The following is a 57,671-nucleotide window of genomic DNA, read 5'->3' on the forward strand; positions in this document are numbered from 1 at the left end:
GGTCCCGCGGGATCGATGGCCAGCATCTCGGTCGGCAGATCGGCCATCGGACTCCTTCCGTCGCATCGGCAAGCGCGGCTTTATTGACAGCGCGCCCGTCCCGGTCAACGCTTGGCGCATGAACCTCGAAGAGCTCTTCCCCGACCGGCCCAAGGATCCGCTCGCCGAGCTGGTGAGGCAGGACCTCGACCCGCTGTCGGTGGACGAGCTGCATGCGCGCATCGCCGCGCTGGAAGGCGAGATCGCGCGCGTCCGGGCGAAGATCGAGGCCGCGGTTCAGCACCGCGCAAGTGCCGAGGATTTATTCAGAAAATGACCGGCGCCGGGGAAGGAGTCGTGATTTCTCCGGCAAATTCCGCGCCGTGCTTGATGAACGGAAGTCCGCTTCCGACATTGAGCATAAGCAGCCCGTGAACGCTCGCGGGCACACAGGAGTAGAATATGCCGTCTTTCGCCCGCGAACTTGAGCAGACGCTTCACACCGCGCTCGCAGAAGCGAGCGGCCGCAGGCACGAATATGCCACGCTCGAGCATCTGCTGCTCGCGCTCACCGAAGATGCCCATGCCAGCCGCGTGATGCAGGCGTGCGGCGTCAACCTGTCCGAGCTGCGCGAAGCGGTCCGCGCCTATCTCGACACCGAACTCGAAGCTCTGAAGGTCGAGCAGGATACCGATCCCTCGCCGACCAGCGGCTTCCAGCGCGTCGTCCAGCGCGCCATCCTCCATGTCCAGTCCTCGGGCCGCGACGAGGTGACCGGTGCCAACGTGCTCGTCGCCTTGTTCTCCGAGCGCGAGAGCTATGCCGTCTATTTCCTGCAGCAGCAGGACATGAGCCGGCTCGACGCCGTCACCTTCATCTCCCACGGCGTCGGCAAGGGCGAAACCGCGCCCGAGCCGCAGGAAGTGAAGGGCACGGAAGAGGCCAAGCAGGACGACGGCAAGAAGAAGCCCGAATCCGCGCTGAAGCAGTTCACCGTCAACCTGAACGAAAAGGCCAAGGACGGCCGCGTCGATCCGCTGATCGGCCGGAGCGCGGAGGTCGACCGCACGGTCCAGATCCTCTGCCGCCGTTCCAAGAACAACCCGCTCTATGTGGGCGATCCCGGCGTCGGCAAGACCGCGATCGCGGAAGGGCTCGCGCGCAAGATCATCGAGGGCGACGTGCCGGACGTGCTGAAGCCCGCGGTGATCTATTCGCTCGACATGGGCTCGCTGCTCGCCGGCACCCGCTATCGCGGCGACTTCGAGGAACGGCTGAAGGCGGTGGTGGCCGAGCTCGAGAAGATGCCTCACGCCATCCTGTTCATCGACGAGATCCACACGGTGATCGGCGCCGGCGCCACTTCCGGCGGGGCGATGGACGCGTCCAACCTCCTGAAGCCGGCGCTGTCGGGCGGGTCGATCCGCTGCATCGGCTCCACCACCTACAAGGAGTTCCGCAACCATTTCGAGAAGGATCGCGCGCTGCTGCGCCGGTTCCAGAAGATCGACGTCAACGAGCCGACGATCGAGGATACGGTGAAGATCCTCGCCGGCCTGCGCTCGGCGTTCGAGGAGCATCACGGCGTCAAATATACCCCGGACGCGATCAAGTCGGCGGTGGAGCTCAGCGCGCGCTACATCAACGACCGCAAGCTCCCCGACAAGGCGATCGACGTGATCGACGAAGTCGGCGCGATGCAGATGCTGGTGCCCCCGTCGCGGCGCAAGAAGACGATCACCACCAAGGAGATCGAAACCGTCATCTCGACCATCGCTCGCATCCCGCCCAAGAGCGTCAGCGCCGACGACAAGAAGGCGCTGGAGCATCTCGACCGCGATCTGAAGCGGGTCGTGTTCGGTCAGGACAAGGCGATCGAGGTCCTGTCCTCCGCGATCAAGCTCAGCCGCGCGGGGCTGCGCGATCCGGACAAGCCGATCGGCAACTATCTCTTCTCCGGCCCCACCGGCGTCGGCAAGACCGAGGTCGCGCGCCAGCTCGCCTCGATCATGGGCATTCCGCTCCAGCGGTTCGACATGTCTGAATATATGGAGCGCCATTCGGTCAGCCGGCTGATCGGCGCGCCTCCGGGCTATGTCGGCTTCGATCAGGGCGGCCTCCTCACCGACGCGGTCGACCAGAACCCGCATTCGGTGCTCCTCCTCGACGAGATCGAGAAGGCGCATCCGGATCTGTTCAACATCCTCCTCCAGGTGATGGACAACGGAAAGCTCACCGATCACCACGGCAAGACGGTCGATTTCCGCAACGTCATCCTGATCATGACCACCAATGCCGGCGCGTCCGACATGGCGCGCGAGGGCGTGGGCTTCGGCAACGTGACCCGCGAGGGCGAGGACGAGGAAGCGATCAAGCGGATGTTCACGCCGGAATTCCGCAACCGCCTCGATGCCATCGTGCCGTTCGGCTATCTGCCGCCGGAAGTGGTCGCGCGGGTGGTGGACAAGTTCATCCTCCAGCTCGAATTGCAGCTGGCGGACCGCAACGTCCACATCCAGCTCGACGAGGAGGCCAAGAGCTGGCTGACCGAGCGCGGCTACGACCGGCTCTACGGCGCCCGCCCGATGGGGCGGCTCGTCCAGGAGAAGATCAAGCAGCCGCTCGCCGAGGAACTGCTGTTCGGCAAGCTGATGCACGGCGGCGAGGTCAAGGTCCGCATCAAGGACAACGGCCCGACCTTCGAGATCATTCCCGCCCCGCCCAAGGGGGCGAAGAAGGGCAAGAAGGCCGCGGGCAAGAGCGCCGACCAGGACCAGCCCGAAGCCCAGGCGTAGACTTTGCACCCATCCTCCCTGTGGAGCGAAGCTCCATGGGGAGGGGGACCGGGCGAAGCCCGGTGGCGGGGCAATCAGCGCCGGTCAGCTCGCTCCGCTCGTGCCCCTCCACCATGCTGCGCATGGTCCCCCTCCCCATCGCCTTCGGCGACAGGGAGGATTGCAGGGCCGCTCCGGCCATGATGCCCCTTTGTCTTGGGGGTTGTTCCCGAAGGGCTTTGGGTCTCTGATGACCTTGTCCTGTCGGAGAAAAAAGATGCGTCGCCACAGCCTGATCGCCCTCCTCATCGGAGCCTTCGCCGCCACCGGCGTCGCCGCCCAGGAGCCCGACACGGCCGCCGCCGGCGACGCGGCCGCCGCTTATACGGTCGGGCGCTGCATCGTGCAGTCGAACCGTCCGGCGGCGGCCCGGCTGATGCAGGCGCTGCCGATCGGCGGCGACGGGGCCGGGCCGGAGGCGATGCGGATCATGGGCGAGGTCGGCTGCGGCGCGGAATCGCTCCGCTCGGATCAGGCGCTGATGCTGCGCGGCGGGCTCGCTCAGGCCCTGTTCCAAGCCGACTTCGAACATTTCGGGGTGGAGCCGCGCAATCCGCGCGCGATGATCGACCTCGGCCTGCCTGCGGAGACCGATCCCGCGTCGGACGGCAATCGCGACCTCTATCGCTGGTCGGACTGCGTCGTCCGCAACGACACCGAGAATGTGCAGCGCCTGCTGCGCACGCCGGTCGCCTCGCGGCAGGAGGCGCAGGTGCTCGGCGCGCTCGTGCCCTATATGCATGCCTGCGCCCGGCCGATGGCCCGGCTGGTGGTCGACGCGTCGGAGCTGCGCAGCCTGTTCGTGCAAAGCTCCTACCAGGCGATGTACCGTTACTGGTCCGGCGCGCTGCGCGAAGCGAACGCCGTGACCGAATCGCGGGGCGACCAGATCGTCTGCCGCCGCAATCCGGAGACGGCCTCGCGCGTCAACCACACGCGGATCTGCCTGTCCCGCAACGAATGGATCAAGCTGGAAAACGGCACGCGCGACGGAATGCTGGAGTTTCTCCGCCGCGCCACTCAGGGCGTCGGCCGCTGAGCGGTTGTCCCGGCGCGGGCGGAGCGGCTAGGCTGGTCTGACCAACGTGCGGGAGGCCGGCCGATGAGCGAGACACTCACTTTCTACACCAACCCGATGTCGCGCGGCCGCATCGTCCGCTGGATGCTGGAGGAGATCGGCGAGCCCTACGAGACGGTGGTGCTCGAATACGGCCCGGCGATGAAGTCGCCCGATTATCTGGCGATCAATCCGATGGGCAAGGTGCCCGCGATCCGGCATGGCGACGAGATCGTGACCGAGACGGCGGCGATCTGCGCCTATCTGGCCGACATGTTCCCGGACAAGGGGCTGGCGCCGCCCTGCGGCAATCCCCGGCGCGGCCATTATTATCGCTGGATGTTCTTCGCCGCCGGGCCGCTGGAGGCGGCGGTCACCGCCAAATCGCTGGGCCTGCTCGCGCCGCCGGACAAGAAGGGCATGGCCGGCTATGGCAGCTTCGAGGAGACGGTCGACTGCCTCGAACATGCGCTGAAGGCCGGCCCCTTCATCTGCGGTGATCATTTCACCGCCGCCGACGTCTATGTCGGCTCGCAGATCGGCTGGGGGCTGATGTTCGGGACGATCGACAGGCGGCCGGCCTTCGCCGAATATTCCCACCGGCTGCAGTCGCGCCCGGCCGCCGTCCGCGCGCGCGAACTGGACGACGCGTTGATGCCGAAGCCGGACAAGGAGGGCTGAGCGCAGCCCGGCGCGCTTAGCCGAGCGGGAGCTCGCGCTGGTCGGGCTCGAAGCGGCGCCAGCCGTTCGGCCCCAGCTTCTCAAGCGGGCGGAAGCGCGCCTTGTAGGCCATGCGCCGCGAATTCTCGACCCAATAGCCGAGATAGACGTAAGGCAGGCCCGCCCGCCCGGCGCGGACGATATGGTCGAGGATGATATAGGTGCCGAGCCCGCTGCGAGCCGTGTCCTCGGGCTCGAAGAAGCTGTAGATCATCGACAGGCCGTCGGCCTGCTGGTCGGTGAGGCAGGCGCCGACCAGCTTCCCCGGACGCCCGCCGCGCGAGGGCTCGCGATATTCCACGACGAAGGTCTTGACCGGGCTCTGCTCGATCATGTCGGCGAAGTCGTGCTCGTCCATCTCGACCATCCCCCCGGTGGGGTGGCGGGCGTTGAGGTAGCGGCGGAGCAGATCGTATTGCTCCTGCGTCGTCCAGGGCTTGCAGGCCGTGACCTCGAGGTCCTGATGACGGCGCAGCAGCCGGCGCTGGGTGGCGTTCGGCTGGAATTCCTTCGTGATGACCCGGACCGAAACGCAGGCGGAGCAGTCGATGCAGCTCGGCCGGTAGGCGACGTTCTGGCTGCGGCGGAAGCCGATCCGGCCGAGCGCGTCGTTGAGCTCGGCGGCATGGGCGCCGTTCAGCTCCGTGAACACCTTCCGCTCCGTCTTGCCTACCAGATACGGGCAAGGCGCCGGCGTGGTCACGAAGAAACGGGGGAAGCGGAACGGTGCGCTCACCTGGACTCCAGCGGCTGCTCGGTTGCAGCGATCCTTATGGCTCCGGCCGGGGCTCAATGAAAGGCCGGTTTACCGCATTTACGCCCGGGAACGGGCCGCGTTCCAGAGCGGGACGGAAGGCTCAGCGAATCTCCACGGGGTGGACGGCGAAGCCTTCCGCCTGAAGCTCCTCCTCCAGCCGGTGCAACTGCTGGGCGTCGCGCGCCTCGCATTCGACGTCGATGAAGGCGTCCTTGGCGGGCAGCGAGGTGAACACGCGCTGGTGGTAGATTTCCACGATGTTGATCTGGTGCCGGTCGAACAGGCGGATGACCGACAGCAGCGCGCCGGGCCGGTCCTGCAACTGGATGCGCAGGCGCGCCATCCGTCCCGCCCGGGCGAGGCCGCGCAGCAGCACGGTGGCGAGCAGGCGCGGATCGATATTGCCGCCGGTGAGGACCAGGCCGACGCTGCGGCCCTTCAGCCGCTCGGGATGGGCGAGGAAGGCGGCGAGGCCCGTCGCGCCGGCGCCTTCCACCACCGTCTTCTCGATCTGGAGGAGAAGGCCGATCGCGGTCTCGATCTCCGCTTCCGGCACCAGCAGGATGTCGTCGACCACCCGGTTGATGATGCCCGCGGTCAGGAAGCCGGGCGCCTTGACGGCGATCCCCTCGGCGATGGTGTCGCCCGCGCAGGGCAGCTTCTGCCGGCTGAACTTGGCGTACATCGACGGGTAGAGCTCGGCCTGGACTCCGATCAGCTCGATGTCCGGCTTCAGCGCCTTGGCCGCGGTGCCCATGCCGGAAATGAGGCCGCCGCCGCCGATCGGGATCACCAAAGTGTCGATCTGCGGCGCATCCTCCAGCAGCTCCAGCGCCACCGTGCCCTGGCCGGCGATGATCTCCAGATCGTCGAATGGATGGACGAAGGTGAGGCCGCGCGCCTCGGCCATTTCCAGCGCGTGGGCATAGGCCTCGTCGAACAGCTCGCCGTGGAGCACCACCTCCGCGCCATGGCCTTCGGTCTGGCTCACCTTGATAGTGGGCGTGGTGACCGGCATTACGATTACGGCGGGGATGCCGAGCCGGCGGGCGTGATAGGCGAGGCCCTGGGCATGGTTGCCGGCCGAGGCGGCGATCACGCCGCGCGACCGGCGCGTCTCGTCCATCAGCAGCAATTTGTTGAGCGCGCCGCGTTCCTTGTACGCCGCGGTGAACTGGAGATTTTCGAACTTCAGATAGACGTCCGCGCCGGTCATTTCCGACAGGGTGCGGCTGTGCATGGTCGGCGTGCGCACCACCGCGCCCGCGATCCGCGCCGCGGCGGCTTCGATGTCGGAAAGGGAGAGAGCAAGGTCCCGTGCGGTCGCGTCGTCGGCCATGGCGGCTCGCTAGACCCATCTGGCGCCGGAGGCAAACAGGCCCTATCGCACGATTATGGCACGTATCGCTTTCCTGGGGCTGGGCGTCATGGGCGCCCCGATGGCCCGGCACTTGGTGGAGGCGGGACACAGCCTCACCGTCTACAATCGCGGGATCGAAAAGGCGCTCGACTGGGTGGCCCGACACGGCGGCAGCCACGCCACCACGCCCGCGGCCGCGGCCGGCAATGCCGACGCGGTGATCGCCTGCGTCGGCGCCGACAAGGACGTGGAGGAAGTGACGCTCGGCCCGAATGGCGCCTTCCGCAACATGAAGGACGGCGCGGTCTTCATCGATCACACCACCGTCTCCGCGCGGCTTGCGCGGCGGCTGGCGGAGGAGGGGCGGCGCAACGGCATATTGTGCGTCGACGCGCCGGTGTCGGGCGGCCAGGCGGGCGCCGAGAAGGGGCAGCTGTCGATCATGTGCGGCGGCACCGAGGCCGCCGTGCTCCACGCCGCCAAATATATGAACGTCTATGCCGGCCGCATCGTCCATGTCGGCGTCGACGGTTCGGGGCAGCTCGCCAAGATGGCGAACCAGATCTGCATCGCCGGCGTGCTCCAGGGCCTTTCCGAAGGCCTGCATTTCGCCGAGGCGGCGGGGCTCGATCCGGACAAGCTGTTCGACGCGATCTCCGGCGGCGCGGCGCAGAGCTGGCAGATGGTGAACCGCTGGAAGACGATGTCGGAAGGCAGTTTCGATTTCGGCTTCGCGGTCGACTGGATGCGCAAGGATCTCGGCCTCGCGCTGGAGGAGGGGCGGGCGAACGGTGCCAGCCTGCCGCTCACCGCGCTGGTCGATCAATTCTACGCCGACGTGCAGGCGATGGGCGGCGCCCGCCAGGATACGTCGTCGCTCGTCAGGAGGCTGCGCAAGTGAAGATTCCGTTTCTCCCCTCCCGCGCGGGGAGGGGAGTTCTCGCCGCGCTCGCCGCCTTGCTGCTCGCCGCGCCGGCGCTGGCCGACACGCTGATCGACAATGTGCGCGGCTACACGCTGCGCGGCGGCGACCTCCATCGCTTCGGCGCGATGCTGGTCGGCACCGACGGTCGGGTGAAGGCGCTCTACGGCGAACGCGACCGGCGGCCGGAGCGGCCGGACTTCCGGCTGGACGGCAAGGGGCGGGTGCTGATCCCCGGCCTGATCGACGCGCACGGCCATGTGATGAATCTCGGCTTTCAGGCGCTGCAGCTCGACCTGTCCGACACCCGCTCTCTGGACGAGGCGCTGGCGCGGATCGCCGCTTATGCCGCGGAGAATCCCAGCCCGCGCTGGATCGTCGGCCGCGGCTGGAACCAGGAGCGCTGGGGCCTCGGCCGCTTTCCGACCGCCGCCGATCTCGACGCCGTGACGGGCAACCGGCCGGTCTGGCTGGTGCGGGTCGACGGCCATGCCGGCTGGGCGAACAGTGCGGCGATGCGCGAGGCGGGGGTCACCCGCGACAGCGTCTCGCCGCCCGGCGGCCGCATCGAGCTGACCGACCGGCGCCCCAACGGCATCTTCATCGATGCGGCGATGGGGCTCGTCTCCCGCGCCGTGCCGGCACCGGTGCCTCTGGAGCGCGACCGCGCGCTTGAGCTCGCCCAGCGCATCATGCTGTCGAACGGCCTCACCGCCGTCGCGGACATGGGCACGTCGGCCGAGGATTGGCTGGTGATGCGCCGCGCGGGCGATGCCGGCCGGCTCAGCGTCCGCATCCTGTCCTACGCCGCCAATGTCGAGCCGCTGCTGGCGGTGGCGGGCACGGGACCCACGCCCTGGCTCTACGACAGCCGGCTGCGGATGGTGGGGGTGAAGCTCTATTCGGACGGCGCGCTCGGATCGCGCGGCGCCTGGCTGAAGCAACCCTATCGCGACGCCCCGGGCGAGCGCGGGCTCGCCTTTCTCTCGGACGCGGCGCTGCGCAACCTGATGAGCCGCGCGGCGATGGACGGGTTCCAGGTGGCGGTCCATGCGATCGGCGACGCCGCCAACGCCCAGCTGCTCGATTCGATCGAGGAGCTGTCGGACACCTACAAAGGCGACCGGCGCTGGCGGGTCGAACATGCGCAGATCGTCGATCCGGCCGATCTCCCGCGCTTCGCCGCGCACGGCATCATCGCCTCGATGCAGCCGGTGCACCAGACCAGCGACATGCACATGGCCGAAGCGCGCATGGGCCTCGATCGGCTCGGCGGCGCCTATGCCTGGGCGAGCATGGTCGCGAACGGCGTGCCGCTCGCCTTCGGCTCGGATTTCCCGGTCGAACATCCCAACCCGTTCCACGGTCTCGCCGTGGCGGTGAGCCGCGAGGACGAGGAGGGCGCACCGCCCGGCGGCTGGCTTCCCGAGCAGCGCGTGTCGCTGGTCCAGGCGCTCGCCGGCTTCACCAGCAGCGCGGCCTTCGCCTCGTTCGCGGAGGACCGGCTGGGAACGCTCGAGCCCGGGCGCATGGCCGATTTCCTGTTCATCGACCGCGACATCTTCGAGGCGCGGGACCAGCGCGAGATCCGCGACACGCGGGTGCTGGAAACCTGGGTCGGCGGGCGCAAGGCCTGGGAGCGCGGCGGCGAATAGGCGTTCAGCCGAGCACCCGCGCCACCGCCTCCCGCCACCCGTCGAGCCGCGCCCGGCGGCGTTCGTCCGCCATTGCCGGCGCGAAGCTTTCGACGGTGCCGCGCATCGCGGCGGCTTCCTCCAGCGACCGGAACAGGCCGCAGCCGACGCCGGCCAGCATCGCCGCGCCGAGCGCCGTCGTCTCGACAAAGGCGGGGCGTTCGACCGCGAGGTCCAGCACGTCCGCCAGATCCTGCGCGATCCAGTCGTTCGCGGACATGCCGCCGTCGATCTTCAGCCGCTCCCAGCGCGCGCCGTCGGCGGCGAAGGCGGTCATCAGATCGTGGGTCTGGTGGGCCTGCGCCTCGAGCGCGGCGCGCACGATCTGCGCCCGTCCGCTGGCGAAGCTGAGGCCGAGGATCGCCGCCCGCGCGTCGGGCCGCCAGTGCGGCGCGCCGAGCCCGGCGAGAGCCGGCACCAGATAGACGCCGCCGCTGTCCTCCACCGACCGCGCGACCGCCGCCGTCTCCGCCGATCCGGCGACGAAGCCGAGCTCGTCCCGCAGCCATTTGACGAGGCTGCCGGCGACGAACACCGAACCTTCGAGCGCGTAGGCCTGCCGCCCGCCGAGCTGCCAGGCGATGGTGGTGAGGAGGCGGTGGCGGGAGGGTTGGGCGCGCGCGCCGGTATGGGTGAGGATGAAGGCGCCGGTGCCGTAGGTCGCCTTGGTGTCGCCTTCGCCGAGGCAGGCCTGTCCGATTGCCGCCGCCTGCTGGTCGCCGGCCATGCCGGCGATCGGGATCGCGCCGCCCAGCAGTTCGGGATCGGTCCGGCCGAAATCGCCGGCGCAGTCGACGATGTCGGGAAGCGCGCGCACCGGGACGCCGAACAGATCGATCAGCGCCGCGTCCCACATGCCGGTGCGGATGTCCATCAGCGCGGTGCGCGACGCGTTGGTCGCGTCGGTGACGTGGAGGCCTCCGGTCAGTTTCCAGATCAGCCAGGATTCGATGGTGCCGACGGCGAGATCGTCGCCCGCCTCGCGCAGCTGCGGCCAATGTTCCACCGCCCAGGCGATCTTGGAGGCGCTGAAATAGGGATCGAGCAGCAGCCCGGTCCGCTCCTGCAGCCCCGGCTCCTCGCCGCGCGCCTTCAGCTCCCGGCACAGGTCGGCGGTGCGCCGGTCCTGCCAGACGATGGCGGGGGCGAGCGGGCGGCCGGTGCGCCGGCTCCAGAAGGCGATGGTCTCGCGCTGGTTGGTGATGCCGATCGCCGCGATCCGGACGGCGCCGCCCGCGCGCTCGACCATCGCGCGCGCACAGGCGAGGCTCTTGTCCCAGATCTCGCCCGCGTCATGCTCCACCCAGCCGGGGCGCGGATAATGCTGGCGCAATTCCGCCTGCTCCACGCCCAGACAGGCGCCGTCCGGCGCGAACGCCATCGCCCGGGTGCTGGTCGTGCCTTCGTCGATGACGATGATGGTGTCGGCCATGGCCGATTGGTGCCACCAACGGCGCCCGGTTTCCAGCGCGCTCAAAAGGTGACGGTGATGATCAGCGTGTCGCTGTAGGTCCCCGCCGCGGCATTCTGGCCGGCCGGGATGCGGCCGTAGACCGGAACCGTGAAATGGCGCACGCCGCCGGTTACCGTTCCGGAGGGCGGCCGGAAGGTGGAGGAGCCGCCGGAGCCGTTGCCCCAGACGATGGTGCGCGCGACGTTGGTGAAGAGATTGTAGTTCAGCCGATGCACGCCGTTCTGCATGCGGCGCGGGGCGAAGCTGCCGGAGCCGCCGGCGTCGATCGAGATGACGGGCGAGGCGCTGGGATGGCAGCCGAGGTTGATCGTGCCGACGCCGTCGGTCGGGCCCGGATCGGAGAAGCTGTAGTCGCCGAAGGCGACGCCGCTCGCGCTGACCGTGCAGGCCGCGGCCGGGCTCGGGGCAAGGGCGGCCAGCGGCGCCAGCGCGAGCAGAAGACCGAGCCTAGCGCGCCGCATAGTTGGTCTCCTTGCGGCACAGGATGCCGTCCAGCCGCGGTTGCGGGTCGTCGCCGGGCGGAACGGTCGCGGTGAAGCGGCAGGCCTGGCCGCCCCAGCGCGCCGTCATCCGCGCCGCGCCTTCCCAGGCGGGCAGATAGACTTCGCCGCCCGAGACGGCGATCCAGCTTTCAGCGCCGCCGTCGATCGTCACCCGCGCGCCGGCGGGGAGGCGGCTGCCGTCCTCCAGCAGCACCTGCATCAGCACGCCGCGTTCGCGTCGCGCGTCGAAGCGGATGAAGGCGCCGGTGCGCGCGAACGGGCGGACGGCGACCTCGCCGCGCGCCAGCTGCACGTCCATCGGCAGGTCGCCTTCGTCGATGCGGATCATGTTCGCCTCGAACGGCCGCAAGGCGGGAATGATGGCGGTGCCGTCGCGGCCGGTGACGCCGACGAGCTGGTTGTCGGCATAAACCCGCACGCCCTCATGATCCCCGACCTTCACCGCCGCGAAGCTGGCGCCGATCGCGCGGGAGGCGAACAGCGCGCCGCCGACCGCGCCGACTCCGCCGGCCGCGGACAGGCGCACGCCGGTGCGCCCGCCCGAATGGCTGACATGGGCGCCGAGCGTCGCGACGCGCAGATTGTGGGTGTAGACCGCGTCCAACGTCTCCACTGGCCCGGCCGATGCGGCGACACGGTAGCCGCCGCCGGTGCCGAACGGCGGGTCCTTCTGGTAGGAAAGGTGCGCCGCGGTCGCGCCGCGGCGGTGCTCGACGCTCGCCGCCGCGCTGCGCCGGCCGCCGAGCGCCAGCGCCAGATGGCCGCCGATCATCGTCCACGCCTCGCCCGCCACCGCGCGCCGCGCGTAGAGATGGACCGAGGCGGAGCGGGAGACGCGGAACGAGCCCTGGATGCCGGCGATCTGCTCGTCCGGCCGGTCGCGATGGTCGCGGTGGACGAAGCTGACGCCGATCGCGCCGCCGCGGAACGGCATGTCGGCGAAGGCATGGGTGGCAAGGCGCGGCGGCACCTGGCCGTCGCCCATGCCGATGAAGGTGTAGCCGGCGCTGGCATATTCGGACCTGATGCCGAAGGAGAGGCCCATGGTGCGGCGCTCCGCGGAGGCCGCGACGCGATAGCCGGTGCCCCGCTCCGATCGGCTGACCGAGGCGGAGCCGCCGACGAGGGCCAGGTCGAACAGGCTGGCCGTCACCGCGACGCTGCCCATCTGCACCTTCGCATTGGCCTGGAGATGGGCTTCGCCGGTGACGCGGTCGGACAGGCCGTAGCGATGGGTGGTGGACGCCATCCAGCCGCCATAATCGTTGCTGGCGACGCCGAAGCGGCGGCGCTCCACCCCCGCCTCGAACGAGAAATCGTGAAGGCCGCGCCGCAGCATCTGCGCGGAGGCATAATAGCTCTGCTCGGTGACCACCTCGCGCCCCAGCAGGTCGCGGACCACCAGCTGCACCACGCCGCCGCCCGACTGGACCGGCACGTTGGTGACTTCGAACGGCCCCGGCCCCAGCGGCTGGCGAGATTGGAGGGCCGAGTTGACGTAGACGTCGACCACCGACGGCATGGCCGCGCTGCCCTCCAGCGCCGGCAGCGGCATGGTGACGAAGCCGGGCTGGACGGCGAAGTTGCGGGCATATTGGATGCCGGCGAAGCGGACCGGCGCGCCGCCTGGTCCGACGGAGGAGACGCCGTCGCCGATCCGCAGCGACACCATCCTGTCCGGCCGGTCGATGACCCAGCTCGTCTCCAGCCGCACGAGCCGGTCGGGACCGGAGCCCGCGCCGCCGACGAAGCTCGTCGTGCCGACCCCGCGCGGCGTGAACAGGCCGATCTCCGCCGCGCCATGGACGTTGGTGTCGCCGCGCGCATGTTCGAGGAACAGGTCGTAATTGAGGAAGGCGCCGGTGCCCGGCGGCGTCATTTCGCCGCGCGGGGCCTGGCCGATCGCCGCCGTCTGCCGCTCGAACGCGGCGGGCGCGGCTTCGACCGCCAGCGACTGGGCGGCGGAATTCAGAACGGCGCGCAGGCCCGGCACCGCGTCGAGCGGATACCAGGCCTCGCCCCCATGGAGAACGGGCGCGGCGGCGGGCAGGCGCAGGCGCCAGCGGCCGAACGCCGCCGCCGTGGCATAGAGGCGGCCGTCCGGCCCGCGCGCGAGCAGCAGCGGCTCCCCCGAAGGCACGCCGTTCACGCTGACGTCGAGCAGCGCCTCCTCCAGCGCCGGCGCGCCGGCCGCGCCCGCATCCGCGAAGGCGGCGGCATGGACCAGCGCCAGCAGCGGGACGAGGCACAGCCTAGTCCGCGCGGCGGGCAGCTTGCGCCGTTGCATCCTCATTCTCGCGCGCGAGCGACCGGAAGCGGCCGGCGTCGGCGATGTCGGGCCGGGGCCCGATCGTCCAGACCCGGCTGGCGCCGGGCAGGACGGTGCCGAAGGCGGTGCCGTCGGGATAGCGGATGCCGGTCGCGGCCGCCGCCTGATCGGCTTCGATGCGGACCCAGCCGGAGCCGCGATTGGCCGCTTCCACCTGCCAGGCGCCGTCCGCCGCGCGCCGGGCGCTCCAGACGATGTCGGCCATGCCGCCGGGCGGAAGCGAGGAATAGAGCGGAAGGTTGAGGCGCAGGGCGACCTGGATGCCGACGCCGGGATTGGCTTCGGGCACCTCCTCGATCATCAGCCGGTAGGCCGCGGGTCCCGCCGGGGCGCCGCGCAGGGCGACGCGCACCGTCTGGCTGCCGCCGCCCGGGATGGTGAAGACCGGCGGCGAAACGATCACCGCGGCCGTGTCGGTGTAGACGTCCTCGCCGCTCTCCTGGGCCCAGGCGAGCGGATAGGCGCGGATCGTGACCGGCACCTGTTCCATGTTGCGCACCACTACGCTGGCGGTGCGGCGCTGCTGGCTGATGTCGAGCCGAATGGGATCGACCTGCAGCGTTCCCGCCGCGGCGGGCGCCGAGACGGCCGCCGCGGCGAGAAACAAGGCGGAGGCTCCGCGGATCAGTCTTTTCTTGAGGGTGCCGATGTGCATCGCGAAGTCCTCCGCCCCGTCAGTAGCTGACCGTCACGGACACTGTGTCGGCATAGCTGCCGGCCGGCGCCGAGGTCTGGCCGGACGCGACCCGGCCGTAGATGGTCAGGTTCTGCGCCGTGCCGCTGCCGGTTCCGGTCAGCGCCACCGTGCTCGACGTGCCGTTGCCCCAGATCGAGGTGCGGGCGGCGTCGGTGAACAGATTGTAGTTCAGGAGGTTGGAGCCCGACGTCATGCGGCGGCTGGCCAGCGTCGCCCCCGTTCCCGAACCGGCGCCGGCGCTGGCGGACCAGCTGGTGCCGTTGGTGCAGGTGACGGTGATGCCGCCGGTGCCGTCGACGTTGGAGCCGCTCAGCGTGTTGACGCTGCCGAACGACACCGCACTCGTGGTGATGGTGCAATTGGCAGTGACGGTCGCGCTGACGGGAAGGCTGGAATTCGCGCTCTGGGCGACAGCCGGGGCGGTGAGGCCCAGGCTGGCGACCGTCGCAGCGAGCACCATGGCGCCTCCGCGTCCGACCCCCTTCAGGTTGGTGTCAGTCATGTCTTCCGGTCCTTCTCAGTTACGGAAGCCGGCCCCGTTTCCGCGCGCCGGCTGCCGGACGGGAGGGGAATCTCCGGTCCGACCTGCGGCTAATGCGGTATTAAGGTTAAGAAACTCTTGAGGACGCGCGGGCGCGCGGGCGCGCTGTCGCGGCGCTTGGTTGCCGGGAAAGCGATCTATTTCAGTGTATTGGGCGAAGGATCGGGCGTCGAGCGGACGCGCGGAGGCTCGTTAACCGGCGAAAAAATAGTCAGTAAGTGACCGTGACCGCGATCACATCGGAATAGTTGCCGGCCGCCGCGGCCTGGCTGGCGGGGATTTCGCCATGGATGGGGAAGGGCTGGGGCGCGCCCGTGCCGGTGCCGGTGAACAGCCCGGTGGCGCCGCTGCCGTCGCCCCAGGCCTGGCTCCGGTCCGCCGAGGTGTAGAGCGCATAATCGAGCGTGCCCGCGCCGCTCGTCATCCGCCGCGCGCCGGCGGTGCCGCCGCTGCCGCCGTCGGCGCTCGCCGACCAGCCGGTGCCCGGGGTGCAGGTGACGGTGAGGTTCCCGTTCGCCTTCGCGCCGGTCGCCGGATCGATGCTCCCGAAGGCGACCGGGTTCAACGCCACGGAGCAGGTCGGTTCGACGACCGCGCTGACGGAAAGGGTGGAGGTGACGCTCTCGGCGGCGGCCAGGCCCGGCATCAGGCCGAGCAAAGCGGGCGCGAAAGCGCGGAGACTAAGGCGGCGAAGCACGTCACGCATTGGAACACACACTCCAAACTGCGTCCGATCCTGCCTTGCGCGCGGTTGCCAAACCATGTGAGCTCCACCTGCGGACATCACGGGGGATTGCCAGCGCCGCTTCGGCGCGCGACACTCCTTGCGCGCGACGCTACGCTGATGGGGGACGGCGTTGAACTGCCAATTGGATCGCTTTGGCCGCCGTCCGTTCCGTTCCGGGACGCGCGCCGCCGCGCGGGCGGCGCGGTGAGCGACGCCCCGCCCAGCTTCGAACGCGTGGTCGCCGACTATGGCGGCCTCATCTCGCGCATCGCCCGTTCCTACGAAGCCGATCCCGCTTTGCGGGAGGATCTGGTCCAGCAGATCTTCCTCGCCATCTGGCAGTCGCTGCCCGGCTTTCGCGGCGATTCCTCGCTCAAGACCTTCGTGGCGCGGATCGCGCAGAACCGTTCCATCTCGCATGTGGCGCGTCAGGCGCGGCAGCCGGCCTCGGCCGAGCTTTCGCCCGAATTGCCGACATCTCTGCCGAGCCCGGAGGACCATGCCAACGAGGCGGCCGAGCGGCGGCTGCTGATGGACGCGACGCGGCGGCTGCCGCTGCCGCAGCGGGAAGTCGTGATCCTGCTTCTGGAAGGATTCAGCTATGCGGAGATCGCGGACATGCTCGGAATTGCGCAGAACGCGCTCGCGCTGCGGCTCAGCCGGGCGAAGGCGGCGCTGAAATCGATGCTGGAGCGGGGGGCATGAACGATTTCGATCTCGACAGGCTCGGCGGCCTGTGGCGCGCCGATCCGGACCCGGAGGAAATCCGGAGGCTGGAGCGATCGGCCGCCAAGGCGCGCAAACGCGGGCGGCTCGCGGCCATGCTGGATATGGCGCTCGCCCTCCTGATCGCCGCGGTGGTGATCGGCGCGGTGGCGGTCAATCCGGAGCGCCAGACCGTCATGGCGGGCGGCGCGGCCCTCCTCATCCTGCTGCTCAGCCATGTCCGCCAGCGCCGCCTGCGCGAGGTGGAGTTGCAGAGCCTCGCCAGCGACACCGGCACCATGCTCGACCAGTCGATCGCCCGGCTGGACGCGCGCCTGAAGCGGATGCGGCTCGGCCTCGTCGCGATCGGCCCGGCGACTTTGATCGGCGCGGTCTTCGCCTCGGCGCTGGATCAGAGCAGCGGCGGCGAATTCTTCCAGAATCTGTGGCGCGACGAGGGGCTGCGCGGGCCGGTGGTGATCGGCGCGGTGATGCTCGTCGCGGCGACCGTCGTCCAGATGTTCGTGTCGCTGCGCAGGTCCCGCCGCGAACTCGACCGGCTGCGCGAACTGCGCGCCGCTTATGCGCGCGAACAGAATGGCGGAACCGACAATAGCGTTTAGGAAAACCTCAACCTTTGTCTGCGAACCTCCCCGTGCCGAACAGTCGGCAAAGCCATTGGGGATGGAAAATGGAAAAGCTTCGCCTCGAAGTCGACGAGCTGCCGGAACTGGAAACCAAGGTTGGTGTGTCCGGATCCAGCAAGCAGCAGGAAGTCGGCGGCGCCGTGTGCATCGGCATCATCTGCGGCGTGATCATCTACTCCTGATCGTCAGGATCGGGCGCGGCGGCCGGCGCGGGCGCTTCGCCCGGCCGGCCGCTTCGCGGTGAAAGGCAGGCCATGATCGTCGGAGCCGAACTGCGCGAATGGCTGGACGACACCGCCCGCCAGGCGGCGGCCAAGCAGGCGGCGGACGAATTCGCCCGCGCCTGGCATGAAGGGCCGGTCCACCGCCGCTTCGCGGACGCGCTGACGGCGCTGTCCGACCGGAGCGCGGAAAGGGTGGCCGAGGCGGTCTGCAACCTGTTCGCCGACGACGGCTGGATCGGCGCGCTGGTCGGCTCCCTTGCGGAGCGGATGCGGGACAATCCCTGGTTCGAACCGCCGTTCCGCTTCCTCAACAGCGACATCCAGAGCGGCCTGCTGGTGTTCGAGCACGAACTCGTCTCGATCGCCGCCGGCACCACCGGCGCGGCCCAGCTCGCCGCCCGCAAGAACGTCACGCGACAAGGCGTGTCGGTCGCCTTCACCGGCTACGTCACCATCCTGAAATTCGTGCGCGCCGGCGGCGCCACTCTGTCCTTCTGGGAAGCCCCGGAAATCGACGAGGATTTCAACGCCGCCGAAGCGGGTCGCTGCGTCCGCACCGGCGCGCGCCGCATCGGGGACGGCGAGACGATCGTCGTCGACGGCCGCCGCCAGAGCTATGTCATCGAACATGCCGGGGCGAACATCCTGCTGGTCCAGGCCAACGTCCAGCCCGGCCATGCGCCGCTCAGCGTCGAATATGACGCGCGCACCGGCGCCTTCGTCGGCTGCAGCGCCTCCGACGACCGCGCCTCGCGCGTCCAGATGATGATGACCTTGCTGCGCAAGCTCGATCATCCCGAGGCCTTCGCGGCGATCGCACCCTTCCTCGAGGATCCGAGCTTCTTCGTGCGCTGGCACGCGATGCGCGAGCTGCTCGGCATCGACGCCGGCGCCGCCTATCCGCGCCTTGCCCGGATGGCACAAGCCGACCCCCACCCGGACGCCCGCCGCGCCGCCCGCGCGGTGCTCGACCGGCTGGTCGTCGCCCACCCCACGCTTGGAGGCGCCGCGACATGCCGCGCGTGATCGATTGCGAAGCGGCCGCGCCGCTGGAGCTGGGCGACGTCGTCGCCGCGCTCAACGACGCCGATTGGGACCCGCGCGACGAGGAGTCCTTCGCGGCGATGGGGCCGCTCCTCAAGGGGCTCGCCGCCAACCGCCGCTTCCTCGCCGACATCGCCGCCGCCGAGCTCAAGGACCGCTGCACCCGGCAGAGCCGCGAGAACCGCTATTCCTCGCAGGTGATCATGCTCCACCGCGCGTCGGAGCGCTATTTCATCCGCGCCAATTTTTGGCCGTCGGAGCGCGACAGCGTGGTGCGCACCAGCGGCGTCTCGCCCTTCTTCTACCACGTGCCGCACGACCATAATTTCTCGTTCCTGACCGTCGGCTATCTGGGGCCGGGCTATTGGAGCGAATATTACGAATATGACTATGAAGGCGTGACCGGCTATCCGGGCGAGAAGGTGGACCTGCGCTTCGTCGAACGGTCCCGGCTCGAACAGGGCAAGGTGATGCTCTACCGCGCCCACCGCGACGTCCACAACCAGCTGCCCGCCGACGAGATGTCGGTGTCGATCAACATCATGGAAGCCAGCGTCCGCCAGCCGCTGCTCGATCAGTATCGCTTCGACGTCACATCCTGCGAGATCGCCGGCGTGCTCACCAAGAGTTCGACCGAGGCCTTGCTCGCGCTCGCCGCCAACAGCGGCGATGCCGATGCGCGCGACGTCGCCGAAAGCATCGCCGCGCGCCACCCGTCGGACCGCATCCGGTTCAGCGCGCTGAAGGAGCTCGCGCTCGCCGAGCCGGACGTCGACGCGCGCCTCGCCCGCCTCGCGCGCGGCACCGCCGATCCGAGCGGCCAGGTCGCCGCGCTGAGCGCGATCGAGCTGCGGCGGCTCGAGGCGCACCGCGCCTGGCTCGAACGCCCCGCCTGAGCGGCGGGCTCAGCGCGCCAGCAGCACCCGCGCCTGCGTGGCGATCTGGGCCAGCATGGCCGCGCTGGTGGTGGACGCGTTGCGCGCCCGGTCCACGGTGCGGCGGAACTGGTCGATCCGCTGCCCCTGCGTCGCCACCCAGGCGTTCACGGCCGCCTTGGGATCGTCGCTGCGGCGCCGGTCCAGGAAGTCGAGCCGGAGCTGCTCGAAGTCGCGGGCGAGGCCCGCCGTCAGCAGCCGCTCCCACTGGTCGCGCGCCTGGAAGCGGTTGGCCGCGGCCTGCGCCCAATCGAGCCCCAGCGCCTCGCCCAGCTTGGTATAGGCCTGGGTGAGGGCGATCTCGTCGGTGCCGAGCTTTTGGCCCAGCATCGCGATGCCGATGCCGCCGTTCAGTTCGAACAGCTGCACGATCCGGTCGACGATCTCGGCCGGCGCGCCCATCTCGATAAGCCGGCCGCGCTGCGCCGACGCCTGGGCGCGCGGCTCGTCGCGCAGCAGCCGGCCGAGCGAGCCGCGCAGCTTTTCGAGACCCGGCTTCAGCTTGGCGACGATCTCGCCCGGAAGCAGGTCCGGCGAGGTGCAGCGCAGCAGGTCGGCGACGTGGAGCTGCAGCCCCTGGCTCGCCTGGTCGAACAGCTCCAGCCGCACCTCCTCGGGCGCGTCGAGCGTGTCGAGATCGCGCCAGAGCGCCGCCATGTCGAACAATCGCTCGGCCGCCACGAAGGCCACCGCCGCCTGGCCGAAGGACGCGCCTTCCTCCTCGGTCAGCGAGAAGGGCGCGATGATGCCCAGCCGGTTGACGAAGCGGTTGGCGACCTTGGTCGCGATGATCTCGCAGCGCAGGCGATGCTCGAGGATCGCGTCGCCATGGCGCTCCTGCATCTGCGGCGGGAAGGCGTTGCACAGCTCCGGCGTGAGCGTCGCATCCTCGGTCAGCTTGCTCGCCTCGATCGCGGACTGGAGCCGCATCTTGGCGGTCGACAGCAGGACGGCCAGCTCCGGCCGGGTGAGGCCGCGATTCTCCTGGGCGCGGCGGAGCAGTTCCTCATTGCCCTCCAGCCCCTCGACGGCGCGGTTGAGGCGGCCGGATTCCTCCAGCACCTCGATCACCCGGACGAGCTGCGGCAGCGACTGGGCGCCGCCCCGCTCCGCGATCGACAGCGCCAGCGACTGCAGCCGGTTGTCCTCCAGCACGAGCGCGGCGACCTCGTCCGTCATGTCGGCGAGGAGGGCGTTGCGGTCCTCCATCGACAGCCGGCCCTCGGCCATTTCGCGGTTGAGCGGGATCTTGATGTTGACCTCGTTGTCCGAACAATCGACGCCCGCCGAATTGTCGATGAAGTCGGTGTTGATGCGCCCGCCGGCCTGCGCGAATTCGATGCGGCCGGCCTGGGTGATGGCGAGGTTCGCGCCCTCGCCGATCGCCTTGGCGCGAAGATCGCCGGCGTTGACGCGGATCGGGTCGTTGCCCGGATCGCCGACGTCGCCATGCGTCTCGGCGCGGGCCTTGATGTAGGTGCCGATGCCGCCGAACCACAAAAGGTCGACCGACGATTTGAGGATCGCGGTCATGAGCGCGGTGGGATCGATCTCCTCGGCGGAGATGCCGAGCAGGTCCCGCATCTCGGGGCTGACGGGGATCGACTTCTGGCTGCGCGGGAAGACGCCGCCGCCCTTCGAGATCAGCGCCGCGTCATAATCCTCCCAGCTGGAGCGGGGCAGGTTGAACAGCCGGTCGCGCTCTTTCCAGCTCGTCGCCGGATCGGGATCGGGATCGATGAAGATGTGGCGGTGGTCGAAGGCGGCGACCAGCTTGATCGCCTTGGACAGCAGCATGCCGTTGCCGAACACGTCGCCCGACATGTCGCCGACGCCGGCGACGCGGATCGGGTCGGTCTGGACGTCGACGCCCATCTCGCGGAAGTGGCGCTGGACGCAGACCCAGGCGCCGCGGGCGGTGATCCCCATCGCCTTGTGGTCGTAGCCGTTGCGGCCGCCGCTCGCGAAGGCGTCGCCCAGCCAGAAGTCGCGCGACACAGCGATCTCGTTGGCGACGTCGGAGAAAGTGGCGGTGCCCTTGTCGGCGGCGACGACGAAATAGGGGTCCTGGTCGTCGCGGATCGTCACCTGCGCCGGATGGACGACCTCGCCCTCCACGATATTGTCGGTGACGGACAGAAGCGCGCGGATGAAGATGCGGTAGCTATCCGTCCCTTCGGCGATCCAGGCGTCGCGATCGCCGGACGGCGGCAGCTGCTTGGGATAGAAGCCACCCTTGGCGCCGGTCGGGACGATCACCGCATTCTTGACGAGCTGCGCCTTCATCAGGCCCAGGATCTCGGTGCGGAAATCGTCGCGCCGGTCGGACCAGCGCAGACCGCCGCGGGCGATCGGGCCGCCGCGCAGGTGAATGCCTTCGACGCGCGGCGAATAGACCCAGATCTCGCGCCACGGCACCGGCGCCGGCAGACCCGGGACCAGGCTGGAATCGAGCTTGAAGGCCAGCGCCTCGGTGCCCGCGGGCGCGAAGGCGTTGGTGCGCAGCGTCGCCAGGATCACGCCGCGGATGAGGCGCAGAATGCGGTCCTCGTCGATCGCCGCGACGCCCGACAGGCCGTCCGCGATGCGCCGCTCGGCCTTCGCCACCGCTTCGGCGCGGCCGCCTTCGGCCGCCGGGTCGTGAAGCGCGTCGAACAGCTCGATGAGGCCGTGGGCGACGTCGGGCGCGCGCCGCAGCGCCTCGACCACCGTCACCAGCGAGTAGGACAGGCCGGTCTGGCGCAGATAGCGGAACCAGGCGCGGAACAGCACCACGTCGCGCGGCTTCAGCGCGGCGGCGACCAGCAGCTGGTTGAACGGATCGTTCTCCGCCCGGTTCTCCAGCACCGCGGCGATGGCGCGCTCGATCGTGTCGGCGCGCTCCATGATCTCGTCCGGGTCGGTCGCGCCGGGCAGCTCAAGCCCGAAATCGTGGATGAAGCCGAGCGCGCCGCCGTCGAGCGGGGTCGGCTGCTCCTCCAGCACGCGGAAGCCGAAATTCTCGAACACCGGCACCGCCTCGGACAGCGGGATGACGGCGCCCAGGCGATATGTCTTGAGGTGGAGCTCGCTGCCCGACAGGCCTTCCTTGCGGAACAGCCGCGCGTCGCGCGCCGAATCGTCGCCCAGCTCGCAGATGCGCAGCACGTCGTGCGCCGCTTCCTGCGGGCCGGTGCGGATCCGGTAGCCTTCGGGGAAGTCGTCGACATAGGACAAAGCGAGGCGGGTCGCGCGGGCGGTGCCGACGATCTCGCCCAGCGCCTCTTCGACGCTCGGCTCCCAGCCGCGGACCATCGCCACCAGCTGCTCGTCGAGCGCGGCGGCGTCCGGGATCTCCGATCCTTCCTGCATGTCGAGCGTGTAGCGGATGAGCGCGAGGCCGCCGTCGCCGAGCTCGACCGACCAGCTGGAGGTGCGGGCATGGGCCGCCAGCTCGAGCATCTTCGCGATGGTCACGCGGCGGCGGGTGGTGAGCTCGTCGCGCGGCAGCCAGACGAAGGCGAACAGGTGCCGGCGCAGCGCGCTCGGCAGCAGCATCATCGTCGGGCGCGGCCGATCGGCCAGCGACATGGCGGTGAGCGCCAGCGCGCGCACGCTGTCGGGCGGCAGGCTGACCAGCAGGTCGCGCGGCAGCGAGCCGACGGCATGGCGCAGCGCCTTGCCGCTGTGGCCGCGCGGATCGAAGCCATATTCCTCTTCCAGCCGGCGCAGCCGCTCGGACACGAGCGGCACGTCCTGCGGCGGCGTGTTGAGCGCGGCGCTGGTCCACAGGCCCGCATGGACCGACAGGCGGACGATCTTCCCCGCCTCGCGATGGGGCACGATGACGAGATCGAACGGCACCCGGCGGTGGACGGTGGACAGGCGGTCGGCCTTGATCACCAGGGGCTCGGCGCCGCCCTCTTCGAACCAGCGCACCGCGGCGGCGCAGGCGTCGATCCGCCACAGCGGATCGCCGGGCAGCTTCAGCAGGCCCATCGGCTCGGTCGGCGCCTCGCCGCCGCACTGATATTGGTGGCCGAGCAGGGTCATCGCCCCGTTCGCCCACCATTCCAGCAGCCTGCGGCCTTCGGCATCGGACACGCGCTCCGCGTCGGCACGCATCGTCGCCTGCATCTCTTCCCAGTCGCCCACCGCCGCGCGGACGTCGGCCAGCACGCGGTGCAGCTCCGCCACCAGATCGCGCCGTTCCTTGGCGTCGGCGCGGTCGACCTCGATATACATGATCGATTCGCGGCGGCTGCGGTCGTCGCACAGCGGCTCGACTGCGCTCAACGTGCCGTCCGAATCGCGGGTGACGCAGACGACCGGGTGGAGGAGGCGGTGGATGATGAGGCCGCGCGCCGCGATCGTGTTGGCGACCGAATCGACCAGGAACGGCATGTCGTCATTGGCGATGCAGATGCGCATCCGCCGGTTGCCGAGCTGGCCGCCGAGCGATTCCAGCCGCACCAAGGCGATGCCGTTCGGGCGCCGCGCCGCGCAGGCGGCGATGAAGGCGGCCGCCTCGGCGCACTCCTCGGCCCCGAAATCGGCGACTTCGCCGGGCAACGCCCCTGTCATCAGCGCCCGGCTGAGCGAATCCAAAAGCTGCTGGTCAGCGGGACCCTCCGCTACCATGCTCTGCGCGTCCATATTGTCGGCTCCCGGCGCCCGTCGGCGCGTCTGTGTCGGATTTGCGGCGCCTATAGACCCGCCCCCGATGGAGGGGCAAGGCCCGGAGCCGCCGGTCCGCGCCGGGAACAAGGTGAATGTCAGGCGCTCTTGCGCAGCGCCTGTTCGGTGACCTTGGGATCGGCGACCGCGGCGACGATGGCGAGGCGGTGCGCGCCTTCGCGGCGGGCGACCAGCAGGACGAACTCCTCGTCGCCTCCGGCCTCGCTTCCGGCCTCGATCTCGACGCTGGCGAAGGCCGGCTTGGCGCGTAGCCGGTCGCGTATCTCCTCGGCGCGGCCGGGACGGGGCGCCGGGCGCCGGGCGGCGCGCTCGGCCTGGACGACGCCCTTGAGGCCGCCGTCATGCGCCTCGATCCGCGCGGCGAGCGCGCCGAGCGGCACGTCCTGCCGCTTCGCCCAGGACAGAGCGGCGGCGAATTCGGTGAGGCGGGTCTTGTCGTAATCGGCGCCGAAGACGAGCTTCACCACCGGGGTCATCGGGGCGCGGGCCTGCGCCTTCAGCCCGGCATCCTCGAGGATCTCGGCATAGTCTTCCGGCAGGGCCTCCGCCGCGCGGGCGAAGTCCCAGGCGAAACCGAGCGCGCGGTAGAGCGCGGCGCGGCTGCGATGATCGGCCGCGCGCGCCGCCTCGGCGGTCTCGCGGGCGAGGCACAGGCGGTCGGCCAGAGCGGCGTCGTCGGGAAGCGCGCGGGGCGCGTCGGCCTCCGCGTCCGCCGACCCCTCGTCCGGCCAGAGGCTCAGCGTCTCGGTGTCGCGCGCGGCCTCGGCCGGGGCGGGGACGCCGGGCGCCTCGATCTCCGACAGGTCGGCATTGGGGCCGTCCGCCCAGCCGCGGCAGTCGCCCAGCTTCGGCGCGGCGGCGATGGCGCGGTCGACCTGCGCGGCCAGCACGGCGGCGGTGTCGCTGTCGGCCAGCTCCTTCCAGTTGATGACGCCGTAGATGAAGTCGATCTCGTCGCCTTCGGCGGTGAAGGGCATCAGGATGCCGCGATACATGGTGTTGCGCCCGCGGCCATTCACGAACTCGGCTTCGAAGCCGATCGGCGCGCGGTTGGCGATGATCTGGAGATAATGGTCGGTGAGGCGGGAGAGGAGCGAGCGGCCGGGCACCTGGCTGATCCGGCCGATGTCGCCGTCGAGCCCGCATTCATATTGCAGCGCCGGGCCGACGAAGGTGATCGCCGGATCGTCGATGCCTTCGGAAAAGTCGAGAAGGACGCTGTTCGGGCCGAAATCGGACAGGCTCGCCGGATCGAGGTCGCGGATTGAGGGATAGGCGCGGCCGTCGAGCAGCGACACCCAGTAATTGTAGGCGCGCACATGCATGCGCCGTTCGTCGGTGCCGATCTCCGGGGGCGCCTCCAGCGCGGCCTCGTCCTCGGCCGCGGCGGCGAGCCCGGGGTCGTCTTCAAATCCGCGGTAAGTGTCCATGTTGCGTCCCTGCAGCCCCGGCGATGGATGCGCACCCTGCACCCGGCATGGTTGAAATAGGGTTAAGCCTCGCCGCGGCGCGCCGGCGCTTGTCACGGACCCGGCCCGCTGTTAAGGCGCCGGCTTCCGCACGGAAATGCCGCTTTAGCTCAGCTGGTAGAGCACATCATTCGTAATGATGGGGTCGTGGGTTCGAGTCCCCCAAGCGGCACCACCTTTTCCAAGATCCGCCGGAAATCCCAAGTTCGCGCGCGCTCATCAGCGGTCGGATCGGCGCGCGCGGCCGCTCCGGACGGCGCAAGCGGATGGCGGGGCGGCCGACCCGAGGCCGGCATCACACAATCACTAACGTCTCAGGCAGGTCCTCCGGCTTCATTCGCCCGCCGATCCTAAACTGTGGCGTAGAGAAGCAGACAAGCCATGGGCGATGCTGCCACAGCGCTCTACCATCGACCGGAGGTCACGGGTCGGGCTTGCCACCTCTGGCACTTACCAGCACCGGCAAGAGCGAGGTCTGCTATGTGACTGGAAGTACCTAGCTCCGTATGATAGCCCCGCGTTTCCGTTGTCTTGACCCGCTTCAGATGAGAGGCGGCTGTTCTCCAGGGGGGTATCTAGATGTCCACTACGTTGGTGCTCGCGAGCGCGCGTCCGTCGGAGACGCGTCTGAGTCCGGATGGCAACAAGCTTTACTCCGCTGACGCTGACGGGTTCGTGCGGGTCTACAGCGTCCTGACAGGCGGGTTGATAGACGCTTGGAAGGTTGGCCAGAAGCTCGGCGGCATGGATATCTCGCCCGATGGCACCTTTCTGGTGGTCGTGGAGCGAAATCTTACCACCACTTACAAGGTGGATACTGCCACCGGCACTGCTAAGAGCTACCTCTATGGTACATCTGCTTTGGAAGGCCTCTTCTTCGATGTTGCCGTATTGAGTGATGGCACGGCGTTGTTCAGTCAGGATTTCCCGGGCTCGGGCTGGGTCACTCTTAAAGTCCTGGACTTCGCGACCGGCGTCTACAGCGCCGGAGCAAGCGTGAGGCAAAGCTCGTTCTTCACGCGATCACCGACAGGCGAGACCGTACTGATCGGAGAGCCGAACATCTCGTCCGGCGATATCAACATCTATCGGACGGGTGAAGGTATTGTCTACACAAATCAGGCGGCAGGGTTCAACAGCGGCATCCAGGCCTTTTCAGGATCTCTCGCTGCTCACTATATCTACAATGAAGGAATTCACGTATACGGTAACGATCTTCGTAGGATCGTGACGCTGACTTCATGGAATCACGGTGCCGTTGCCGATCTCGCGTTCAGTAACGACGGTAAGTGGCTGTACATCCTGCAGAACGTGCAAAACTATATTCTGAAGGTGAGCACCGACGATTGGGCGGTCAAGGCGCATATCCCGGTTGGGGTTACCGTAGGGAGTTGGTGGGGAAATAGCGGAACTTATGGAAGTCGGCTGCTCGTAGACCCTATGGACAGGTATTATAGTGTCGCTGCGACAAACGCGCTCGCATTGGTCAGCAACCCGTTCGGGACGATTACCGCCACGCCGGGCGACGATATCTTGTTTGGAGCTTTTGCCAATGACCTCTTCATGCTTCAGGAAGGCGGGAGCGACGAGGTTTATGGCGGTTCAGGCACGGACGGCTTCTACTTCGGTGCCGCGCTGACGGCCGATGACCAGGTGGACGGCGGCCCGGGTTCCGATCAGGTGGGGCTGCAGGGCGACTATTCCAGCGGCGTGACCTTCGTCGCATCGACGATGGTGAACGTCGAGATGCTGGTGCTGCTGTCGGGCTCCGATACCCGCTTCGGCGATACGGGCGGCAGCCTCTACAGCTACAAGCTCAAAACGCATGACGGGAACGTCGCCGCGGGCGAGCGGCTGACCGTCAGCTTCAACACCCTTCTGGCAGGGGAGAACGTCACGTTCGACGGCTCGGCCGAGACGGACGGCCACTTCCTTTTCTATGCCGGGCTCGGCGCCGACGATCTGACCGGCGGGCATCAGGACGACGGCTTCTATTTCGGCCATGCCCGCTTCGGCGCGAACGACAAGGTGGACGGCCAGGGCGGTTCGTTCGACCAGCTCGGCCTCCAGGGCAATTATTCCGGAGCCCATGCGATCGCGTTCGGCGCCGACCAGATCAGGAACGTCGAGATGATCGTGCTGCTGACCGGCGGCGACGTCCGGTTCGGCGGCGGCGGCGCGGGCTACAGCTACGACCTCACCATGCACGACGGCAACGTGCTCGCCGGGCAGATGCTGACGATCAGCGCCAACACGCTTCGCTCCGACGAGACGCTGACCTTCGATGGATCGGCCGAGACCGACGGCGGCTTCCGCATCTTCAGCGGCAGCGGCAACGACACGATCGTGGGCAGTGCCGGCAACGACGAGCTCTGGGGCGGGGCGGGCGACGACGTCATCACCGGCGGCCTCGGCGCGGACCTGCTGCGCGGCGGGGCGGGCAACGACAGGTTCGTCTATCTGAGCACGGCTGACTCGACCGGGCAAAGCATGGACCAGATCCTGGACTTCAACGCCGGCGACAAGATCGACCTCGGCGCGATCGACGCCGATACCGGCGCACCAGGCAACCAGAGCTTCACCTTCATCGGCGCCGCCGCGTTCAGCGGCAAGGCAGGCGAGCTGCGCGCCTGGCAACAGGACGGGCGCTGGATCGTGGAAGGCGACGTCAACGGCAACGCCGCGGCCGACCTCGTCATCGCCGTCACCACCACCGGAGGGCACATCCTCACCGCCGCCGACTTCCTGGGGTGACCTTGCCGGATGGGGGACAACAACATGGACGATCATGGCGTCAACAGCGGCCGCGCCGACGGCCGCGGCGACAAGCTGGCATGAACCACTCCCGAGGTGCGGCGCATGCGAGCGGGTGATGCCGAAGCCGGCGCCAATTCCATCCGCCCCGAGGGCATCTTCGCGCAAGGAAGCTGATCCTCGAGGTGGCGGGGGACGGCGGCTGCCCTACGGATCAGCGGCTGGACAGCAGCGCGGCTATTCTTTCCTGATAGCGCGGCCCGACGGCGACCAGCGTGGAGTTGTCCAGTTCGACGAACAGCGACTTGCCGCGTTTCACCAGTGCCTCCACCCGCGACAGGCGGACGAAGGCCGAGCGCTGGACCCGCACCAGGCCGGTGCCGGCCACCAGTGCCTCCAACTGCCCCATGGTGATGCGATGGAGATAGGTCTTTTCGCCGCAGTGGAAATAGACATGGTCGCGCGCCGCCTCGATCCAGTCGATGTCGCAGGTGCGGACACGGACCTTGCCCTGGCGGGTGCGCACCCAGAAGACGCCGCCCTGTTCCTCCTCTTCGGCGGCCAGCCGTTCGGCGGCGGCCCTTTCGCGGAGGCGGGCGCGTACCCGTTCGACGGCGGTGGCGAGCCGCGGACGGCGCACCGGCTTCAGCACATAATCGATGGCGCCGATGTCGTAGGCATCGGCCGCATGCCGGTCATGGGCGGTGACGAACACGATTTCGACCGGAAGCCGGCTGCGCAGGCGGCAGGCCGCGCCGAGGCCACCGCCGCCGGGCATGTCGATGTCGAGGAAGACAGCGTCCGGCCGCAGCCGCTCCGTCATCGCGACCGTCTCTTCGCCGCCGACCGTCTCGCCGACGACCTGGACGTCGCCCGCCTCCTCCAGCAGCTCGCGGAGCAGCGCACGCGCGAGCGGTTCGTCCTCGGAGATGAGTACCCTCATTGCGCGGCCGCCAGCTCGGCGGCGGCGGGCTCAAGCGGAAGCCGGATCTCGCAGCGATAGCCTGTCTCTGTCGGGCCGGAGTCGACGAGGGCTCGCGGGCCGTAAAGCCGCTGCAGCCGTTCGCGGCAATTCTTGAGGCCGACCCCTTCTCCTCCGTCGCGTCTCCGTTTTTCCGCAGCGGCGCCGCCTTCATTCGCGACCACCAGCACCAGCCGGTCCCCGTCCTGCCGAGCCTCCACGTCGATCGCCACCTTCGACCGCGCCGGCGCGACGGCATGCTTGATCGCATTTTCCACCAGCGGCTGCAGAATGAAGTTCGGCACCTGCATCTCCCGCGCCTCCTCGTCCACCCGCCAGCGCACCGACAGCCGGTCGCCGAACCGCGCTTCCTCGACATGAAGGTAGGAGCGGATCGTCCTCAGCTCCTGATCCAGCGGGACGAGGGCGAACGGATCGGCCGCGAGAGAGGCGCGCAGGAAATCGGCCAGCCGCCCGATCATCTCCTCGGCCTGCGCGCTCTTCTTGCGCACCACCAGGCTGGCGATCCCGTTCAGCGTGTTGAACAGGAAATGGGGATTGAGCTGCAGCCTCAGCGCCGCGGCTTCGGCCCGCGACGCGGCCGCCTCGAACGCCGCCGCGCGCGCTTCGTTCAGCCGGGCGAGATCGTTGATCCGCATCGACCAGATCAGCGCCAATGCCAGCGCGAAGGTCCAGGTGTAGAGGAGATAGATGGTGAAGATGCGGCTGACGGAGTCGCTGAGCGCCCATTCCTGCCATCCGGGAAACAGCGTCAGCGCCAGCAGCCGCAGCCAGGCGAAATCCCCCAACGTCTGGAGCGCCCCGGCGGCGACGACGGCGATCGCGAGCAGGCCCCAGCGCAGCACCGCCGCGTGGCCCTCCAGCCGGCTGAGAAGCGCGGCGAGGAGCAGCGAGAGACCGACGCCGACGGCGAGCAGCGGCAGGTTCGCGACCAGCATCAGCAGCGGCGGGCTGCGCCCCTGCAGCGTCGCGGCGATGTCGACCAGCAGGTAGCCGAAGCACCAGAGCACCAAGGTGGGACGGAAAGCGGACTGACCAACCAGACGACGCAACGCGAACTTCGGCAATCTGCCTCTCCCCCCGAGTCTTAAGTCACTCTAACAGCCCCTTTTTCCGCTTCCAACGGCATTTTCGTCGTAAAAATACGGTATTTGGTGCGAAAAGCATCATCTTCGCAGCACCCGCCGCCGCTTCCGTCGCGACTGCCTTGCGCGCAACCCGGCGCCGCTCTCCTATGTGGTTTACAATTCTGCCCTTTTTCCGCCGCGCGCACTGCGCCGGGACAAGGGGCCGCCGAGCACGGGGGAGACTTTCGATGGCGACGATCCATGGCACCGAGAACGACGACATTCTCGAGGACACCCCGGGCAACGACGTTATCCACGGACTGGAGGGCGACGATCGGATCACCGTGACCCTTGGACATGACGAGGTCTATGGCGGCCCGGGCAACGACACGCTGGTGATCGACTACCGCGCCTCCGACAATGCGGTCGGGGTCCACCACTCATTGTCGGTGAACGGGGAACGGGGCGGCTATAATGGCAGCTTCAGCAATTACGCCGATCGCTTCGTCGGCTTCGACTCCATCGAGAATTTCGTCATCCTCACCGGCGGCGGCAACGACAATGTGACGACCGGCAGCGGCGACGACGTGATCGCGCTCGGCGCGGGCAACGATTTCGTCAATGTGGGGAGCGGGAACGACACGGCCGACGGAGGCGAGGGCGTGGACGGCATCTCGGCCGATCTGCGTGCCGCCACCGGCGCGATCCTGTGGGATCTGGGCGCCAACACCTATTCCGGGCCGATCGGCAGCTTCACCAATTTCGAATATTTCGGAACGCTGCGCACCGGCAGCGGCGACGACTTGATCGTCACCACCGACCATTACGCCCACGACGTCATCCATCTCGGCGAGGGCGACGACCGCGCGACCGTCAGAAACGGCAGCGACGAAGTGTGGGGCGGTGCGGGCAGCGACACGCTGGTGATCGACTATCGCGGGTCGAACAGCGCACTTGGCGTCTATCACGGACTGTCCGTCAATGCCGATCTCGGCGGCTATGACGGCAGCTTCGCGAACTACAACGATCGGTTTGTGGGCTTCAACTCGATCGAGCATTTCGTCATCCTGACCGGCGGCGGCAACGACAATGTGACCACCGGCGACGGCGACGACGTCGTCAGCCTCGGCGCCGGCGACGACTTCGTCAATCTCGGCAAGGGCGACAACCAGGCCGACGGCGGCGACGGAATCGACGGCGTGTCGGTCGACATGTCCGCCGCCACCGGCGCGATCCTGTGGGATCTGGGCGCCAACACCTATTCCGGGCCGGTCGGCAGCTTCACCAATTTCGAATATTTCGGCACGCTGCGCACCGGCAGCGGCGACGACGTGATCGTCACCAGCGACCATTACGCCCACGACGTCATTCATCTTGGCGAGGGCGACGACCGCGCGACCGTCCGCAACGGCAACGACGAAGTGTGGGGCGGGGCGGGCAGCGACACGCTGGTGATCGATTACTCCGGATCGACCCACGCCATCGGCAATTATCACAGCTTTGCCGTGAACGACGCGATCGGCGGCTATAACGGCAGCTTCACCAATTACGCTAACCGCTACGTCGGCTTCAATTCGATCGAGCATTTCCACATCACGACTGGAAGCGGCGACGACAACATCACGGTCGGCGATGGCGATGACATCGTCCATCTCGGCACCGGCAACGACTTCGTCAATCTTGGCAAGGGCAGCAACCAGGGGGATGGCGGCGACGGCATCGATGGCGTTTCCGTCGACATGTCGGCGGCGACCGGCGCCATCCACTGGAGCCTGGCCGACAACAGCTATTCCGGGCCCGGCGGGACGGGCTTCGTCAATTTCGAATATTTCGGCACGCTGCGGACCGGCAGCGGCGACGACGTGATCGTCACCAGCGACGTCAATTATGGCGAAATCATCCATCTCGGCGCGGGCGACGACCGCGTGGCCGTCTTCAACGGCCACGACAGCGTCCATGGCGGCAGCGGCAGCGACACGCTGGTGATGGACTATCGCACGTCCGCCGCCGCGCTCGGAAATTACCATTCCTTCGCGGCCGATCCCGACGGCGGCCATCGCGGCAGCTTCTACGATTACCAGTCGCGCTACGTCGATTTCACCTCGATCGAGCATTTCCACGCCTATCTCGGCAGCGGCAACGACAACGTCACCTTCGGGGACGGCGACGATATCGTGCATCTCGGCGCCGGCGACGATTTCGCGAATGTCGGCAAGGGCGACAATCAGGCCGACGGCGGCGACGGCATCGACGGCATTTCCGCCGACATGTCCGACGCGACCGGCGACATCCACTGGGATCTGTCGACCAACAGCTATTCCGGGCCGATCGGCAGCTTCATCAATTTCGAATATTTCGGCACCGTCCGCACCGGCAGCGGCGACGACACGGTCGTCACCACGAACGAGAACCGCAACGAGACCATCATACTCGGCGCCGGCAACGACCGGGCGGAGGTTCGCAACGGCCATGACACGGTCGAGGGCGGCGCCGGCGAGGACATCCTGGTCATCGACTATCGCACCTCGAACGTGGCGCTCGGCAACTATCACAGCCTGCACGTCAACGGGAGCATCGGCGGCTATAACGGCAGCTTCTACGACTATCAGTCCCGATTCATCCTGTTCACGTCCATCGAGCACCTCCACCTCTACCTCGGCAGCGGCAACGACAATGTGACGCTGGGCGGCGGCGACGACATCGCCTTCCTGGGCGCCGGAAACGACGCCGTTTTCGCCGGTGGCGGGGACGACTGGCTGGAAGGCGGCGAGGGCGACGATCATCTGGACGGCGGCGAGGGCAACGACACCGCCTCCTATTCGACTGCCGCGTCCGGCGTGACGGTGGATCTGCGCATCTCCGGCCCGCAGAATACCGGCGGCGCGGGCACCGACACGCTCGTCAGCATCGAAAACCTCACCGGCTCGGCCTTTTCGGACAACCTAACGGGCGACGATCGCGACAACATCCTCGACGGCGGCGCAGGCGCGGACACGATGGCGGGCGGCCGCGGCAGCGACACCTATATCGTCGATCACGCGGACGATCTCACCATCGAGAATCCCGGCGAGGGCATCGACACCGTCCTTACCGCGCTGCAGAGCTACAGCCTGCAGGACAATGTCGAGAATCTCGTGGCGGCCGGCACGGCGCAGGCGCTGACCGGCAACGCGCTCGCCAACATCATCACCGGCTCGGGCGGGCAAGACCAGCTCGCCGGCCTGGGCGGGAACGACGTTCTGATCGGCAATGGCGGCGGCGACGTCCTGGACGGGGGCGAGGGCGACGACATTGTCATCGCGGGCATGGTGGGCGAAGAGCTGATCGTCAACGGCAGCTTCGAGACCCAGGACGGATCGAACGATTCCCGCCGCTTCGTGCTTGACGGCGGGACCGAATATGGCGGTGTTCCCTATCGGATGGCGGACGCGCTTCACGGATGGCAGCGCAGCTCCGGCGGCCAGTTCGAGCTCAACACTTTCGGCGCCAACCCCAGCTTCGATCGCGGATCCGGCAACGTCACGCTCGACATGGAGGCGAACGCCGGCGAGCGGATCGGGATCTTCCAGGATGTGAGCGGTATCGAGGCGGGCAGCCGCCTGCTTCTGACCTTCACCGCCTCGCGGCCCACCGGCGGCCCGCTCGGCGCCGACCCGACCGCGGTGCTCGAAGTGCGGTGGAACGGGGAGACGATCGGCACCATCACCCCCGGCTCGACGGCGATGGAGCAATATTCCTTCGTCGTCACCGCGGCGGCGACGGGCCCCGGCAGCGGCGTTGACGGCGCCAACCGGCTGGAGTTCATCGAAATCGGCACCGGCGGCGACGCGCGCGGGACGCAGCTCGACGCCGTGTCGCTGCGCACCGTCATCGCGACCAACGCGGCGGCGGCGACGCTGACCGGCGGCGCGGGCGACGACACGCTGATCGGGGCGGCGGGCGCGGACCAGATCGCCGGCGGCACCGGCGCGAACCGGATCCACGCGGGCGCCGGCAATGACAGCATCCTCTCCGTCAGTCAGGCGCGGGACGTCGTGGACGGCGGCGCGGGCGACGACACGCTCACGGTGGACTATTCCGGCGAGACGGCGGCGATCACCACTGTGATCGGCGATGATGGGGAGCGGACCTTCGGCAACGGCACCGACAGCAGCGTCACATTCGTCGATGTCGAACGGATCGTGATTTCGACCGGCAGCGGCGACGACGTCATCGTTACCGGCGGCGGCGACGACGAGATCCGCGCCGGCGGCGGCGATGACGTGATCGAGGGGGGCGCCGGCAACGACCTGCTCGACGGCGGCACCGGCGCCGACACGATGCGCGGCGGCGCGGGCGACGACGTCTACATCGTCGACGCCGAAGGCGATGTGGTGGAGGAAAATGCGGGCGAAGGCACGGACGAGGTGCGCACCTCGCTCGCCGCCTACACCCTCACCGCCAACGTCGAAAACCTCACCGGCACGGTAGACACCGGCCAGACTCTTGCCGGCAACGATCTCGACAACGTCATCACCGGCGGCGGCGGCGACGACCTGCTATTCGGCGCCGACGGCGACGATCTCCTGATCGGCGACGCGGGCGACGATGTGCTCGACGGCGGCGCGGGCGCGGACGTGATGCGCGGCGGCACCGGCAACGATGTCTACATCGTCGACGCCGCGGGCGACACGGTCGAGGAGAATGCGGGCGAAGGGATCGACGAGGTCCGCACCTCGCTCGCGGCCTACACGCTCGGCGACCATCTCGAGAATCTCACCGGCACCGCCGCCACCGGCCAGACGCTGACGGGCAACGCGCTCGGCAACGTCATCATCGGCGGAGCGGGCGACGACCTGCTGGACGGCGGCGCGGGCGACGACATCGTGAACGGCGGCGACGGCGACGACACGATCCGCGTCGCCGGCGGGACCAACGCGGCCGACACAGCCGTCGACTCGGTGGACGGCGGCGCGGGCAACGACCGGCTGGTGGTCGATTACAGCGCCATGACGGCGTCGGTCCGCGTGCCGAGCGGCGGCGGCGGCCAAAGCGGCCCCACGGGGCAGGTGCTGGTCGACCTTCAGGAGCGGATCGCGTTCAGCGGCATCGAGGCGCTCACCATCACCACCGGCAGCGGCAACGACACCATCTACGGCACCGCCGGTGCGGACGTGATCTCGAGCGGCGCCGGCGCGGACTTCCTGTTCGGAGGCGGCGGCGACGATATCCTGGACGGCGGCGACGGTTCCGACGTCCTGAACGGCGGCGACGGCGACGATCTGCTGATCGGCGGCGCCGGAGACGACCAGCTGAACGGCGGCGCCGGCGCCGACACGATGCGCGGCGGCACCGGCAACGACATCTATCTGGTCGACGACCTGGGCGACGTCGTCGAGGAGAATGAAGGCGAAGGAACCGACGAGGTCCGTACCGCTCTGGCGGCGTATACCCTTGCCGCCAACGTCGAACTCCTGACCGGCACCGGCATCGGCCAGACGCTGACCGGCAACGCGCTCGACAACGTCATCACCGGCGGCTCGGGCAACGACGTGCTGAACGGCGGCGACGGCAACGACACGCTGGCCGGCGGTGCGGGCAACGACCTGCTGAACGGCGGCGCCGGTGCCGACACGATGCGCGGCGGCATCGGCAACGACGTCTACATCGTCGACGATGCCGGCGACGTGGTGGAGGAGAATGCGGGCGAGGGCATCGACGAGGTCCGCACCTCGCTCGCGGCCTATACGCTCGGCGCCCATGTCGAGAACCTCACCGGGACGGCAGGCGCCGGCCAGGCGCTGACCGGCAACGGCCTCGCCAACATCATCACCGGCGGATCAGGCGACGATGTTCTGTCCGGCGGCGAAGGCAGCGACACGCTGATCGGCGGCGCGGGCAACGACCTGCTCGACGGCGGCGCGGGCGCGGACACGATGCGCGGCGGCCTCGGCAACGACGTCTACATCGTCGACGACATCAACGATGCGGTGGAGGAGAATGAAGGCGAAGGGATCGACGAGATCCGCACGTCGCTCGCCACCTACATGCTCGCCGAGAATGTCGAGACCCTGACGGGCACCGCGACCACCGCGCAGACCCTGACCGGCAACGGGCTCGACAACGTGATCACCGGCGGCTCGGGCAACGACATATTGAACGGCGGTGCTGGCAACGACCTGCTGATCGGCGGGGCGGGCAACGACCGGCTTGACGGCGGCACCGGCGCGGACGTCATGCGCGGCGGTCTCGGCAACGACATCTACATCGTCGACAATGTCGGCGACGTGGTGGAGGAGAATCCGGGCGAGGGCACCGACGAGGTCCGCACCTCGCTCGCGGCCTACACGCTGGGCGCCTATGTCGAATATCTGACCGGCACCTTGTCGACCGGCCAGACGCTGACCGGCAATGGCGGCGCCAATCGCATCACCGGGGGCTCGGGCAACGACGTCCTGAACGGCGGCGGCGGCAACGACCTGCTGATCGGCGGGGCAGGCAACGACCTGCTCGACGGCGGCACCGGCGCCGACACGATGCGCGGCGGCTTGGGCGACGACGTCTACATCGTCGACGATGCCGGCGACCTGGTGGAGGAAAATGCGGGCGAAGGCATCGACGAGGTCCGCACCTCGCTCGCGGCCTACACGCTCGGCGCCAATGTGGAGAACCTCACCGGAACGGCCGGCACCGGCCAGGCGCTGACCGGTAACGGCCTCGCCAATGTCATCACCGGCGGTTCGGGCAACGATCTGCTCGACGGCGGCGCGGGCGGCGACACGATGCGCGGCGGGGCCGGCGACGACGTCTACATCGTCGACGATGCCGGCGACGTGGTGGAGGAGAATGACGGCGCGGGCATCGATGAAGTGCGCACCTCGATCGACTATGCTCTGGGCGCCAATGTCGAGAACCTCACCGCTCTGTCGGACGCCGGCCTCGCTCTCACCGGCAACGGCATGGCGAATGCCATCACCGGCGGCGCCGGCGACGACGTGATCGACGGCGGGGCCGGCGCGGACATCATGCGCGGCGGCCGCGGCGACGATGTCTACATCGTCGACGACGAAGCCGATGTAGTGGAGGAGCAGGAGGACGAAGGCCGGGACGAAATCCGGACCACCTTGTCCAGTTATGTTCTTCCTGCCCATGTTGAAATCCTGACCTATGTCGGCACCGGCAATTTCGCCGGCACCGGAAGCGCCGGGGACGACCGGATCGCCGGCGGCGCGGGCGATGACGTGATCGACGGCGCGGACGGCGACGACTTCATCGACCTGCGGAACGGCGGCGATGACACCGCCTTCGGCGGCGCCGGCAACGACGGCATCTATATGGGCGGGGCGTTCGATTCGGGCGATCGCATCGACGGCGGCGATGGCATCGACCAGGTCGGCCTGCAGGGCGATTATTCGGCGGGCCTGGTGCTCGGCGAAGACAGCCTCAACTCGGTCGAATTCCTGGTGCTGCTGTCGGGCACCGACACGCGCTTCGGCGACAGCGGCGAGGAGCTCTACAGCTACGACATCACCACCCATGACGGAAACGTCGCGGCGGGCCAGCGGCTCATCGTCAGCTTCAACATGCTTCAGGACGACGAGGACGTATATTTCGACGGCTCTGCGGAAACGGACGGTCACTTCCTCACTTACGGAGGCCTCGGGATCGACATCGTGATCGGGGGCCAGCAGGACGACGGCTTCTACTTCGGCGTCGGCCGCTTCGGCCCCGACGACGAGGTGGACGGGCAGGGCGGCTTCGACCAGCTGGGCCTCCAGGGCAATTACAGCGGCGAAGACGCCATCCTGTTCGGCGCGGACCAGATCCGGAACATCGAGATGCTGGTGCTGATGACCGGCGGCGACACGCGGTTCGGCGGCGGCGGCGCGGGCTACAGCTACGACCTGACGATGGACGACGGCAATGTCGATGCCGGCAAGATGCTGTTCGTCAGCGCCAACACCCTGAGGTCGGACGAGACCCTGACCTTCGACGGATCGGCGGAGAGCGACGGTGCCTTCTGCGTCTATAGCGGCGCCGGCGACGACCTGATCATCGGCGGCGCGGGCGACGACCGGATCTGGGGCGGAGCGGGCGACGACGTGATCGTCGGCGGCTTCGGCGCCGACGAGCTGCGCGGGGGCGCGGGCAACGACGTCTTCGTCTATTTCGAATGGGAGGAATCGACCGCGGACGCGATGGACCAGATCCTCGACTTCTCGGCCGGAGACCTGATCGATCTCAGTGCCATCGACGCCGATCAAGGCACCGAGGGCGAACAGTCCTTCACCTTCATCGGCGACCGGGCGTTCAGCAACCAGGCCGGCGAACTGCGCGCCTGGCAGCAGGACGGCCGCTGGATGGTCGAGGGCGATGTCGACGGCGACGGCGTGGCCGATCTCGTCATCGCGGTGACGACCACCAACGGCCACATGCTGACCGCCGCGGACTTCTATGGTTGAGTCGATCTACGGGGTTGCCAATTGCAGGCCCGTGCGGCACGCTAAATTCTTCAAACCTGAGTGGATGCCGATTACATGACCATGCCGACCGAGAAGAACTTCACCGAAACCGAACTGCCGCAGCGCAATGATTGGGTGACGCCCGAAGTGCGGCGCATGCGCGCCGGCGATGCTGAGGCCGGTGCCAACCCCATCCGGCCCGAAGGGATTTTCGCTCAAGGAAGCTGAGGCTGCCGGTCGAAGCGGCTCCCGGGCCGCTTCACCAACAGGTCAGGCCACATTGCAGGTCCATGCAAACTCATCGAGCCGCCGCAGCGGCGGCGGGGGGGCGTTCCGCCCGTCCGGCGATGCGTTGCGGGGATTCGTCGCGGAGCTGCTGAACGCGAACCGGCGCCTGTTCTTCGCGGGCATCGCCTGCACCCTCGTCGCCGGCGCGTTCGAGGGGGCGGGCTTGCTTCTGTTGGTGCCGATCCTGATGCTGGTGCTCGGCGGATCTTCGGCACAAGGCACCGCGCCGGAATGGCTCCGGTCCTTCCTGGAGTCCCTGGCAATTCCGGGTGGGCCGGACGCTCAGCTCATGTTCCTCGTGTCCGGCTTCGTCGCACTGGTCATGCTGCGCGGCGCGACGATGCTGGCGCGCGACTCGGTGCTCGCGCGGCTCAAGATCGACTTCGTGCTGGGGCTGCGCAGCGAGCTTCTCCGGCGCATCGCTGAAACGCCGGCGGCGGACGTCGCGCGGCTTCAGCACGGCCGCATCTCCCATCTCGTCAGCGGAGACATCCAGGCCTGCGGGGCCGCCGCGCAGGGTTCGGTCCAGATCGTGGTGGCCGGCATCATGCTGGCCGCGCAGCTGGCCGTCGCGCTGACGCTCGCCCCTTTGTTCACGCTGTTCACGCTCGCATTGCTCGGGCTCGCCGGCCTCGCGCTGGTGCCGATGGCGCTGCGCGCCAGTCGCGCGGGACAGGGCGTGACGAACGAAAATGTCGGGCTCGTCGCGACGCTGCTGGCGTTTCTCGGCACCCTGAAGCTTGCGATCACCCAGGACCTTCAGCGGTTCTGGCTGAACGACCTGCGCGATCGCCAGGAGCGGCTCGCGCGGCACCAGCTCGCATTTTCGCTTCAGCTCAGCCGCTCCTCGGTGGCGCTTGCCACCGTCGCGGCGCTGATCGGCGCCGTCGCCGTGCTCGCCGGCCATCATGCCGGATTGTCGCCCGCCGTTCTGCTGGTGATGATTGTGATCCTCTCGCGGATCGGCGGCCCCTTGTCGCAGATCCAGCAGGGCGCGCAGCTCCTCGCCCACAGCCTTCCGGCTTATGCGGAGGTTCGCCGCGCCGGGGACGAGTTCGCGCCGGCCGCCGGGCCGCCGGCCGGAGAAGACCGCGACCCGCCGGTCGGTCCCATCGGTCTGGAACGGCTGACCTACATCCACGGCGCCCGGGAAAACGGCCAGGGCGTGCGGGACATCACCCTGAAGATCGCGCCCGGCGAGGTGGTGGCGCTGTCGGGCCCCTCCGGAGCCGGCAAGACGACGCTGGCGGAACTGATCGCGGGCCTGCTTGTGCCGCAGGCGGGCCATGTCTCGGTGGCGGGCGTGCCGATCGACAGCTTCGGCGGCGGCTGGCGTCGCCGCGTGGGCTACGCGACCCAGGACACGCTCCTCTTCCACGGGTCGATGCGCGAGAATCTCGTCTGCGGGCATCATCGGGCGAGTGACGCATCGCTGCGCGCGGCGCTCGCGCTGGTAGAGGGAAGCGAGTTGGTGACGCGGCTGGAACACGGGATGGAGACCATCATCGGAGACCGCGGCGCCTTGTTGTCGGGGGGAGAGCGGCAGCGGGTGGCGCTTGCGAGGACGCTACTCCGCGAGCCGCGGCTGCTCATCCTCGACGAGGCCACCAACGCGCTGGACGAGGAGACGGAGCGGAGGATCCTGCTCAAGCTCATTCGCCTCGATCCGCGGCCTTCGATCCTCTTCGTCTCTCACCGCACGCGCAATTTCGACCTTTGCGACCGGGTGCTGCGCCTCGCCGGAGGCGAGCTGCCGCACGACCAACCGGCGCTCGGCCTGAACAGGGCGGCGACCCCGTGAAACCCCCCGTCACCCTTTCGCCCGAGCTGGCGCTCGCCATCGCCTGCTGCCGCTGGCCGCACGCGCCGGAGCGGGAGGCGGCCATATCGAACGCTGCGTCAGCCAAAGTCGATTGGACGCGGCTCGCCGACCTCGCCCGGGAACACCGGATCGAAGCGCTCGTCCATGACGGGCTCGTACGCTCGGCCGTCGCGGTCGACCCGGCGGTCGCTCATGAGTTGAAGGCGCGGGCGGCGGCGATCGCGCAGGCCAATCTGCGTTTCGCCGCCGAGGCGGCACGTCTTCGGGCGCTGTTCGCCGCGTCCGGCGTGCCGCTCCTGTTCGTCAAGGGCGTGACGCTGGCGCTGCTTGCCTATCGCACCCTTGCGGTGAAGAGCGCCTGCGACCTCGACCTCCTGATCGATCCCGCCGACCTGTTCGAGGTACGGGCGCTGCTGCGCACGGCCGGCTATGTCTCGCCGGACGAACTCGATCGTCAGGACGGCGGGAGCGAGGATGTGCCCAGTTGCAAGGAGGAGACATGGCTCCACCCCCAACTGCGCATCGAGGTCGATCTTCACCATCGTCTCGCCGACAGTCCGCTGCTCATCCCGGGGATCGGTGTCGCATCTCCAAGTCAGGAGGTGGAGGTCGGCGGCGGGATCCGGCTGCCGACGCTCGCGAAGGATGAGCTGTTCGCTTATCTGTGCGTCCACGGCGCAAGCCACGGCTGGTCCCGGATGAAGTGGATCGGCGACGTGGCTGCCCTGCTGCACGGCGAGGCACCGGATGAGATCGAACGCCGGTACCTCGCTTCCCAGCACCTGAAGGCCGGCAGGTCGACCGGCTCGGCACTGCTGCTGTGCCACCGCCTTTTCGGGACGGAGGTGCCTTCGCGGCTGCTGCAGGCGTTGAGGCGCGATGGCGCGCATGCCTTCCTCGAAGCCAGTGCGCTGCATGCGATCGCATGTTCGGACCGATCGCGCCGCGTCCGCTGGCGCAGGTTCGCCGCGCAGTTCCTGATCCTCGACGCCTGGTCCTTCCGGTTCAACGCCCTTACCCAGCGGTGGAACGAGGCTGGCGACTCGATGGCGCGGCGGCTTCCGCAGCGCCTGGGCTTCTGCCGACCGGCGGTGCGGCTCTGCTACGGCTTCCTGAAGATTGCTCTCAGCTCCTTTCGTTCGAGCGGCGCCGGCGAGCAGGAGCGGTTCGCGAAATGAAGGGCACGCGAGGCCCGGGGCGCTGGCCGTTGCTGGCCGAAGCGTCGGCGCTGCTGGTCGTGGCGGCGATCCTCATCCGCATGCTGCCCTTCCGAACCGTATGGAAGCTCGCGGGAGGAGAGTCGGCCTGCTTGCCCGACGGTGCGCAGGTCGGCCCCGACGTCCTCCGGCCGGCATGGGCAGTGGAGGCGGCCGCGCGGCGGCTCCCGCTGCGCCTCGTCTGCTTCCAGAAAGGGCTGGCGCTCAGCATGATGCTTCGTCGCCGGGGGATCGGCTCTACCCTCCATTACGGCGTCACCCAGAATGAGGAGCGCCTCAGCGCCCATGTCTGGCTGAGCGTCGGCGGACAGATCGTCCTCGGCGCGGCCGCGGCACCGCAGCATGTCTGCCTTGCCCAGGCATCCCGCAGGTCGGTCACGGAATAGCCTGGCGTGCGGATGGAAAGCTTCCGCTACCGGCTCTACGGGCTGTGCCTGTCGTCCGGCATCGCGCTGCCGGAGCTCGCCGCAGAAGAGTCTTCGGGCGCTGCGGATGTCGAAGTTTCCTTTGGCGCGCTTCACCACCTCCACTCCGGATCCCACGAACCCGTCAGCTTCGAACCTTGCGCTGAAGGTCATCTCCTTTCGGTGCGCGAGGTCGCCCGCTTTCTGATCGCCGGCGGCAGGCGGATCATCGTCGATCCCGCACCCGGCGCCTCGGACCGGAACGTCCGGCTGTTCCTGCTCGGCTCCGCCTTCGGGGCACTGCTTCATCAGCGCGGCATCCTTCCGATCCATGCGAACGCGATCGACTTCGGCTCGGTGGCCGTCGCGTTCGGTGGCCATTCGGGTGCCGGGAAGTCGACCATTGCGGCCCGTTTCGCGGCCGCCGGTCGGCCGCTTCTTTCCGACGACGTCTGCGCCGTCACGTTTGAAGGCGATGCGCCCGTCGTCCATCAGGGGGTGCCGCGCATCCGGCTGTGGGCCGACGCGCTCCAGCATCTGGACCGATCGGCTGCGGGACTGGAGCGTGCGTTCGACGATGTGGACAAGTTCAACCTGCCCACCGGGCGCCGATCACGGGGCGGACCGCTGCCTCTCGCCTCCATCTACTGCTGAAGAAAGGCCGGCACGGCACCGAGCCGGCGATCCGTCGGCTGACGGGTGTCGAGGCGGTGGAGGCCCTCGTCACCAACACCTATCGAGGTGCGTTCCTCTCGGTGCTCGGAGGCAGCGAGCGTCATCTGGCCTCCTGCATCCGGATCGCGCGCTCAGCACGGATTTACGAGCTTGTGCGCGATGTCGACTACAGCCGGTTCGACGACCAGATGCGGACAGTGGAGGCGCATGTCGCTGACGATCTGGCGAGGTTCAGCTGACCGAGCGCGCGAAGCTTCCCGCGGCGATCGCGCGCAGCACCGCCCGCCGGTAGAGCTGCTCCTGCCCAGGCTGGCCGACCAGTCCGGGGCGCCAATCGCGAACAAGCGCCCGGAGGCGGGGGATGTCCAGCACGCACGCGGCGGCGGGGCAGTCCGCGATCCGTTCCACCTCTGCCGCGAGCGCCGCCTGGTGGTTCGAGAGGACCCTGTGCCAGTCCGCCGCCTGCAGGCCCCGGCGCCGTTCGGCGAGCACGCGATCGGGTATGCGGCCCTCCAAGGCTCTTCGGGCGAGGCTGCGGGACTGTCCCTTGTGGAGGAACTGGTCGGCGGGAACGGCGAGGCAGAATTCCACCAGCCTTCGATCCGCGGTCGGATCGCGCATGTCGACGCCCCAGCCGGCCCATATGCCCTTGTTGAAATTCCCGAAGTCGAGCGACTGGAGGGTGGCGACGCGATCGGCGGGATCTTCGATGCCGGGCCGCTGGCCGTAATCGACATCGGTCGGAGAGGTGTCCGGGTCGAGGTCGGGGTTGAGCAGCGTCAGATCCTCGGAGCGCGTTGGCGCGCCGCGCCACCTTTGCGCAACCGACCATGCGCCGCGCGGAAGCAGGGGACCCAGCGTCTGGACGGCGAGCGATTTCGTCGACGCCCCGTTCCGCTTGAGCGCCGCTGCCTCGCGCAGCAGGCGGAAGATCCGTGCGCGCTTCGCCAGAAGAGGAAGGAGTTCGCTGCCGCTGTGACTGAGGGTGAAATTGCCGGCCTGGCCGGTCAGCAACACGCCGATGCCCATGTCTCGCACGGCGTCGTTGATCGCCGTCGCCCAGCCATAGTTGCACAGGTTGTTGAGCGGGCGCTGGTACAAGGCGGCCCCTCGCTCGAGCTCCTCCAGCGGCGCGAAGCCTTGGCTTCCGACGCGGACATGATTCACATTGGGGACGGAGTCGGCGACGGCGGCCGCGAGCGGGCCTTCGTCCGTCAGCCGCCCCTCGGCCGCGGAAAGGGCGACGTCCGTGCCGGGCACGGCGGTGAAGGCGGTGACCATCCCGGATGGGCCGACAAGCCGCGCCGCGGCGGATGTCACGGCCGAGCTGTCGAGGCCGGCGCTGAGATGGGCCGCGACGCGCTCTCCGGCGCCTCTGAGGCGTGACGCCACCGACCGGTCCAGTGTCTCGCGAACCGCCTCGACATAATCGAGGTCCGTCTTGAAGCGGATCGGCGCGAGCGAGGGGCGCCAGTAGCGCTCGGCGCGCTCGCCCGCGTCGTCGATGCGGACGAGGTGCCCCGGCTCCACCCGCCGCACGTCGGTGAAGAAGGTGGCTGCCCCCGTCTCCGCCGCCAGCGCCACGAACCGCCGGAGGCTGGAGATGTCGACCATCGGCGGAATTTCGGGGAGCGCGTGCAAGCCCGCCGGCATGGACGCAAATGCGGCGAAGCCATGCCGGCGGCTGTAGCAAAGCGGCTTCTGCCCGAGGAAGTCGCGCGCCAGAAACAGCTGCCGGCAACGCGAGTCCCACAGCGCGAAGGCGAAGTCGCCGACGATCCGGTCGAGCGCACCTGCCTCCCACCGCTCCCAGGCGCGCAGCAGGAAGGCCGCATCCGACATGCGGCGCGCGTCATCGAGGTGGAGGCCGAGCTGCGTGGCGAGTTCGTCCCGATTGTCGAGCCGGACGTCCGCGGCCATTGCCATTGCGCCGTCCGCGCCCACCGCAATGCCTGGATCGAACCTGTCCTCGGGCAGTTGCCGGGCGATCCGCTTGCCAAGAGCGATGCCGTCCCCGTCCCAAGTCGATGGCGCGCCGTCGCCATAGCACCGCTGCGCGTGCAGCATCCGGTCGCGTCTCGCGGACGCGGGCGATCCCTCGAAGCTCCAGAAGCCGGCGAGCGCCGTCAAGCCTGGGCGCCCGGGTCTACGATGAGGACGAGGCCGTCTTCGGCGAGGTCGCGGAGGAGAGATTCAACCTCCGCAGCGCAGCGATCCCAATCGACATGGTGCGATGCGGCGAGTTCATCGACGAGTTCGCCGAAGCGGCGCGGCTGCTCGAGCATGGACCAGACGAGGCTCGCGGTTCGGTTGAACCCGTAACAGGTGCCGTTTTCCACGTGCAGCCCGATCAACTCCCCGTCCACCTCGGCCTCGAGCAGGCCCGCGGCGCGGCTCAGCATTGTTTCCGAACGCATTTTCTACACCGGTCCGTGGTTCACGATGACGCTCCTTCCGGAGCGGCGAAGGCGTGTCAACGGGCTTTCACCCTGCCGGACCCCGAACGCTCCCGGGAGACCCCGGCTGCGGAGGTCGTCCGGAGCCTGCGGGACGATCGCGGCCGAGCCCCCGCAACCTCGCCGCTTCTCGTGCTTTGTCCCTTCATGCGGCAGCGGTGGCCAGCGCGGTTGTGGATCGTCCGGCATGGGCAGAGCGCCGGCAATGTCGCGCGCGCCGAGGCGGCGGCGGCGGGGGAGGAGATGATCGACATCGCGGTGCGCGACGTCGACGTGCCGCTGTCGGCGCTGGGCGAGGCGCAGGCCGCGGCGCTCGGCCACTGGTTCGCCGGGCTCGGGCCGGAAGAGCGGCCGGAGGTGATCGTGTCCTCCTCTTATCTGCGCGCGCGGCAGACGGCGGAGGCGGTCTGCGGCCGGCTTCCGGACGCCTGCGGGGTGCGCGGCCCGATCATCGACGAGCGGCTGCGCGAGCGCGAGTTCGGCATCCTCGACCGGCTGACCGGCGACGGCATCCGCGCCCGCTTTCCCGACCAGGCGGAGCATCGCGCGCTGCTCGGCAAATTCTACCACCGGCCGCCCGGCGGCGAGAGCTGGGCCGACGTGATCCTGCGCCTCAGGAGCGCGCTCGACACGATCAGCCTCCACCATGCCGACCGCCGCGTGCTGATCGTCTGCCACCAGGTGGTGGTGCTGTGCCTGCGCTACATTCTGGAGGAACTGGACGAGGACGGCATCCTGCGCATCGACCGGGAGGCCGGGGTGCTGAACTGCGGCGTGTGCGAATATGAATTCGAGCCGGACGACGCGCGCGCCTGCATGCCGCGGCTGGTACGCTACAATTTCGCGGCGCCGCTGATCGAGGACCATGCGCCGCTCACCGCCGAGCCGGACGCGATCAGGGGCGCGCGATGACGGATTTCGAGATCCTGGACGCCGGCCTGCTGGCGCGGTTCCCGCTGCCGCATCATCCGGAGGATTCGGGCAAGGAGGACCGGGGGCGGCTGCTCGTCGTCGCCGGCAGCCGGGAATTGCCCGGTGCCGCCCTCCTCGCCGGGGTGGGCGCGCTGCGCGCCGGGGCGGGCAAGCTCCAGATCGCGACCGCGCGCAGCGTCGCCGTCCAGCTCGGCATCGCCGTCCCGGAGGCGCGGGTGATCGGCCATGACGAGACGGAGGACGGCTGCATCGCCGAGGAGGGGATCGCGCCGCTGGTCGGATGGGCGGAGAAGGCGCAGGCGGTGATGGTCGGCTGCGGCCTCCGGCAGGGGCCGCCGCTCGAAAAGCTGCTCGACGCGCTGCTCGGCTGCGGGGCGGAGATTCCGCTGGTGCTCGACGCGGCCGCGCTCGGCTGCCTCGACAAGCGGGTGGAGGCGGCGCGGGCGCGGCGCGGGGGCACGGTGGTGCTGCCGCATGCCGGCGAGGCGGCGGGTCTGCTCGGCACGACGCGCGAGGCGGTGGAGGCCGACCCGCTCGCCGCGGCCCGTACCGCCTCGGAACGGTTCGGCGCGGTCGCGGTGATCAAGGGACGCTACAGCTTCATCGTCGCCCCGGACGGCCGCGCCTTCCGCTTCGAAGGCGGCGGGGTGGGGCTGGCGACGTCGGGATCGGGCGACGCGCTGGCCGGCATCGTCGGCGGCCTCTGCGCGCGCGGCGCCGATCCGCTGACCGCCGCTTTGTGGGGCGTGTGGCTGCACGGCGAGGCCGGGCGGCGGCTGAGCCGGCAGGTCGGGCGGGTCGGCTTCCTGGCGCGCGAGTTGCTGGACGAGGTGCCGCGGCTGCTGGAGGGCGGCTAGAGTTTCGTCCCCCTCCCTGGGAACAGGGAGGGGTCAGGGGTGGGTCCGTCTCCGTTTCCCGGATTTCTCCGGAGGCGTACCCACCCCCGGCCCCTCCCTGCGTGCAGGGAGGGGAGTAGGAGGAGGGGGCGTTCCGTAGCATTGCGTATGTCGGCGCGGGCCGGAAACCGGCAATCCGGGCAGCATGAACTGGACAGCGATACGTCTCGAACTTGCGCGCACGCCGGAATTTCCGGGCGGTTCGGCCAGCCGCGCCTATCTTCTCCGCCTGCCGCTCGCCGAGGACGGCCTGATCGACGAGGCCGCGCTCAGCCGGCGGCCGGGGCAGGCGACGGTGCGCCGCTATTGGCCGAGCGAGCCCGACCTGTCGGGCCAGGTGATCCGCACCCAGAACGGCTGGGCGTTCAGCTACCGCGCCGGCGAGGAGGATGACGAACAGGTCTTCCACCTCGAAAGCCACCCGATCCGGCCGGGCGAATATGTGACGGTCACCGAACCGGACGGCCGGCGGCTACCGTTCCGGGTCGCCAGCGTGCGCGAACTCGCCTAAACGGGGTCCATGCAGTCCGAAGCGCCGGGCGGGGGCGACGCGCCGCCGCCGCAGCCGATCGAATCGAGCGAAGCGCATCTGCGCTCCATTCTCGCCACCGTTCCCGACGCAATGGTGGTGATCGACGCGCGCGGATCGATCCTGTCGTTCAGCGCCGCGGCCGAGCAGATGTTCGGTTATTCCGAAGCCGAGGTGCTGGGCGAGAATGTCAGCATCCTGATGCCCTCGCCCGACCGGGAGCGGCACGACGGCTATCTCGACCATTATCGCGCCACCGGCGAGCGGCGGATCATCGGCATCGGCCGGGTGACGACGGCGCGCCACCGCGACGGGTTCACCTTTCCGATCGAGCTCGCGGTCGGCGAGGCCTGGATCGGGGAGCGGCGCATCTTCACCGGCTTCATCCGCGACCTCACCGAACGGCAGCAGACCGAGCTTCGGCTCCAGGACCTGCAGTCCGAGCTCGCCCATGTCGGGCGGGTGAGCGAGATGGGGACGCTGGCCACCGCGCTCGCCCACGAGCTCAACCAGCCGCTGACCGCCGTCGCCAATTATTGCGAGACCGCGCGCGACCTGCTGGCCGGGGAGCCGGACGCCGAGACGCTGGCGATCATCCGCGAGGCGCTGGACGACGCCGCGAAGCAGTCGGTGCGGGCCGGCCAGATCGTCCGGCGGCTGCGCGACTTCATCACCCATGGCGAGACCGAGCGTCGGGTCGAGAGCCTGCCCCGGCTGATCAACGAGGCCAATGCGCTGGCCCTGGTCGGCTCGCGCGAGCACGGCATCGAGGTCGAGGTGCGGCTCGATCCCGGCGCGGGCGAGGTGCTGGTCGACCGCATCCAGGTCCAGCAGGTGCTGGTGAACCTGATCCGCAACGCGATCGACGCCATGGTGACGGCGCGCATGCGCCTCCTGACGCTGCGCACCAAGCGCGAGCCGGACGGATATGTGCGGATCAGCGTCGCCGACACCGGCCCCGGCATCGCGCCCGACATCGCCGCCCAGCTGTTCCAGCCCTTCGTCACGTCGAAGGAGAGCGGGATGGGCATCGGCCTGTCCATCTGCCAGTCGATCATCGAATCGCATGGCGGCCGCATCTGGTTCGAACCCGTGCCGGGCGGCGGCACCGTTTTCCACTTCACCTTGCCCGATGCGGGAGCCGAAGATGACTGACGACGCCAAGCCCCTCGTCCACCTGGTCGACGACGAGGAGGCGATCCGCCGATCGGCGGGCTTCATGCTGAAGACGTCCGGATACCGGGTCGAAACCTATGCGTCCGGCATGGAGCTGCTGAAGGACGCGCGGCGGCTGGAGCCGGGCTGCATCCTGCTCGACGTGCGCATGCCGGAGATGGACGGGCTGGAGGTGCAGAAGACGCTGCGCGACCAGGGCGTCGCCTTTCCGGTGATCGTGATGACGGGCCATGGCGACGTCGGCGTGGCGGTGAAAGCGATGAAGAACGGCGCGATCGACTTCATCGAAAAGCCGTTCGAAAAGGCGGTGTTGGTGGCGGCGCTGGAGGAAGGCTTCACGCGGCTGGAGCGCGCCGACCGCGGCCGCGAGCGCGCGGAGGAAGCCGCCGTCCGGCTCCAGGCGCTGACCCCGCGCGAGCGGGACGTGCTCGAAGGGCTGGCGCAGGGGCTGCCGAACAAGACCATCGCCTACGATCTCGGCATCAGCCCCCGGACGGTGGAGATCCACCGCGCCAACCTGATGAGCAAGCTCGAGGTGCGCAGCCTGTCGGACGCGCTGCGCATCGCCTTCGCCGCCGGCGTCGGCGAGGAGAAGGCGTAGGTACCGCAAAATATCCTCCCTGTGCCCGAAGGGCATGGGGAGGGGGACCATGCGTAGCATGGTGGAGGGGCGACCCACGCCGATTGCCCCTCCACCGCGCTACGCGCGGTCCCCCTCCCCATCGCCTGCGGCGACAGGGAGGATGGGAGCCTCTATGCGGCGCGGAAGCCGAGTTCGCGGACATAGGCCAGCCAGCGCTGCCGGCGGGCGCCGCTGCCTTCGACGCCGCCGATCACGTCGGAGCGCGGGCGGATGCCGACGAAGCGCAGGATGTTGCGCTCGAAGCTCTTCAGCGAATGGGCGCGGTAGACGATGCGGTAGATGAAGCCGGGCATGCCCATCGTCACCAGCACCCGGGCGGTCTTGCCCTTGAGCAGCTTCTCGGGCGTGCCGCCCTCGCGGTAGCGGAAGGCGAAGTCGGGCCGCGCCACCTGCTCCATGAAACCCTTGAACAAAGCCGGCATGTCGCCGAGCCACATCGGGTAGACGAACAAGAGATGGTCCGCCCAGCGCAGCGTCTCCTGCGCCTCCCTGATGTCGGGCGGGAGCTGGCCGCTCTGCCACTCGTCGCGGCCACGGATCAGCGGGAAGCCGAGCTTCGCGACGTCGATCCGGCGCACCTCGTGCCCCGCCTCGGCGGCGCCGTCCGCATAGGCGTCCGCCAGGGCATGGACGAAGCGGCCGGGCTCCGGATCGGGATGGCCGTCGACGATCGCGACCCGGGTCACAGCGAAATCCCCGCGATCAGGAGGAGAATGGCGGCCAGGCTGCCGGCGCCGGGCACGGCGCGCGCGGCCGGCCAGCGGTCGGTCTGTCGCGGAAAGGGCATGGCGATCTCCTTCGCATTCATGCCGCTATGTGGCCCGCGGGGCGGGGGCCGCGCGATAGGTATGGTTCCTTAGGCCGTCAGCTGGCCGGAGGGGCGGGGAGGGGGGCGTCGGCGCGCCACTGGCCGCTGTTGCGCCATGCCTCGCGCACCCGCGAATGGGGCAGCTGGTCGTCGCGGGGCGCTTCCGCCTTTGGGCTGCCCGGCTCGGTCCGGGGTGGGGCGACGGCGGCGCGGATCTCCGTTTCGGTGCGCGGCGCCGGCAGGCTGAAGGCCAGCGTCGGCGGCGGGGCGGCGCCGGCGCGCTTCTCGGGCTCGCGCCCGGCATAGGCCTGGCCGAAGGCGCGCGGCAGGCCCTCGGCCGCCGGCAGCCGGTAGAAATTGTGGCTGCCGATCACCGCCGTCTTCCACAAAACGGGCGCCCAATGCGGGAAGACGGCATGGGTGTGATAATGGGTCGAATGGCCGACGCGGGGGAAGGTCCGCCCCGCCAGCGCCTCGCCCGCCAGCCGGCGCGCGCGGTCCCAGGCCGGGCCGGACGGCCGAAGGCCGAGCGAGCCGTCGCAGGTGAAGGTGAACTGGCAGCCGCCGCCCGGGCTCATCGGCCCCTGATAGACGACGCCGCAGACGCTGTTCGGCCAGGACGGGTGGCGGACCCGGTTGAGCACGACCTGCGCGACCGCGCGCTGGCCGTCCTCGCCTTCCGAGCGCGCCTCGTAATAGATCGCCTCCGCGAGGCAATCGAGCGAGCGCGCCTGATCGAACGGAGTCGCGGCGCGCAGCACGACCGAGCGCGGGGCGGGGTTGGGCGCGTCGAAGATCGCCAGCTTCGCGTTGAGCTGTTCGGGCGTGGCGGCGGCGCTTTCCGCTTCGTCCGCCGTGGCGGCGGCGGCCGGGAGGGCGGAGGGCGTCGCGGCGTGCGCGGCGAGCGCGGGCGCGACCGGCACGGCGTGGAAGGCGCGCGGCGCGTCGTAGGACGGGACGCAGGACGCGCTGAACAGCAAGGCGGCGCCGGCGCCGGCCTGCAGCGCCGTCCGCTTCCTCCATCCCGTGTCCGTCTGCTGTTCCGGCGCCATCTACCCGCTTGCCTTTCGAGGGGCGATAAAGGGTTATAGCGCGGTTCGCTCCCGGGTTGCGCACCCCAAATTCCGCCCGTCCCGATAGGAGACAAGGGCTGCGATCGGGTTAAGACCGGCGCCCGCCGTCCTCCGGTCGATGCGGATCGGCGCTTCGTCGAAAGCGGGATCGTTTCGCCGACGCATCGCGCGCCGCCGTCGAAAGCCGCGCGCACCCCCCGGTGAATGGCGGCACAAACGGGACTGCGTCCGGCGGACGGCCTGGTCCTCGTCCCCCCTCCAGTCCTCCGCCGGACGCAGCCCGGAGCGGCGGTGCCCGCCGCCGCTCCAAAGCGTCAGGGAGATGCAAGATGATCGTTCGAAACGCGATGTTCGCCCTCGCCGCCTGCTGCGCCGCCGCCGTCGCCACCGGCCTCGCCGCCGGCCCTGCCGCGGCCCAGGACGTCGGCGGGCTCCAGGTCCGCCACGCCGACCTCAACCTCGCCTCGCCCGCCGGCCGCGCCGCGCTCGACCGGCGGATCGCCTTCGCCGCCGAACAGGCCTGCGGCGATCCCTGGACCGACCTGCTGGTGATGCAGCGCCTCGCCCGCAAGTGCCAGGACGATGCCGTCGCCGCCGCCCGCCCGCAGCGGGACGCCCTGCTGTCCGGCGAGCGCTTCGCCGCCATCACGGTCCGCCGCGCCCACGGCTGAACCCGGCCGCGCTTCCGGCTGTTTCCCGTTCACGTTCCGTCACATAATTGTCCGCGATCCGCGCTAGACGGCAGGGATCGAGGATGAGACGGGAAAGACGATGGACCGGGACGACGTGCCGACGAACCCGCACGCCGGGAGCGCGCCGACGATCGGCGATCTGATCGCACGGCGCTGGGACCGGCGGGGCGCGCTGAAGGGCCTGCTCGGCGCCGGCGTGATCGCAGGCCTCGCGCCGCAGCTGTCGGCCTGCGCCGGCCTCGGCGAGGCGCGCGCGAGCGCCGGCGGCGCCCGCTTCGCGGAACTCGGCCGCGGCATCGACACCGACCATCATGTCGCCCCCGGCCACCGCGCCGACGTGCTGATCCGCTGGGGCGACCCGCTGTTCCCGGGCATGGGCCCGTTCGATCCGATGCGGCAGAGCGCCGCCGATCAGGCGCGGCGCTTCGGCTACAACAACGATTTCGTCGGCCTCGTCCCGCTTCCGCCCCGCGCGCGCGGCGAGCAGCGCGCCCTGCTGTGCGTCAACCACGAATATACCAGTGCCGGGATGATGTTCCCCGGCGCCGCCGGACGGGCGCTCACCGCCGGAGAGTGCGAGATCGAGCAGGCCGCGCATGGCGGCACGGTGGTGGAGATCGCGCGCGCGCCGGGCGGGCGCTGGCGCTATCTTCAGGACAGCCGCTACAACCGGCGCATCACCGCCTCGACGCCGATGGAGCTGACCGGGCCGGCGGCGGGCAGCCCGCGCCTCGCCACCGCCGCCGATCCCGCCGCGCGCCGCGTGCTCGGCACTCTCAACAATTGCGCCGGCGGGATCACGCCCTGGGGCACCTGGCTGATGGCGGAGGAGAATTTCAACGGCTACTTCACCGGCGCGGCGGCGGGGCCGGAGGCGGCGAACCACCGCCGCTACGGCGTCGGCGAAGGCGGGCGCCCATGGGGCCGCTTCGATCCGCGCTTCGACCTTGCCCGCACCCCCAACGAGCCCAACCGCTTCGGCTGGGTGGTGGAGGTCGATCCGGCCGATCCCGCCTCCGCGCCGAAGAAGCGCACCGCATTGGGCCGCTTCAAGCATGAAGGGGCGGAAAGCGTCGTCAACCGCGACGGCCGCGTCGTCGTCTATATGGGCGACGACCAGAGGTTCGATTATGTCTACAAATTCGTGACCGCCGACGCGTTCGACCCGCGCGATCCGGCGCGCAATCGCGACCTGCTCGATAACGGCACGCTCTATGTCGCGCGGTTCGACGCGGACGGGACGCTCGCATGGCTGCCGCTGGTCCATGGCCGCGGGCCGCTCGTCGCGGCGAACGGCTTCGCGAGCCAGGCGGACGTGGTGATCGAGGCGCGCCGCGCCGCCGACCTGTTGGGCGCGACGCCGATGGACCGGCCGGAGGACGTCGAGCCCGATCCGCGCACCGGCCGGGTCTATGTGATGCTCACCAACAATGCCCGCCGCACCGCCGACCAGGTGGACGCGGCCAATCCGCGCGCCGCCAACGCCTTCGGCCATATCGTCGAGATCGTGGAGCCGGACGGCGACTTCGCCGCCGAACGGGCGCGCTGGGACATATTGGTGAAGTGCGGCGATCCTGAGGTGGCGCGGGTCGGCGCGATGTGGGGGCCGGGCACCAGCCGCGACGGCTGGTTCGCCTATCCCGACAATGTCGCCGTGGATTCCGAAGGACGGCTGTGGGTGTCGACCGACGGTCCGGAGGAAGGGATGGGCTGCGCCAACGGCGTGTGGACGGTGGAGGCGGAAGGGCCGCGGCGCGGCCGCTCCACCCTCTTCTATCGCGGCCCGACCGGCGCGGAGATTTGCGGGCCGCGCTTCTTCCCCGACGGCGCGACCTTCTTCGCCGCGGTCCAGCATCCGGGCGAGGACGGCGAGAATTATCCGCCGCACGGCCGCCCTTCGACCTTCGCCGATCCCTCCACCCGCTGGCCCGATTTCACGCCCGACATACCGCCGCGCCCGTCGGTGGTGGCGATCCGCCGGGACGATGGCGGCCGGATCGGCTGAGCGGAGCCCGGCAAGGCGCACCCGCTGCCCATGCCGCTGGCTATTTTCCGATTCGCGAGGCAAGCAAGGCATGAGGAACAGGCAGCGTCGCATCGACGCAGCCTCGGGAGTCCAGGATGAGAGAGATCGGGATCAGGACGTGGTCGGGCATCGCGGCCGGCCTGCTGCTTTGCGGGGCGAGCGGCGCGGCCGCGCAGACGGGCTCGCCGCCCGCCATGGTCCCGCTCGCGAGGGACTGCGCGGCGCCGGGCACGGACGACATCGTCGTCTGCGCGGGGCGTGAGCCGAACTCGCCCTATCGCCTGCCTCCGCAGCCGGACGGGTTCGATCCCTTCGGTACGGTCGAAAGCGTGTCGCGCGAACGCAACCGGCTGATCGATGTCGGGGCGGAAGGAACCGGATCATGCTCGACCGTCGGGGTGGGCGGCTGGACCGGCTGCGGCGCCATCGCCTTCAAGCAACGGATCGAGCAGCAGGCCGACGCCGAGCGCAACCGCGAGCCGTGGCGGGTGTCGGTCCGGGCCGGTCCGATGCGCCCGGCCGGCGAGCCGCGCTGACGAAAGCGTCCGGGGGCCGGGCTCCTTCCGTTCAGCCGGTGCCGGTTTCCACGCTGCGGTCGTCCTCGGCGATCTCGCGCAGCTCGCGGATCGACAGGCCTGCCGGGATCGATCCGGTCAGCGCGCCGTCGCCGGCCGCGCGGTGCGCCTTGTCGGTCGGCGCGCCGCTTTCGGTATGGGTCTCCTCCGACGCCAGCGGCCCGCCGCGGGGGCTGTCCTTCGCCGCCTCATCGACCTTCCTCTCGTCCATGCGCGCCATCTCCTCAGCCGCTGCTTCGGCGTAGAGACGAACGGCGCCGGGCGGCGTTCCCGCGCCCGGGGAGAAGGCGGCTCAGTCCTTCCAGGCCCAGAAGAGCTGGGCGGGGGGGATGTTGCGCCATTCGAAGCCGCGGTCGATGCGGTCGAAATGCGGGGCGATGAAGTCGCGCACCTTGGGCGAGAATTGGTAGACCAGGAAGGCGCCGCCCGGGCGGATCGCCTCCGACGTCTCGGCCGCGATCTTGGGGCCGAGCCCGGCCGGCAGGGTCGAGAAAGGGATGCCGGACAGGATGTAATCGGCATTGTCGAAGCCGCGGTCCTTCATGATCTTGCGGACGTTGGCGGCCGATCCCGTCACCGCGTCGAGCCGGCTGTCGGCGAACTTGGCGTTGAGATAATGGGTGAAATCGGCGTTGGTGTCGATCGCGATCAGGGTCGCGTCCGGCGCCATCCGCTCCAGCACATGTTCGGTGAAGGTGCCGACGCCCGGGCCATATTCGACGAACAGCTTGCAATTGGCCCAATCGACCGGGTCCAGCATCTTGTCGATCAGCATCTTCGAGGAGGGGATCACCGATCCCACCATCACCGGATGCTTGATGAAGCCGCGCAGGAACTGCCACAGCGGACCGCCGCCGGAGCGGCGTCCGAACGTCTCCTCGCCGCGCGCTTCTTTCATCGATACCGACATTCCAGCTCCTGTTCGTTCGGGCGCGAAACGGTGCGTTGGCAAATCGCCGCCGCCTTGGCAAGGGCGCCCCCGGCCCGCCGCGCATAAGTGTCGAATTCGCAAGGACAACATTCGAGCCTTTGAAAAGGGTCCGGGAGAAATATGGCGGCTGCGGGGTTGCGCGGGCCGCCAAACCATGCCTTGGCGAGGGCGCGTGAACGGATACGGTCTCTCCCGCGGGCGCTTCGCCCTCCTCTTCGCCGTGATGCTGGTCGCCGCTTCAGGCAACACGGCGATGCAGTCGCTGATGCCGTCGATCGGACGCGAGCTCGGCATCGCCGACATCTGGGTGGCGATCGCCTTTTCCCTCTCCGCGGTCGTCTGGGTGTGCACGGCGCCGCACTGGGCGCGGCGCGCCGACCGGCGCGGGCGGCGGGCGCTGATGCGGCTGGGGCTCTACGGCTTCATCGTGTCGATGCTGATCTGCGGCGGCATCCTTGCCGCCGGGCTGGCGGGCGCGGTGCCGCCGATGGTCGTGTTCATCGTCTTCATGCTGGGACGCACCTTCTACGGCGCGTTCGGTTCGGCCTCGCCGCCCGCCGTCCAGGCCTATGTCGCGGCGCGGACCGAGGGGGAGCAGCGCACCAACGCGCTGTCGGCCATGGCCTCCTCCTTCGGGCTCGGCACCATCATCGGCCCGGCGATCGCGCCCTTGTTCATCTTCTACCCGCTCGGCCTTTCCGGCCCGCTGGTCGTGTTCGCCGCGATCGGCGTCGCCGTCCTCCTCGCCGTCATCTTCCGCCTGCCCGACGACACCCCCAGGGCGGAGGCGCGCGGCCAGGTGATGAGCTATCCCTCGATCGGCGGGACCGGCGCGGCGCTGGAGCGGCCGACGCCCGGTCCGATGCCGCTGCGCTGGCGCGACCGGCGCATCCTGTCGTGGCACATGATCGGCGTGGTCGGCGGGCACGGCCATGCCGCCCTGCTGGGCGTGATCGGCTTCCTGGTGATCGACCGGCTGGCGCTGCCCGCCGCCGACGCGCAGCAGTGGATCGCGATCGTGCTGATCGCGGGCGCGGCGGCGAGCCTGCTCGCGCAATGGTGGCTGATCCCGCAGCTCGGCCTCGACCCGCGCCAGCTCGTCATGTGGGGGGCGCTGCTGGCCGCGGGCGGCGTGCTGCTGACCGGGCTCGCCGACGGCATCTACGGGATCACGCTCGGCTTCGCGCTCGCGTCGCTGGGCTACGGCTTCTTCCGGCCGGGCTTCACCAGCGGCGCCTCGCTCGCCGTGCGGCCGGACGAGCAGAATGCGGTGGCCGGCATGGTCACGTCGGTGAACGGCGTCGCCTTCATCGCCGCGCCGGCGCTCGGCATCCTGCTCTACGGCATCGCGCTGCCGCTGCCCTTCCTCGTCACCGGCGCGCTGATGCTGGGCCTCGCCGGCTGGACCTGGCTGTTCTTCAGGCCTTCTCCCCCCGCGGCGTGAGCATGCCGGGCGACACGAAGCCGATGCCCGCCGAAGCGCTCATCGCGTCCTGCTTGAGCTTCGCCTGGATCTGCTCATATTCGCGCTCCATCTCCTCGGTGACGGAGGCGCGGGTTTCCTCGAGTGCCCGCTCGAACTCCGACATGCCGACCTTGCGCGCCTCGATCGATCCGCGCAGCGCGAACAGGCCCGCCCGGCGGACGAGATCCTCGAGATCGGCGCCGGTGAAGCGCTCGGTGCGCCGCGCCAGCGCGTCGAGGTCGACATCCTCGCCGAGCGGCATGCCGCCGGTATGGATGCCGAGGATGTGGCGCCGCCCGGCCTGGTCCGGCACCGACACGTAGATCAGCTCGTCGAAGCGGCCGGGGCGGAGCAAGGCCGGATCGATGAGGTTCGGCCGGTTGGTGGCGCCGATCACCACCACCGACTGCAGTTCCTCCAGCCCGTCCATCTCGGCGAGGATGGTGTTCACCACCCGCTCGGTCACCTGCGGCTCGCCCATGCCGCCGCCGCGGGCGGGGACCAGGCTGTCGAGCTCGTCGA

The 57,671-nt window shown here is 69.3% G+C and carries 48 protein-coding genes and 1 tRNA gene (2 of these 49 only partly in view); 29 read left to right on the forward strand and 20 right to left on the reverse strand.

Annotation, left to right across the window (positions count from 1 at the left end):
* Window positions 1-47 carry the start of an NAD(P)H-quinone oxidoreductase gene (locus ACK4K7_RS04095; RefSeq protein WP_431863951.1) on the reverse strand. Its footprint begins 961 nt before the window's first position, so the window shows 47 of its 1,008 coding nt (coding positions 1-47); its start codon is at window positions 45-47; its stop codon lies beyond the left edge, outside the window.
* Window positions 48-118: 71 nt separating this feature from the next.
* On the opposite strand from ACK4K7_RS04095, the gene ACK4K7_RS04100 reads away from it, so the two are divergent.
* The 4 genes from ACK4K7_RS04100 to ACK4K7_RS04115 all read left to right on the forward strand — a co-directional run bounded on the left by ACK4K7_RS04100 (window position 119) and on the right by ACK4K7_RS04115 (window position 4,552).
* Window positions 119-316 carry a DUF1192 domain-containing protein gene (locus ACK4K7_RS04100; protein ID WP_431863952.1) on the forward strand — a complete coding sequence of 66 codons (198 nt, stop codon included), beginning with the start codon at window positions 119-121 and terminating at the stop codon, window positions 314-316.
* A gap of 125 nt (window positions 317-441) precedes the next feature.
* The gene (clpA, locus tag ACK4K7_RS04105) at window positions 442-2,775 is read left to right on the forward strand and encodes an ATP-dependent Clp protease ATP-binding subunit ClpA (RefSeq protein ID WP_431863953.1); all 2,334 of its coding nucleotides are present in this window, start codon (window positions 442-444) and stop codon (window positions 2,773-2,775) included.
* Between the two features lie 256 nt (window positions 2,776-3,031).
* Complete coding sequence (locus ACK4K7_RS04110) at window positions 3,032-3,853, forward strand: hypothetical protein (RefSeq protein WP_431863954.1); 822 nt, start codon at window positions 3,032-3,034, stop codon at window positions 3,851-3,853.
* Window positions 3,854-3,916: 63 nt separating this feature from the next.
* Window positions 3,917-4,552 (forward strand): glutathione S-transferase family protein, encoded by a 636-nt coding sequence (locus ACK4K7_RS04115; RefSeq protein ID WP_431863955.1) that lies wholly within the window; start codon window positions 3,917-3,919, stop codon window positions 4,550-4,552.
* A gap of 16 nt (window positions 4,553-4,568) precedes the next feature.
* Here ACK4K7_RS04115 and ACK4K7_RS04120 read toward each other — a convergent pair whose 3' ends face one another.
* Window positions 4,569-5,327, reverse strand: a complete 759-nt coding sequence (locus ACK4K7_RS04120; RefSeq protein WP_431863956.1) for an arginyltransferase — start codon at window positions 5,325-5,327, stop codon at window positions 4,569-4,571.
* 121 nt (window positions 5,328-5,448) lie between these two features.
* Complete coding sequence (locus tag ACK4K7_RS04125) at window positions 5,449-6,687, reverse strand: threonine ammonia-lyase (protein ID WP_431863957.1); 1,239 nt, start codon at window positions 6,685-6,687, stop codon at window positions 5,449-5,451.
* Window positions 6,688-6,742: 55 nt separating this feature from the next.
* Here ACK4K7_RS04125 and ACK4K7_RS04130 point away from each other — a divergent pair, with 55 nt between their 5' ends.
* Entirely contained in the window at window positions 6,743-7,609 is an 867-nt protein-coding gene (locus ACK4K7_RS04130; protein ID WP_431863958.1) for an NAD(P)-dependent oxidoreductase, read from the forward strand.
* Complete coding sequence (locus tag ACK4K7_RS04135) at window positions 7,606-9,285, forward strand: amidohydrolase (protein ID WP_431863959.1); 1,680 nt, start codon at window positions 7,606-7,608, stop codon at window positions 9,283-9,285. Before ACK4K7_RS04130 ends, ACK4K7_RS04135 begins: the two co-directional genes overlap by 4 nt.
* Before the next feature lie 4 nt (window positions 9,286-9,289).
* On the opposite strand, the gene glpK is transcribed toward ACK4K7_RS04135, so the two are convergent.
* From glpK to ACK4K7_RS04165, 6 genes are all read right to left on the reverse strand, one after another.
* The gene (glpK, locus tag ACK4K7_RS04140) at window positions 9,290-10,756 is read right to left on the reverse strand and encodes a glycerol kinase GlpK (RefSeq protein WP_431863960.1); all 1,467 of its coding nucleotides are present in this window, start codon (window positions 10,754-10,756) and stop codon (window positions 9,290-9,292) included.
* Window positions 10,757-10,797: 41 nt separating this feature from the next.
* A complete protein-coding gene (locus tag ACK4K7_RS04145) occupies window positions 10,798-11,259 on the reverse strand; it encodes a Csu type fimbrial protein (RefSeq protein WP_431863961.1) in 462 nt (153 codons plus the stop codon).
* A complete protein-coding gene (locus tag ACK4K7_RS04150) occupies window positions 11,246-13,594 on the reverse strand; it encodes a fimbria/pilus outer membrane usher protein (protein ID WP_431863962.1) in 2,349 nt (782 codons plus the stop codon). The genes ACK4K7_RS04145 and ACK4K7_RS04150 overlap by 14 nt, the downstream gene beginning before the upstream one ends.
* Window positions 13,554-14,285, reverse strand: a complete 732-nt coding sequence (locus tag ACK4K7_RS04155; protein WP_431863963.1) for a fimbrial biogenesis chaperone — start codon at window positions 14,283-14,285, stop codon at window positions 13,554-13,556. The genes ACK4K7_RS04150 and ACK4K7_RS04155 overlap by 41 nt, the downstream gene beginning before the upstream one ends.
* A gap of 19 nt (window positions 14,286-14,304) precedes the next feature.
* Window positions 14,305-14,829, reverse strand: coding sequence for a Csu type fimbrial protein (locus ACK4K7_RS04160; protein WP_431863964.1), 525 nt, complete (start codon window positions 14,827-14,829; stop codon window positions 14,305-14,307).
* 250 nt (window positions 14,830-15,079) lie between these two features.
* Window positions 15,080-15,574, reverse strand: a complete 495-nt coding sequence (locus ACK4K7_RS04165) for a Csu type fimbrial protein (RefSeq protein WP_431863965.1) — start codon at window positions 15,572-15,574, stop codon at window positions 15,080-15,082.
* A 225-nt stretch (window positions 15,575-15,799) separates the two neighbouring features.
* Between ACK4K7_RS04165 and ACK4K7_RS04170 the strand changes: the two genes are divergently transcribed.
* The 5 genes from ACK4K7_RS04170 to ACK4K7_RS04190 all read left to right on the forward strand — a co-directional run bounded on the left by ACK4K7_RS04170 (window position 15,800) and on the right by ACK4K7_RS04190 (window position 19,111).
* Window positions 15,800-16,300: an RNA polymerase sigma factor gene (locus ACK4K7_RS04170; RefSeq protein ID WP_431863966.1), complete on the forward strand. Its 501-nt coding sequence runs from the start codon at window positions 15,800-15,802 to the stop codon at window positions 16,298-16,300.
* Window positions 16,297-16,923, forward strand: coding sequence for a hypothetical protein (locus tag ACK4K7_RS04175; RefSeq protein ID WP_431863967.1), 627 nt, complete (start codon window positions 16,297-16,299; stop codon window positions 16,921-16,923). Before ACK4K7_RS04170 ends, ACK4K7_RS04175 begins: the two co-directional genes overlap by 4 nt.
* A 68-nt stretch (window positions 16,924-16,991) precedes the next feature.
* Window positions 16,992-17,129: a hypothetical protein gene (locus tag ACK4K7_RS04180; protein WP_431863968.1), complete on the forward strand. Its 138-nt coding sequence runs from the start codon at window positions 16,992-16,994 to the stop codon at window positions 17,127-17,129.
* A 72-nt stretch (window positions 17,130-17,201) separates the two neighbouring features.
* Window positions 17,202-18,197, forward strand: a complete 996-nt coding sequence (locus ACK4K7_RS04185) for a HEAT repeat domain-containing protein (protein ID WP_431863969.1) — start codon at window positions 17,202-17,204, stop codon at window positions 18,195-18,197.
* Window positions 18,185-19,111, forward strand: coding sequence for a transposase (locus ACK4K7_RS04190; RefSeq protein WP_431863970.1), 927 nt, complete (start codon window positions 18,185-18,187; stop codon window positions 19,109-19,111). Before ACK4K7_RS04185 ends, ACK4K7_RS04190 begins: the two co-directional genes overlap by 13 nt.
* Window positions 19,112-19,120: 9 nt before the next feature.
* Here the strand turns inward: ACK4K7_RS04190 and ACK4K7_RS04195 are convergent, their stop codons facing one another.
* Both ACK4K7_RS04195 and ACK4K7_RS04200 read right to left on the reverse strand, forming a co-directional pair.
* The gene (locus tag ACK4K7_RS04195) at window positions 19,121-23,785 is read right to left on the reverse strand and encodes an NAD-glutamate dehydrogenase (RefSeq protein WP_431863971.1); all 4,665 of its coding nucleotides are present in this window, start codon (window positions 23,783-23,785) and stop codon (window positions 19,121-19,123) included.
* Window positions 23,786-23,904: 119 nt separating this feature from the next.
* On the reverse strand, window positions 23,905-25,257 hold the full coding sequence (locus tag ACK4K7_RS04200; RefSeq protein ID WP_431863972.1) for a PAS domain-containing protein: 1,353 nt from the start codon (window positions 25,255-25,257) through the stop codon (window positions 23,905-23,907).
* A 138-nt stretch (window positions 25,258-25,395) separates the two neighbouring features.
* Between ACK4K7_RS04200 and ACK4K7_RS04205 the strand changes: the two genes are divergently transcribed.
* Window positions 25,396-25,471, forward strand: a tRNA-Thr gene (locus ACK4K7_RS04205).
* 404 nt (window positions 25,472-25,875) lie between these two features.
* Window positions 25,876-28,050 carry a M10 family metallopeptidase C-terminal domain-containing protein gene (locus ACK4K7_RS04210; protein WP_431863973.1) on the forward strand — a complete coding sequence of 725 codons (2,175 nt, stop codon included), beginning with the start codon at window positions 25,876-25,878 and terminating at the stop codon, window positions 28,048-28,050.
* A gap of 214 nt (window positions 28,051-28,264) precedes the next feature.
* Here ACK4K7_RS04210 and ACK4K7_RS04215 read toward each other — a convergent pair whose 3' ends face one another.
* Both ACK4K7_RS04215 and ACK4K7_RS04220 read right to left on the reverse strand, forming a co-directional pair.
* Entirely contained in the window at window positions 28,265-28,993 is a 729-nt protein-coding gene (locus ACK4K7_RS04215; RefSeq protein WP_431863974.1) for a LytR/AlgR family response regulator transcription factor, read from the reverse strand.
* On the reverse strand, window positions 28,990-30,099 hold the full coding sequence (locus tag ACK4K7_RS04220; RefSeq protein WP_431863975.1) for a sensor histidine kinase: 1,110 nt from the start codon (window positions 30,097-30,099) through the stop codon (window positions 28,990-28,992). Before ACK4K7_RS04220 ends, ACK4K7_RS04215 begins: the two co-directional genes overlap by 4 nt.
* Before the next feature lie 248 nt (window positions 30,100-30,347).
* Here ACK4K7_RS04220 and ACK4K7_RS04225 point away from each other — a divergent pair, with 248 nt between their 5' ends.
* From ACK4K7_RS04225 to ACK4K7_RS04255, 7 genes are all read left to right on the forward strand, one after another.
* Window positions 30,348-38,540 carry a hypothetical protein gene (locus ACK4K7_RS04225; RefSeq protein ID WP_431863976.1) on the forward strand — a complete coding sequence of 2,731 codons (8,193 nt, stop codon included), beginning with the start codon at window positions 30,348-30,350 and terminating at the stop codon, window positions 38,538-38,540.
* A 60-nt stretch (window positions 38,541-38,600) separates the two neighbouring features.
* Window positions 38,601-38,768 (forward strand): hypothetical protein, encoded by a 168-nt coding sequence (locus ACK4K7_RS04230; RefSeq protein WP_431863977.1) that lies wholly within the window; start codon window positions 38,601-38,603, stop codon window positions 38,766-38,768.
* 124 nt (window positions 38,769-38,892) lie between these two features.
* Window positions 38,893-40,629 (forward strand): ATP-binding cassette domain-containing protein, encoded by a 1,737-nt coding sequence (locus tag ACK4K7_RS04235; RefSeq protein WP_431863978.1) that lies wholly within the window; start codon window positions 38,893-38,895, stop codon window positions 40,627-40,629.
* On the forward strand, window positions 40,626-41,828 hold the full coding sequence (locus tag ACK4K7_RS04240; RefSeq protein ID WP_431863979.1) for a nucleotidyltransferase family protein: 1,203 nt from the start codon (window positions 40,626-40,628) through the stop codon (window positions 41,826-41,828). Before ACK4K7_RS04235 ends, ACK4K7_RS04240 begins: the two co-directional genes overlap by 4 nt.
* A complete protein-coding gene (locus ACK4K7_RS04245) occupies window positions 41,825-42,253 on the forward strand; it encodes a lasso peptide biosynthesis B2 protein (protein ID WP_431863980.1) in 429 nt (142 codons plus the stop codon). Before ACK4K7_RS04240 ends, ACK4K7_RS04245 begins: the two co-directional genes overlap by 4 nt.
* A gap of 12 nt (window positions 42,254-42,265) precedes the next feature.
* Entirely contained in the window at window positions 42,266-42,925 is a 660-nt protein-coding gene (locus ACK4K7_RS04250) for a hypothetical protein (protein WP_431863981.1), read from the forward strand.
* A gap of 56 nt (window positions 42,926-42,981) precedes the next feature.
* On the forward strand, window positions 42,982-43,185 hold the full coding sequence (locus ACK4K7_RS04255) for a hypothetical protein (RefSeq protein WP_431863982.1): 204 nt from the start codon (window positions 42,982-42,984) through the stop codon (window positions 43,183-43,185).
* Here the strand turns inward: ACK4K7_RS04255 and ACK4K7_RS04260 are convergent.
* Window positions 43,178-45,076, reverse strand: a complete 1,899-nt coding sequence (locus tag ACK4K7_RS04260) for an asparagine synthetase B family protein (RefSeq protein WP_431863983.1) — start codon at window positions 45,074-45,076, stop codon at window positions 43,178-43,180. The genes ACK4K7_RS04255 and ACK4K7_RS04260 overlap by 8 nt on opposite strands.
* Entirely contained in the window at window positions 45,073-45,348 is a 276-nt protein-coding gene (locus ACK4K7_RS04265; RefSeq protein WP_431863984.1) for a PqqD family protein, read from the reverse strand. Before ACK4K7_RS04265 ends, ACK4K7_RS04260 begins: the two co-directional genes overlap by 4 nt.
* Before the next feature lie 201 nt (window positions 45,349-45,549).
* On the opposite strand from ACK4K7_RS04265, the gene ACK4K7_RS04270 reads away from it, so the two are divergent.
* The 5 genes from ACK4K7_RS04270 to ACK4K7_RS04290 all read left to right on the forward strand — a co-directional run bounded on the left by ACK4K7_RS04270 (window position 45,550) and on the right by ACK4K7_RS04290 (window position 49,537).
* On the forward strand, window positions 45,550-46,314 hold the full coding sequence (locus ACK4K7_RS04270) for a histidine phosphatase family protein (protein WP_431863985.1): 765 nt from the start codon (window positions 45,550-45,552) through the stop codon (window positions 46,312-46,314).
* Entirely contained in the window at window positions 46,311-47,192 is an 882-nt protein-coding gene (locus ACK4K7_RS04275) for an NAD(P)H-hydrate dehydratase (RefSeq protein WP_431863986.1), read from the forward strand. The genes ACK4K7_RS04270 and ACK4K7_RS04275 overlap by 4 nt, the downstream gene beginning before the upstream one ends.
* Window positions 47,193-47,376: 184 nt before the next feature.
* Window positions 47,377-47,742 carry a hypothetical protein gene (locus tag ACK4K7_RS04280; RefSeq protein WP_431863987.1) on the forward strand — a complete coding sequence of 122 codons (366 nt, stop codon included), beginning with the start codon at window positions 47,377-47,379 and terminating at the stop codon, window positions 47,740-47,742.
* A gap of 9 nt (window positions 47,743-47,751) precedes the next feature.
* Window positions 47,752-48,915 (forward strand): sensor histidine kinase, encoded by a 1,164-nt coding sequence (locus ACK4K7_RS04285; protein ID WP_431863988.1) that lies wholly within the window; start codon window positions 47,752-47,754, stop codon window positions 48,913-48,915.
* Window positions 48,908-49,537, forward strand: a complete 630-nt coding sequence (locus tag ACK4K7_RS04290; RefSeq protein ID WP_431863989.1) for a response regulator transcription factor — start codon at window positions 48,908-48,910, stop codon at window positions 49,535-49,537. Before ACK4K7_RS04285 ends, ACK4K7_RS04290 begins: the two co-directional genes overlap by 8 nt.
* A 152-nt stretch (window positions 49,538-49,689) precedes the next feature.
* Here the strand turns inward: ACK4K7_RS04290 and ACK4K7_RS04295 are convergent, their stop codons facing one another.
* Together ACK4K7_RS04295 and ACK4K7_RS04300 are read right to left on the reverse strand one after the other, a co-directional pair.
* On the reverse strand, window positions 49,690-50,265 hold the full coding sequence (locus ACK4K7_RS04295; protein WP_431863990.1) for an NAD(P)H-dependent oxidoreductase: 576 nt from the start codon (window positions 50,263-50,265) through the stop codon (window positions 49,690-49,692).
* Window positions 50,266-50,443: 178 nt separating this feature from the next.
* Window positions 50,444-51,439, reverse strand: a complete 996-nt coding sequence (locus ACK4K7_RS04300; protein WP_431863991.1) for a cell wall hydrolase — start codon at window positions 51,437-51,439, stop codon at window positions 50,444-50,446.
* A gap of 350 nt (window positions 51,440-51,789) precedes the next feature.
* Here ACK4K7_RS04300 and ACK4K7_RS04305 point away from each other — a divergent pair, with 350 nt between their 5' ends.
* From ACK4K7_RS04305 to ACK4K7_RS04315, 3 genes are all read left to right on the forward strand, one after another.
* Window positions 51,790-52,131 (forward strand): UrcA family protein, encoded by a 342-nt coding sequence (locus ACK4K7_RS04305; RefSeq protein WP_431863992.1) that lies wholly within the window; start codon window positions 51,790-51,792, stop codon window positions 52,129-52,131.
* 100 nt (window positions 52,132-52,231) lie between these two features.
* Window positions 52,232-54,157, forward strand: coding sequence for a PhoX family protein (locus ACK4K7_RS04310; RefSeq protein WP_431863993.1), 1,926 nt, complete (start codon window positions 52,232-52,234; stop codon window positions 54,155-54,157).
* Window positions 54,158-54,273: 116 nt separating this feature from the next.
* The gene (locus tag ACK4K7_RS04315) at window positions 54,274-54,714 is read left to right on the forward strand and encodes a hypothetical protein (RefSeq protein ID WP_431863994.1); all 441 of its coding nucleotides are present in this window, start codon (window positions 54,274-54,276) and stop codon (window positions 54,712-54,714) included.
* 31 nt (window positions 54,715-54,745) lie between these two features.
* Here ACK4K7_RS04315 and ACK4K7_RS04320 read toward each other — a convergent pair whose 3' ends face one another.
* A complete protein-coding gene (locus ACK4K7_RS04320) occupies window positions 54,746-54,964 on the reverse strand; it encodes a hypothetical protein (RefSeq protein WP_431863995.1) in 219 nt (72 codons plus the stop codon).
* A gap of 81 nt (window positions 54,965-55,045) precedes the next feature.
* Window positions 55,046-55,663, reverse strand: a complete 618-nt coding sequence (locus ACK4K7_RS04325) for a class I SAM-dependent methyltransferase (protein WP_431863996.1) — start codon at window positions 55,661-55,663, stop codon at window positions 55,046-55,048.
* Window positions 55,664-55,856: 193 nt separating this feature from the next.
* Here ACK4K7_RS04325 and ACK4K7_RS04330 point away from each other — a divergent pair, with 193 nt between their 5' ends.
* Window positions 55,857-57,128 (forward strand): MFS transporter, encoded by a 1,272-nt coding sequence (locus ACK4K7_RS04330; protein ID WP_431863997.1) that lies wholly within the window; start codon window positions 55,857-55,859, stop codon window positions 57,126-57,128.
* Here ACK4K7_RS04330 and ACK4K7_RS04335 read toward each other — a convergent pair.
* A protein-coding gene (locus ACK4K7_RS04335) for a CDC48 family AAA ATPase (protein WP_431863998.1) crosses the window boundary here: on the reverse strand, window positions 57,103-57,671 show its 3' end. 1,729 nt of this gene lie beyond the right edge of the window; the window shows 569 of its 2,298 coding nt (coding positions 1,730-2,298); its start codon lies off the right edge, out of view; the stop codon is at window positions 57,103-57,105. The genes ACK4K7_RS04330 and ACK4K7_RS04335 overlap by 26 nt on opposite strands.

It is taken from the genome of Allosphingosinicella sp. (assembly GCF_046295735.1).
In the GTDB taxonomy this organism is placed as follows: domain Bacteria; phylum Pseudomonadota; class Alphaproteobacteria; order Sphingomonadales; family Sphingomonadaceae; genus Allosphingosinicella.

Bases quoted from the DNA above. Each gene is read 5' to 3' on its own strand.
- ACK4K7_RS04245 (WP_431863980.1), top strand. From the start codon at position 41,825: ATGAAGGGCACGCGAGGCCCGGGGCGCTGGCCGTTGCTGGCCGAAGCG.
- ACK4K7_RS04265 (WP_431863984.1), bottom strand. From the start codon at position 45,348: ATGCTGAGCCGCGCCGCGGGCCTGCTCGAGGCCGAGGTGGACGGGGAG.
- ACK4K7_RS04175 (WP_431863967.1), top strand. From the start codon at position 16,297: ATGAACGATTTCGATCTCGACAGGCTCGGCGGCCTGTGGCGCGCCGAT.
- ACK4K7_RS04190 (WP_431863970.1), top strand. From the start codon at position 18,185: ATGCCGCGCGTGATCGATTGCGAAGCGGCCGCGCCGCTGGAGCTGGGC.
- ACK4K7_RS04195 (WP_431863971.1), bottom strand. From the start codon at position 23,785: ATGGACGCGCAGAGCATGGTAGCGGAGGGTCCCGCTGACCAGCAGCTT.
- clpA (WP_431863953.1), top strand. From the start codon at position 442: ATGCCGTCTTTCGCCCGCGAACTTGAGCAGACGCTTCACACCGCGCTC.
- ACK4K7_RS04215 (WP_431863974.1), bottom strand. From the start codon at position 28,993: ATGAGGGTACTCATCTCCGAGGACGAACCGCTCGCGCGTGCGCTGCTC.
- ACK4K7_RS04180 (WP_431863968.1), top strand. From the start codon at position 16,992: ATGGAAAAGCTTCGCCTCGAAGTCGACGAGCTGCCGGAACTGGAAACC.
- ACK4K7_RS04300 (WP_431863991.1), bottom strand. From the start codon at position 51,439: ATGGCGCCGGAACAGCAGACGGACACGGGATGGAGGAAGCGGACGGCG.
- ACK4K7_RS04290 (WP_431863989.1), top strand. From the start codon at position 48,908: ATGACTGACGACGCCAAGCCCCTCGTCCACCTGGTCGACGACGAGGAG.
- ACK4K7_RS04200 (WP_431863972.1), bottom strand. From the start codon at position 25,257: ATGGACACTTACCGCGGATTTGAAGACGACCCCGGGCTCGCCGCCGCG.
- ACK4K7_RS04315 (WP_431863994.1), top strand. From the start codon at position 54,274: ATGAGAGAGATCGGGATCAGGACGTGGTCGGGCATCGCGGCCGGCCTG.
- ACK4K7_RS04310 (WP_431863993.1), top strand. From the start codon at position 52,232: ATGGACCGGGACGACGTGCCGACGAACCCGCACGCCGGGAGCGCGCCG.
- ACK4K7_RS04100 (WP_431863952.1), top strand. From the start codon at position 119: ATGAACCTCGAAGAGCTCTTCCCCGACCGGCCCAAGGATCCGCTCGCC.
- ACK4K7_RS04165 (WP_431863965.1), bottom strand. From the start codon at position 15,574: ATGCGTGACGTGCTTCGCCGCCTTAGTCTCCGCGCTTTCGCGCCCGCT.
- ACK4K7_RS04280 (WP_431863987.1), top strand. From the start codon at position 47,377: ATGAACTGGACAGCGATACGTCTCGAACTTGCGCGCACGCCGGAATTT.
- ACK4K7_RS04325 (WP_431863996.1), bottom strand. From the start codon at position 55,663: ATGTCGGTATCGATGAAAGAAGCGCGCGGCGAGGAGACGTTCGGACGC.
- ACK4K7_RS04160 (WP_431863964.1), bottom strand. From the start codon at position 14,829: ATGACTGACACCAACCTGAAGGGGGTCGGACGCGGAGGCGCCATGGTG.
- ACK4K7_RS04155 (WP_431863963.1), bottom strand. From the start codon at position 14,285: ATGCACATCGGCACCCTCAAGAAAAGACTGATCCGCGGAGCCTCCGCC.
- ACK4K7_RS04125 (WP_431863957.1), bottom strand. From the start codon at position 6,687: ATGGCCGACGACGCGACCGCACGGGACCTTGCTCTCTCCCTTTCCGAC.
- ACK4K7_RS04305 (WP_431863992.1), top strand. From the start codon at position 51,790: ATGATCGTTCGAAACGCGATGTTCGCCCTCGCCGCCTGCTGCGCCGCC.
- ACK4K7_RS04250 (WP_431863981.1), top strand. From the start codon at position 42,266: ATGGAAAGCTTCCGCTACCGGCTCTACGGGCTGTGCCTGTCGTCCGGC.
- ACK4K7_RS04110 (WP_431863954.1), top strand. From the start codon at position 3,032: ATGCGTCGCCACAGCCTGATCGCCCTCCTCATCGGAGCCTTCGCCGCC.
- ACK4K7_RS04150 (WP_431863962.1), bottom strand. From the start codon at position 13,594: ATGAGGATGCAACGGCGCAAGCTGCCCGCCGCGCGGACTAGGCTGTGC.
- ACK4K7_RS04145 (WP_431863961.1), bottom strand. From the start codon at position 11,259: ATGCGGCGCGCTAGGCTCGGTCTTCTGCTCGCGCTGGCGCCGCTGGCC.
- ACK4K7_RS04115 (WP_431863955.1), top strand. From the start codon at position 3,917: ATGAGCGAGACACTCACTTTCTACACCAACCCGATGTCGCGCGGCCGC.
- ACK4K7_RS04225 (WP_431863976.1), top strand. From the start codon at position 30,348: ATGGCGACGATCCATGGCACCGAGAACGACGACATTCTCGAGGACACC.
- ACK4K7_RS04320 (WP_431863995.1), bottom strand. From the start codon at position 54,964: ATGGACGAGAGGAAGGTCGATGAGGCGGCGAAGGACAGCCCCCGCGGC.
- ACK4K7_RS04275 (WP_431863986.1), top strand. From the start codon at position 46,311: ATGACGGATTTCGAGATCCTGGACGCCGGCCTGCTGGCGCGGTTCCCG.
- ACK4K7_RS04270 (WP_431863985.1), top strand. From the start codon at position 45,550: ATGCGGCAGCGGTGGCCAGCGCGGTTGTGGATCGTCCGGCATGGGCAG.
- ACK4K7_RS04210 (WP_431863973.1), top strand. From the start codon at position 25,876: ATGTCCACTACGTTGGTGCTCGCGAGCGCGCGTCCGTCGGAGACGCGT.
- ACK4K7_RS04285 (WP_431863988.1), top strand. From the start codon at position 47,752: ATGCAGTCCGAAGCGCCGGGCGGGGGCGACGCGCCGCCGCCGCAGCCG.
- ACK4K7_RS04130 (WP_431863958.1), top strand. From the start codon at position 6,743: ATGGCACGTATCGCTTTCCTGGGGCTGGGCGTCATGGGCGCCCCGATG.
- glpK (WP_431863960.1), bottom strand. From the start codon at position 10,756: ATGGCCGACACCATCATCGTCATCGACGAAGGCACGACCAGCACCCGG.
- ACK4K7_RS04185 (WP_431863969.1), top strand. From the start codon at position 17,202: ATGATCGTCGGAGCCGAACTGCGCGAATGGCTGGACGACACCGCCCGC.